The organism is Phormidium sp. FACHB-592, assembly GCF_014695795.1.
Lineage (GTDB): Bacteria > Cyanobacteriota > Cyanobacteriia > Leptolyngbyales > Leptolyngbyaceae > Stenomitos.
This window is the reverse complement of sequence record NZ_JACJOZ010000049.1, coordinates 1-57,671: the sequence shown is the minus strand read 5'-3', so window position 1 is coordinate 57,671 and position 57,671 is coordinate 1. Positions and strand designations below refer to the sequence as shown.

Annotated in this window: 33 protein-coding genes, 1 tRNA gene and 1 other RNA gene (1 of these 35 running past the window's edge); 20 read left to right on the top strand and 15 right to left on the bottom strand. The window is 49.8% G+C overall.

Annotated features, from left to right (window positions below; translation table 11 throughout):
* Positions 1-1,227, bottom strand: the 5' portion of a protein-coding gene (locus H6F86_RS13820) for an amylo-alpha-1,6-glucosidase (protein WP_190449193.1). 768 nt of this gene lie to the left of the window's left edge; the window shows 1,227 of its 1,995 coding nt (coding positions 1-1,227); the start codon lies at positions 1,225-1,227; its stop codon lies beyond the left edge, outside the window.
* 167 nt (positions 1,228-1,394) lie between these two features.
* Here H6F86_RS13820 and H6F86_RS13815 point away from each other — a divergent pair, with 167 nt between their 5' ends.
* Positions 1,395-1,790 (top strand): hypothetical protein, encoded by a 396-nt coding sequence (locus H6F86_RS13815; RefSeq protein ID WP_190449192.1) that lies wholly within the window; start codon positions 1,395-1,397, stop codon positions 1,788-1,790.
* A gap of 179 nt (positions 1,791-1,969) precedes the next feature.
* On the top strand, positions 1,970-3,172 hold the full coding sequence (locus tag H6F86_RS13810; protein WP_190449201.1) for an argininosuccinate synthase: 1,203 nt from the start codon (positions 1,970-1,972) through the stop codon (positions 3,170-3,172).
* Between the two features lie 4 nt (positions 3,173-3,176).
* Here H6F86_RS13810 and H6F86_RS13805 read toward each other — a convergent pair whose 3' ends face one another.
* Complete coding sequence (locus H6F86_RS13805; protein ID WP_190449191.1) at positions 3,177-6,320, bottom strand: ATP-binding protein; 3,144 nt, start codon at positions 6,318-6,320, stop codon at positions 3,177-3,179.
* 714 nt (positions 6,321-7,034) lie between these two features.
* Here H6F86_RS13805 and H6F86_RS13800 point away from each other — a divergent pair.
* The 3 genes from H6F86_RS13800 to H6F86_RS13790 all read left to right on the top strand — a co-directional run bounded on the left by H6F86_RS13800 (position 7,035) and on the right by H6F86_RS13790 (position 9,655).
* The gene (locus H6F86_RS13800) at positions 7,035-7,757 is read left to right on the top strand and encodes a response regulator transcription factor (RefSeq protein ID WP_190449190.1); all 723 of its coding nucleotides are present in this window, start codon (positions 7,035-7,037) and stop codon (positions 7,755-7,757) included.
* Positions 7,758-8,491: 734 nt separating this feature from the next.
* Positions 8,492-8,686 carry a DUF2795 domain-containing protein gene (locus H6F86_RS13795; RefSeq protein WP_190449189.1) on the top strand — a complete coding sequence of 65 codons (195 nt, stop codon included), beginning with the start codon at positions 8,492-8,494 and terminating at the stop codon, positions 8,684-8,686.
* A gap of 168 nt (positions 8,687-8,854) precedes the next feature.
* Positions 8,855-9,655, top strand: a complete 801-nt coding sequence (locus H6F86_RS13790; protein ID WP_190449188.1) for an SDR family NAD(P)-dependent oxidoreductase — start codon at positions 8,855-8,857, stop codon at positions 9,653-9,655.
* A 226-nt stretch (positions 9,656-9,881) separates the two neighbouring features.
* Here H6F86_RS13790 and galE read toward each other — a convergent pair whose 3' ends face one another.
* Both galE and H6F86_RS13780 read right to left on the bottom strand, forming a co-directional pair.
* Entirely contained in the window at positions 9,882-10,904 is a 1,023-nt protein-coding gene (galE, locus tag H6F86_RS13785) for a UDP-glucose 4-epimerase GalE (RefSeq protein ID WP_190449187.1), read from the bottom strand.
* Positions 10,905-11,118: 214 nt separating this feature from the next.
* Positions 11,119-12,213 (bottom strand): Gfo/Idh/MocA family oxidoreductase, encoded by a 1,095-nt coding sequence (locus H6F86_RS13780; RefSeq protein WP_190449186.1) that lies wholly within the window; start codon positions 12,211-12,213, stop codon positions 11,119-11,121.
* A 527-nt stretch (positions 12,214-12,740) separates the two neighbouring features.
* On the opposite strand from H6F86_RS13780, the gene rpsU reads away from it, so the two are divergent.
* Complete coding sequence (gene rpsU, locus H6F86_RS13775) at positions 12,741-12,920, top strand: 30S ribosomal protein S21 (RefSeq protein ID WP_190449185.1); 180 nt, start codon at positions 12,741-12,743, stop codon at positions 12,918-12,920.
* Positions 12,921-13,212: 292 nt separating this feature from the next.
* Here the strand turns inward: rpsU and H6F86_RS13770 are convergent, their stop codons facing one another.
* From H6F86_RS13770 to H6F86_RS13755, 4 genes are all read right to left on the bottom strand, one after another.
* Positions 13,213-13,575, bottom strand: coding sequence for a hypothetical protein (locus H6F86_RS13770; protein WP_190449184.1), 363 nt, complete (start codon positions 13,573-13,575; stop codon positions 13,213-13,215).
* A gap of 378 nt (positions 13,576-13,953) precedes the next feature.
* Entirely contained in the window at positions 13,954-14,643 is a 690-nt protein-coding gene (locus H6F86_RS13765; RefSeq protein WP_190449183.1) for a response regulator transcription factor, read from the bottom strand.
* Positions 14,644-14,761: 118 nt separating this feature from the next.
* Positions 14,762-15,673 carry a GlcNAc-transferase family protein gene (locus tag H6F86_RS13760; RefSeq protein ID WP_190449182.1) on the bottom strand — a complete coding sequence of 304 codons (912 nt, stop codon included), beginning with the start codon at positions 15,671-15,673 and terminating at the stop codon, positions 14,762-14,764.
* Positions 15,674-15,859: 186 nt separating this feature from the next.
* Positions 15,860-16,492 (bottom strand): Vat family streptogramin A O-acetyltransferase, encoded by a 633-nt coding sequence (locus tag H6F86_RS13755; protein ID WP_190449181.1) that lies wholly within the window; start codon positions 16,490-16,492, stop codon positions 15,860-15,862.
* Positions 16,493-17,074: 582 nt separating this feature from the next.
* Between H6F86_RS13755 and rnpB the strand changes: the two genes are divergently transcribed.
* The 3 genes from rnpB to rnc all read left to right on the top strand — a co-directional run bounded on the left by rnpB (position 17,075) and on the right by rnc (position 19,277).
* An RNA gene (gene rnpB, locus H6F86_RS13750) (RNase P RNA component class A) lies at positions 17,075-17,570 on the top strand.
* Positions 17,571-17,842: 272 nt separating this feature from the next.
* Positions 17,843-18,463, top strand: coding sequence for a hypothetical protein (locus H6F86_RS13745; RefSeq protein WP_190449180.1), 621 nt, complete (start codon positions 17,843-17,845; stop codon positions 18,461-18,463).
* A 91-nt stretch (positions 18,464-18,554) separates the two neighbouring features.
* Entirely contained in the window at positions 18,555-19,277 is a 723-nt protein-coding gene (rnc, locus tag H6F86_RS13740) for a ribonuclease III (protein ID WP_190449179.1), read from the top strand.
* Positions 19,278-19,323: 46 nt separating this feature from the next.
* Here rnc and H6F86_RS13735 read toward each other — a convergent pair whose 3' ends face one another.
* Positions 19,324-21,369 carry an ATP-binding protein gene (locus H6F86_RS13735; protein ID WP_190449178.1) on the bottom strand — a complete coding sequence of 682 codons (2,046 nt, stop codon included), beginning with the start codon at positions 21,367-21,369 and terminating at the stop codon, positions 19,324-19,326.
* A gap of 169 nt (positions 21,370-21,538) precedes the next feature.
* On the opposite strand from H6F86_RS13735, the gene H6F86_RS13730 reads away from it, so the two are divergent.
* From H6F86_RS13730 to H6F86_RS13720, 3 genes are all read left to right on the top strand, one after another.
* Entirely contained in the window at positions 21,539-22,264 is a 726-nt protein-coding gene (locus H6F86_RS13730) for a RibD family protein (RefSeq protein ID WP_277881666.1), read from the top strand.
* Positions 22,265-22,379: 115 nt separating this feature from the next.
* Positions 22,380-23,573, top strand: coding sequence for a GNAT family N-acetyltransferase (locus H6F86_RS13725; protein ID WP_190449177.1), 1,194 nt, complete (start codon positions 22,380-22,382; stop codon positions 23,571-23,573).
* A 17-nt stretch (positions 23,574-23,590) separates the two neighbouring features.
* The gene (locus H6F86_RS13720) at positions 23,591-24,205 is read left to right on the top strand and encodes a molybdenum cofactor guanylyltransferase (RefSeq protein WP_190449176.1); all 615 of its coding nucleotides are present in this window, start codon (positions 23,591-23,593) and stop codon (positions 24,203-24,205) included.
* Between the two features lie 37 nt (positions 24,206-24,242).
* Here the strand turns inward: H6F86_RS13720 and H6F86_RS13715 are convergent, their stop codons facing one another.
* Complete coding sequence (locus H6F86_RS13715) at positions 24,243-25,025, bottom strand: ABC transporter permease (protein WP_190449175.1); 783 nt, start codon at positions 25,023-25,025, stop codon at positions 24,243-24,245.
* A 486-nt stretch (positions 25,026-25,511) separates the two neighbouring features.
* On the opposite strand from H6F86_RS13715, the gene H6F86_RS13710 reads away from it, so the two are divergent.
* From H6F86_RS13710 to H6F86_RS13695, 4 genes are all read left to right on the top strand, one after another.
* Positions 25,512-27,653 (top strand): PAS domain S-box protein, encoded by a 2,142-nt coding sequence (locus tag H6F86_RS13710; protein WP_190449174.1) that lies wholly within the window; start codon positions 25,512-25,514, stop codon positions 27,651-27,653.
* A 210-nt stretch (positions 27,654-27,863) separates the two neighbouring features.
* Positions 27,864-28,496, top strand: coding sequence for a phycobiliprotein lyase (locus H6F86_RS13705; protein WP_190449199.1), 633 nt, complete (start codon positions 27,864-27,866; stop codon positions 28,494-28,496).
* A 6-nt stretch (positions 28,497-28,502) separates the two neighbouring features.
* Entirely contained in the window at positions 28,503-29,078 is a 576-nt protein-coding gene (locus H6F86_RS13700) for a hypothetical protein (protein ID WP_190449173.1), read from the top strand.
* A gap of 255 nt (positions 29,079-29,333) precedes the next feature.
* Entirely contained in the window at positions 29,334-30,089 is a 756-nt protein-coding gene (locus tag H6F86_RS13695) for a phycobilisome rod-core linker polypeptide (RefSeq protein WP_190449172.1), read from the top strand.
* Positions 30,090-30,328: 239 nt separating this feature from the next.
* Here the strand turns inward: H6F86_RS13695 and H6F86_RS13690 are convergent, their stop codons facing one another.
* Together H6F86_RS13690 and H6F86_RS13685 are read right to left on the bottom strand one after the other, a co-directional pair.
* Positions 30,329-30,766 (bottom strand): helix-turn-helix transcriptional regulator, encoded by a 438-nt coding sequence (locus H6F86_RS13690; protein ID WP_190449171.1) that lies wholly within the window; start codon positions 30,764-30,766, stop codon positions 30,329-30,331.
* Between the two features lie 132 nt (positions 30,767-30,898).
* Complete coding sequence (locus tag H6F86_RS13685; RefSeq protein ID WP_190449170.1) at positions 30,899-31,081, bottom strand: hypothetical protein; 183 nt, start codon at positions 31,079-31,081, stop codon at positions 30,899-30,901.
* Here H6F86_RS13685 and H6F86_RS13680 point away from each other — a divergent pair.
* Complete coding sequence (locus H6F86_RS13680) at positions 31,067-32,944, top strand: glycosyltransferase family 39 protein (RefSeq protein ID WP_190449169.1); 1,878 nt, start codon at positions 31,067-31,069, stop codon at positions 32,942-32,944. The genes H6F86_RS13685 and H6F86_RS13680 overlap by 15 nt on opposite strands.
* A 28-nt stretch (positions 32,945-32,972) precedes the next feature.
* On the opposite strand, the gene H6F86_RS13675 is transcribed toward H6F86_RS13680, so the two are convergent.
* On the bottom strand, positions 32,973-34,085 hold the full coding sequence (locus H6F86_RS13675) for a RuBisCO accumulation factor 1 (RefSeq protein ID WP_190449168.1): 1,113 nt from the start codon (positions 34,083-34,085) through the stop codon (positions 32,973-32,975).
* A gap of 122 nt (positions 34,086-34,207) precedes the next feature.
* Here H6F86_RS13675 and H6F86_RS13670 point away from each other — a divergent pair.
* Positions 34,208-34,280 (top strand) — tRNA-Ala (locus tag H6F86_RS13670).
* A gap of 1,072 nt (positions 34,281-35,352) precedes the next feature.
* Here the strand turns inward: H6F86_RS13670 and H6F86_RS13660 are convergent.
* Positions 35,353-36,678 (bottom strand): caspase family protein, encoded by a 1,326-nt coding sequence (locus H6F86_RS13660; protein ID WP_206756041.1) that lies wholly within the window; start codon positions 36,676-36,678, stop codon positions 35,353-35,355.
* 404 nt (positions 36,679-37,082) lie between these two features.
* Between H6F86_RS13660 and H6F86_RS13655 the strand changes: the two genes are divergently transcribed.
* Together H6F86_RS13655 and H6F86_RS13650 are read left to right on the top strand one after the other, a co-directional pair.
* Entirely contained in the window at positions 37,083-47,816 is a 10,734-nt protein-coding gene (locus H6F86_RS13655; RefSeq protein WP_190449166.1) for a hypothetical protein, read from the top strand.
* A gap of 145 nt (positions 47,817-47,961) precedes the next feature.
* Positions 47,962-56,514 (top strand): LamG domain-containing protein, encoded by an 8,553-nt coding sequence (locus H6F86_RS13650; RefSeq protein ID WP_190449165.1) that lies wholly within the window; start codon positions 47,962-47,964, stop codon positions 56,512-56,514.
* Between the two features lie 256 nt (positions 56,515-56,770).
* On the opposite strand, the gene H6F86_RS13645 is transcribed toward H6F86_RS13650, so the two are convergent.
* Complete coding sequence (locus H6F86_RS13645; protein ID WP_190449164.1) at positions 56,771-57,367, bottom strand: hypothetical protein; 597 nt, start codon at positions 57,365-57,367, stop codon at positions 56,771-56,773.
* Positions 57,368-57,671 lie beyond the last annotated feature (304 nt).

Genomic DNA, 57,671 nt, shown 5'->3' with positions numbered 1-57,671 from the left:
GTGCCAATCCACAATGTCTGCTAGCACAGGAAAGAGTTCTTGCACCAGATCTTCATCTTCGGTGACGCCATAGTAGGCGCGGACGGCTTCAAAAAACCAGAGCGTTGCGTCTACGGTGTTATATTCGGGCTGCTCGCCAGCATCGGGGAAGCGGTTGGGAATCATACCCTGATTCACATGACGGGCATAGGTTCGCAGGATGGAACGGGCAACGTCGGGGCGACCCGTTGCAAGGGTGAGTCCAGGCAGGCTGATCATCGTGTCGCGTCCCCAATCGCTGAACCAGGGGTAGCCTGCAATGATGGTTTTGCCGTGCGGTTCTTCCGGGGTCGATCGCTGCACAATAAATTGATCGGCAGCTAGCACTAAGCGGTTGGCGAAGGCGGGAATATCTTTGGTGTCAACGGGTCGGTTACTGTGCCATAGCCCCAATAGCTTTTGCTCGTAAGCACGACGCACTTTGAGTGCTGTTTCGCCATCTCGCTCCGGTTTGCGCTCGGTGCTGGCAATAAGTGTGAGTGTTTCGCCCGGTTGTAGAGTCGCTTGAAAGGTGGCTGCATGGAGATGGTCGTCGCGATCGTTCAAACCTCGATCGCGCTCAGCTGACAGGTCAAAACCGTAGTACCAATCATGAGCAGCCGTTACTTCCGCTTGATCGCTGGTGAGATAAAGCTGTGTTGCCTCTGGATACGCAGACACATAGACTCCGTTTTCGGCTGGTACGATCGTCATCCGCCAGCCATTACCCTGTGTGTTGCTGTGATAGTCGCGATAGTTCACCATCGCTTTTAGGGTCAGGGTCAACGGTTGGGTCGAGCGCACCAGTTGATAATGCACATAGGTTGTATTTGCGCCGGGGTGCATCCAGATCCGCTTTTGCAGCAGCGCATCGGCACAGGCATAGTGCCAGGTAGGAATGCTCACATCTAGTACAAACTGCTCAAGATGGCGATAACCGTGGGGACCAATAGTGCCATCTGCCCATTGATTGGTATGCAACGGATAAAAGCGATCGCCGTACAGCGCTGTATCATCTAGCTTTGCTAGCATCAGCGTCCGTCCTAGCGGTGGCTTCAGAGCAGCAACCAGTAGCCCATGATAGCGTCGGGTCAACAGCCCGGCGATCGTTCCTGACGCATAGCCGCCCGTGCCGTTTGTGACAAGCCACTCCCGCATTGCTGCCTGGTCGAGGTCACCACAAACTTCGCGCCCGAACTTAATCCCCATGAAAACGCCTCTTCGTTCAAGTCTCCATCGCCCATTCTGCCTTATGCATTCCCCTTTGCGGGGCTGTAGAAAAGTTTAAGTCCCAGCGTGGCAGCGATCAACATGAACGTTTAATACGGCTGAGTAAAGGGTACAGTAGGGCTTATTCAAGTTTGAGAGCCTTAGACATGACGAGAATCCCTTTGAGAGAGTATTTCGTTCTGGCTGGTTTAGCATTTGCGTTAGCCTTCTGCATACATTTTCTTCAGGCAACGCCAGCCCTTTCTGCAATTGAACTAGCTGCACCTGTGACCGCAACCGTGGCTGCGCCTGAACTGCCCCGTCAGCCAGAAGCGCTCGTCAAGCTTGGTCCTGAAGCGATCGCCACCGCACCTCAGGCACCTCAGTTAGTCCCAGCGATTCTGGGCGGCAAACCTGTCCACGTGCTGTACAACACTCGCGGTGATGTTATTCTTGTGCGCTGCTACCCCACCTATCAACCATCTCTAACGGTGAAGCCGATGGGCGGACAGCCAAACCAGAAGGAAGGAACACTGACTTGTAAGGCGAATGAGACGATGTAAGGAAGGCAAAAGGCTGAAGGCTAAAGGTTAAAGGCTGAAGGCTAAATTTACGCAAAACTCAAAATGCTCTCTGGTGCTTAACCCATTTCTGTCTCCATGTTCTGTACCCGTTCTGACATGAATCGGTCACAATTCACTGCATAATGATTGCTCAGTTCTTTTATCCAACCGAGGCAGTCATGGGTCGCGCCAAAAAAGTTGTACTGGCATACTCAGGCGGAGTTGATACTTCCGTCTGCATTCCCTACCTGATGCACGAATGGGGAGTCGAAGAAGTTATTACGCTCGCGGCTGACTTGGGGCAGGGCGATGAGCTAGAACCCGTCCGTGAGAAGGCACTGAAGTCTGGTGCCAGCGTTTCTTTGGTCGTTGATGCGACCGAAAATTTTGTGAAAGATTATGCGTTTCCTGCCATTCAGGCAAATGCGCTGTACGAAAATCAGTATCCACTTTCGACGGCACTGGCGCGACCGCTCATTGCGAAGTTGCTAGTCGATGCGGCAGCAGAATATGGTGCTGATGCCGTCGCGCACGGTTGTACTGGGAAGGGGAATGACCAAGTGCGCTTTGATGTGGCGATCGCTGCCCTCAACCCAGACATTAAAGTGCTGACTCCGGCACGGGAATGGGGCATGAGCCGTGAACAGACGATCGCCTATGGTGAACGCTTTGGCGTTGAATCACCAGTGAAAAAATCGTCGCCTTACAGTATTGATAAAAACTTGCTGGGTCGTGCGATCGAAGCTGGACCGCTCGAAGATCCCTGGACGGAGCCGCCAGAGGACGTTTATACGATGACAGCAGCGCTCGCTAATGCTCCCGATCAGCCTGAGTATGTCGAAATTGGTTTTGAGCAAGGCTTTCCCGTTAGTTTAAATGGCAAACCTGTTGATCCAGTGGCGCTTGTGACCCAGCTTAACGAGATTGTCGGTGCCCACAGCGTCGGGCGCATTGACATGATCGAAAACCGTCTGGTCGGCATCAAGTCGCGGGAAGTGTACGAAACACCGGCACTAACGGTCTTGATACAGGCGCATCGGGATTTAGAAAGCCTTACTTTGACTCCTGACCTGATCCATTACAAGCGTGGCATCGAAGATACCTACTCCAAGCTGGTTTACAACGGTTTGTGGTATAGTCCGCTGCGCGACTCGCTGGATGCTTTCGTCAAGAAGAGCCAGGAACGAGTGACGGGCGTTGTACGAGTCAAGCTATTTAAGGGGCACTCGATTGTCGTTGGGCGCAAATCCACCTACTCCATCTACAGCCCTGGCTTGGCAACCTACGGCGCAGAAGATACGTTTGATCATCGAGCGGCTGAGGGCTTTATCTATGTGTGGGGCTTGCCAACTCGTGTCTGGTCGCAGACAGGAAGACGATAGGTAATTAGCAGTCAGGCTCAATGTAACGGGGCAGTTGCACTTGAAACGTTGAGCCGACGCCAAGTTCACTTTCAACAGTAATGGTGCCGTTCATTTTACGAACGATGAGGTCAGAGATGGCTAACCCTAGCCCAGTACCAGAGAACTTTTTGGCAAGCGTTTGATCGATCTGGTGAAACGCTTCAAAAATCTTGTCTAGATGCGCTTCAGGGATGCCAACGCCTGTATCTTGCACAGTGATAACGATCGCGTCTGCACCTGCTTCGTTAACGGTGACGCGCACGCTACCCGCTTCGGTAAATTTGATGGCGTTAGAGATTAAGTTCACTAACACCTGCCGTAAGCGGTTGCTATCAGTCGTTACTAGCGGGTTTTGGAGGTCTAGCTGTACGTCTAGCATCAATCGTTTTTGGTCAACGAGCGATCGCAGTTCTTCGACCGTTGCGGTTACTAACTGTTTCAAATTAACGACTTCTAGCGCTAGCTCCAACCGCCCTGCTTCAATTTTAGACAGATCTAAAATGTCGTTAATGAGCGCTAGCAAATTTCTACCGTTGCTAAGAATACGATCGATCATGTCTCGCTGCTGGGGTACGAGGTGCTGACGCAGCAGCAGTTGAGAGAAGCCGATTACCGCATTCATTGGAGTTCGCAGCTCATGCGACATGGTTGCGACAAACTGCGATTTGAGCTTGGCAGTTTCTTGCAAGCGTACATTTTGGGATTGAATGTGCTGGCGCTGTTTCTCTAGCTCCTGGTTTTGTTCGCCCAGAATGCGGTTTTGGACTTCTAAGCGGTCTTCTCGCTCTTCCAGTGCATTAATGAGTTGGGCATTCGTGAGGGCGATCGCGGCTTGTTCGCCAAACGCCCCTAGCAGATGTAGATTATCCATGTTAAATGCCGCAGAATGAGTCCAGTTGCCGATCGCCAATACGCCTAACCTACCTGCTCGTGCAGACTCGATCGCGACAATGCAAAGAGAGCGCGGCAGCGGGGGCAAGGCAGCCGGAGCGATCACAACGGGAGCATCATCAGTGCCCTGCATCTCTGGGTCGTCTGCTGCTTGAATGAGGCGTGAACCACCCGTGAGAAAGATCTCGCCCAGCAGCCCTTCACCTGGCGCAAACGCTTCCTCAAGCTGGAAGCGATCGGTCGCTGTTCCAGTAGAAGCGGTCAGTTCCAGCAGTCCAGTGTAGGGATTTTGCAGCACGATCAAGCCAAAGGCTGCGTTGGGAATCGCATCACAGATTGCATCAACCATGACCTGCAAGAGTTCAGGTAGATTGGTTAAGCGCTGGTTGAGCAGATCAGTCAACTGTTGGAGGGTTCGCAGTTGCTGCTGGTGCTGACCCAGAATAATGAGTGCATCCCGCAGGTTTTGCTCTGCTTCCTGAGTGGATTGGTAAAGCTGTGCATTGTCGATCGCCAACACTGCTCGCTGCGCCAGATCGGCTGCCAGTTGGCGATCAGTATCGGTATAGCTGCGCCCAGACGAGCGAGACAGGCACAATGTTAAGGCACCGAGCTTACGGTCATGCACAATCAGGGGTAAGGTCATCAACGAGCCGATATCGAGGGCGCGCAGAAACTCAAGATGCTCCTCATTGTCGGCGATCGACTCAAGCCATGCATCCGTCACCTCTGGCAGAAACACGGTCTGCCCAGTGCTCAAACTCTGTACAACTGGGTGCTGCTTCTGTTTAGTTGTAGGCGTGTGGCAGTGGGCGCGCTGCATCCACCCTTGCTTGTCGGGGTCTACGTGCTGCCAGGTCAAAAGCTCAAACGTGTCTTGCCCGGTCAGGATGTCAAAAAAGCAGCAATCTGCCAACACAGGCACGGCGAGCTGAGCAATGTTATGCAGAATAGTTTGATAATCAAGCGAAGCCCCCAGTACCGAGCTAGCATCTGCTAGAAAGCGCTGCATTGCTTCTGCCTGCTTGAGTGCGGTGATGTCTAAAAAAGCACCCACGCAGCCTCTCGGCTGATTCTGCTCGTCAAAGAGAGGTGTTGTATAGCTGATAGCATGGATAACCCTGCCATCATCTCTAAGAATGTCAACCTCAGCATCCAGCACTGAACGTCCTGAAGTAGCAGCGGCTTGCATCGGAAGGGCATCTGCCGTGAGCTCTTGCCCCTGACGCAGCAGTCTATAAGGGGGATCGCCGTCTGCCTGAACGGTCAAAGAAGCGTTTGCATCAGGGGCAATGCCCAGCATCTCAGCATAGGTAGGGTTGACGCGAATCGTTTGGCATTCTGAATCTTCTGCAATTGCAATGCCGATCGGGATCACGTCAAAAAGGGTTTGCAGTTCCGCTACACGCCGCTCCAAATCGCGGTTTAGCTTGACGACCTCATCTTCTGCCTGCTTTCGAGCCGTAATATCGCTCACAATGCCCGACATCCGAAAGAGTGTATTCTGCCCATCGAATTGGGCTTTGCCCCGTGACGTGCAATAGCGGTAGTCACCAGAAGCGTGTCGCAGCCGAAACTCAACATCAAACACCGTACCGTGCTTCAGATGAGCTGTGAGTGCCTTTAAGACACGTACCTGGTCATCAGGATGAATAAGGTGATAAAACGCATCATAGGCAGTGCTCATCTCCTCGCGTGGAATACCAACAATTTCGAGGAGGCGATCGTTACAAAAAACTTCGTTGCGGCAGATATACCAGTCCCAAATGCCATCATGTGAACCTTCTACCACCAGTCGATAGCGTTCTTCACTGATGCGTAGCTGTTGCATTGCTTCTGCCGCTTGCAGTTCGGCTCGATGAATGCGTACGGCATTAGACAAGCTACGCACTAAAGCTTCAGGTACTAGCCTACTTTTCGACAAGTAATCAGCCGCACCTGCCTTCATCAACTCAACTGCAATCTGATCATCCCCCTGCTCAGTGAGAACGACGAGCGGCACTGTGAGACTTAACTGCTGCATTTGTTGTAGTAGCCACAGCCCATTACCATCTGGCAGGTTGTAGTCTAGCAGCACTGCATCAAACGCTTGTTCTTGCAGAAGCGCGATCGCGCTTCGACAGGTTTCAGTTTCAGTTATCTCTACTACTGCTTTTGCATAGGTAAACGCTTGACGCACTGCTAGTCGCGCCGTAGCGTTACCGTCCACTAACAGAATTCTCAAGGGTTCTTGCATCACTCGTAACCAACCACTAGATCTCAGGAAGCAGCTGCAATCCTGCTTTTACTCCTAATTGCTAGTCCTCCGCTTAAAGGCGCTAATCCTTAAGTACGATTTATGCACTTAGCTACACCTGTTAGTACATTCATCATTAAAGAATGTTCCGCTTTTGTCCTCAATCTATCGACAGGTTAACAGCGCTTTTCAAGGCGTAGCTAGGCTTAGGCAGATCGAAGGTCGTCATCCTTAAGGTATGAAGCATGGGGATCGTGTCCCACTTGCCAGCCTCAAAGGGTAACTACAGACGTAGCTTTAAGCCTGGCTGCAAAGCTCTTTACAGCAGTAACTCTGACTTCAGATAGATGTATCAGTATTATCTGCCTGCAATTCTCTAAACAGCTAAAAAACAACCCTGATAAACTAATGGTGCGGCTTAAGCGACCAGAGCAGTATAGGAACGCTACGCTGCACGGCAGTCAGCGATGGCCTTTCGATAGTGGGTGCAATAATTGAACAGAATGCTTGCTTTTGCGTGCTTTTTGAGCAGTTAGCCATTTGCTTTTGCGTCGCTATTCTATATGGTGAAATGCCAGGACAACTAGCTAAGATTGGTATATCAGAGCGGGCTTGTTGTCTGCAAGCAAATGATCTACAAACCAACCATTTAGGATTATGATGCAGTCACTAATCCCTTACCCCGCTATTTTTTGGAATTGAGGCAACTGAAGTATGGAAAACATTCGGATCACCCTCATCGAAGATCATGATCTGACACGAGTTGGTATGCGTACAGCGCTACAGCAGCGGGGGTTTAATGTCATTGGCGAAGCAGCGAATGCAACAGACGGGCTAAAACTTTTAGAATCAACTGCGCCTGATGTCGCGATCGTGGATATTGGCTTGCCTGACATGGATGGGATTGAGCTGACCCGTCGCTTTAAGCAAACGCAGACAGATTCTGAAGGCGCGGCGATCACAGAAACCAAAGTCCTAATTTTAACTTTGCAGGATAATGAAGAGGTTGTTTTGGCAGCGTTTGGGGCTGGAGCAGACTCTTACTGTATGAAAGACGTGAGTCTGGATAGTCTTGCCGAAGCGCTGCGAGTAACTCATGGTGGCAACTCGTGGATTGATCCCGCGATCGCTCGTGTTGTTCTTCATCAGGCGGGTCAAAATGCGCCCAATGGTGAATCGCCGGAAGCAAAAACGGTGGCGATTAATGCCGCTGCCCCAGAGTATAACCAGATCATTGAGGCTTATCCACTAACCGAGCGCGAACTCGAAGTACTGCAATTGATTGTGGATGGATGCAGCAATGCCTCGATCGCTGAAAAGCTCTACATTACTGTCGGCACTGTCAAAACCCACGTCCGCAACATTCTCAACAAGCTTTGTGCAGACGATCGCACGCAAGCAGCAGTACGGGCACTGCGATCAGGCTTAGTGGGGTAAGACTAAAGGCTGAAGGCTAAAAGGATAAAGGCTGAACAACAGTCAATTATGCTGATTGATCCCCCTCAATTTCCCTTGTAAAGAGGGAAGTTACAGGGGGATCTCGCTTTTTAGCGTATAAACAATTAGTGAGCCAGGTAAACAGCACGATCGCTTCCCTAAGGAGATTTCTGAGAAAGTACCGCTTGTAGGGGGCGGGTTTTGCCAGAATCCTTGCTAGTAGGCGATCACGTTGGTATCAAACCTGCCCCCTACGGGTATTTTGTTTGCTAGAAACCTCCTAAGCACTCAGACACCCAGTAGAACGAATTGTTTAGCTAGCAATCGCTTTATCTGGCTAAAAAATTCTTTTTCGATTGCTTTACGCATGACTAAAGCATTACTAGCAATCAAAACGTCAATTAGTTACAAGGGCAAGCTGCAAAATCCTCCCTAAGACGAAGGGAAGGTGTTGTGAAGCGCCTTAGAGTTGAATTGAGATTTGTTAAGCGATGCCTTGTGAAATGCTCTTGAAATCGCTATCAGATCTCCCATAGCAATAAGAGCTTGCACGAAACTTTAATGTTTACGATCCCCCATACGTTTGTGGCAAAACAGCCAAGTCTGTTTGTCTAAACGATTTCTAAAATTGTCTCTGCTAGGACGATACAACTAGAGAATTAGCCACTCTATTGCTGTGAAAAGCGATCGCCCCAATTTAATCCGAAAGTTGAAACAGTCATAGGAGAAAAGCAATGTCTAAAGTTAATCCTATTCAGTTGCAGAAGCATCTTAAGGGAATGGATTATCCTGCTAGCAAGCAAGATTTACTTGATCATGCCAAAAAAGAAGGTGCTGACGAAAACATCCTCTCAACCTTAGAGCAATTAGCTGATGAAGAGTTTGAAACTCCAGCAGATGTTAGTAAAGCTGTTGGCAATATTGAGTAAAGCTATCTCTATGCTGCATTGATCTAGGCATTGATCTAGCATCTTTCAGTTTTGTGCTTTATTACCTGCAAGGCTTTATTTATTGGCAATTCTACGCTGAAACAGATTGCTTTAAAGGCATCGCAATCATATCAACAATGATCCAGGGATCTAGGAGTTTAATTAATCATGAATAGCACATCAACCCGACCGCTAGCAGTTGTAACAGGTGCCTCTAGTGGCATTGGTTATGAACTTGCCAAACAGTTTGCTAAAAACGGTTTTGACCTTGTGGTCACAGCAACCGGATCTAGTATCAATGAGGCGGCTCAAGCATTTGAGACGTTAGGCGCTCATGTGAAACCTGTACAAGCTGATCTGGCGACCTACGAGGGGGTTGAAACCCTTTACAATCAGGTTCAGGCGACTGGGCGACCTGTAGAGGCAATCGCGATTAACGCTGGAGTGGGTGTTGGCGGCAAATTTATCGAAACTGACCTGCAAGAAGAGTTGAACCTCATCAACCTGAATGTGGTATCAACGGTGCATCTGGCGAAGCGAGTTGTGAAGGATATGGTCGATCGCGGTAATGGCAAGGTTCTTTTTACATCGTCGATCGCAGCGCTGATGCCGGGACCATTTGAAGCCGTATATGCTGCTTCTAAGGCCTTTACGCACTGGTTTGCTGAAGGACTCCGCAATGAACTAAAAGACACAGGTGTTACCGTCACGTCGCTGATGCCGGGACCAACGGATACCAACTTCTTCCACCGGGCAGACATGGATGAAACTAGAGTTGGTGCAGGTAAGAAAGATGATCCGGCTGTCGTTGCGAGACAAGGGTTTGAAGCATTGATGCAAGGCAAGGATAGCCTCGTTGCAGGTTCGCTAAAGACTCAAGTTCAGGGCAATATCAGTAAAGTTTTGCCAGATACCGCTAATGCCGAACTGCATCGCCAATTGACTGAACCAGGCGCAGCGAATAAGTAAGTCTACGTAAGGTGCGCTTCAAGTAAGTCGAAGCTATAGCCTTACAGCTAGGAGCGTTTATACGCTATGTGGTTAGTGCTCTAGTTTGTGTCTGTAAGCGCTGCTAGCGATCGATAAGGGTGTTTTTTATAAAATGCCCTTACCGATCGCTCTTTTATGAAGATTGCTTTAGGTAGAGCGGGTCATACCTCCTACCTGGGGGCTTTGCCCCCAGATTTTCTTCTCTCTAAAACTTAGAGCTACCGACTGGAGCCGGATGACGTTTTTGATGCCAGCTCCAAGCATGAGAAAGCAACGTGTGTAGATCAGCGTATTGCGGATTCCACCCCAGAATGCTACGAGCACGATCGGCGCTACCAACCAGTGCTGGCGGATCGCCTGGACGACGATCGTGTTCGATCGCTTTGATTTCTCGTCCAGTTACCTGACGCGCTGTCTCGATCACTTCGCGTACCGAAAAGCCATTGCCATTACCCAGGTTAAAGATAGTGGTATCACCACCATCTAGTAGGTATGACAGCCCCAGTACATGAGCCTGTGCCAGATCAGTGACATGGATATAGTCACGGACGCAGGTGCCATCAGGAGTAGGGTAATCGGTGCCAAAAATGGCGATCGAATCGCGTAGCCCCAGCGCTGTCTGCAAAACCAATGGAATCAGATGCGTTTCAGGATTATGGTCTTCGCCTAAGCGTCCCTCCGGATCAGCACCGGCTGCATTGAAGTAGCGAAAGCTAACCGATTTGAAGTCATAGGCATGAGAAAAATCAGCAAGCACCCGCTCTACCATGAGCTTAGTTGCACCATAGGGATTGATCGGATTTTGAGGATGGTGTTCAGGTATGGGAATGATCTCCGGTACACCGTAGGTTGCACAGGTCGAGGAAAAGACAAAGTGCTTTACTGAGGCTGCTAGCATCGCCTCTAACAAGGTCAAGGTGCCCACAAAATTGTTTTGGTAGTATTTTGCGGGATCAGTGACCGATTCACCAACGTAGGCATACGCCGCAAAGTGCATCACAGCGCTGACGTTATGGGTGGCAAAGAGCTTATCTAATAGGGGGCGATCGTTCGTGTCTCCCTGGATTAGCTCAACCTTTAATACTTTTTCGGCAATGTCTTGATGCCCATACACCAAGTTATCTAACACAATGACATGGTAGCCCGCCTGCTGAAGCGCCAGGACGGCATGGGAGCCAATGTAGCCTGCACCGCCAGTTACCAGGATGGTTGCTTGACTCTGTGACATATCAAATAGCCTGCTGTGTAATTTTCATTCTATCCAACCTGGTTTAGTCTAATCCAGGTTTTATAAGAACCCTGTAAAGTCCACAGTTGTTAGGCAACAGCAACATGAGGTGATGGACTAGTTTTGGCATTTGGTTTGAGTTTTCTACGAGCAGCAGTTAGCGGTCAGCGGTCAGCAGTCAGCGTTTAGCCTTGCGTCTCGTCAACTAAACCCTTTACTTCACCGTTACCCAACGCCCACTTTGATTCGACTCGTGTGCCAAATCCATGAGTCGCTGCGAATACAGTCCTTCTTGTAACGAGGGGGCGATCGCTCTGCCCTCATCGATTCCTTGCACCCAGCGATCAATAATTCGTACAAAGGGCGCAATCCGACCATCCTGAAACGTTTCGGGAAACTCCAGCCGTTTGGGAATTTCTAGCTCCTGCAATGGTTCGCCCTGCTGGCTGCCCCAGAGCTTAAAGCCGTGAACGTAGTCCTTCTGGTTACTGCTGCCCAGAACAAGCGTACCGCGATCGCCATAGACCTCTACCCAATGTCCCCGTCCTTGATAGGTGGCTGCACTCAGGCACAGTTGACAGGGCGTGCTATCTGCTAGTTCCAGCAGTATTGTGCAGACATCATCCGCATCAACGGGTTTCAGTTGACCGCTTTCGGGATCGGGGCGCTCTGGTACAGAGACGCTTAGACGAGCGCAAAGCTGTTTGACATCACCGAACAACCAGGCAATGTAATCAAAGGCATGAGAGCCGATCGCGCCCAGCGCACCTCCGCCCTGATCCTTTTGTGCATACCAGTTCCAGGGGCGGGAGGCATCAGCACGGCTTGACACTAACCAATCTACTTTAATTAACCGTGGCTTGCCGACGTAGCCTTCTGCCAGCAGTTCTGCCAGCCGCAGCCAGGTAGGAATGCAACGAAACTCAAAATTAAGGTTGGCGACCGCGCCATTTGCCGCTGCCAATTGCTGCAACTCCAGTGCTTCTCTAGCGGATAACGTTGTTGGTTTTTCGAGTAACAGGTGTTTACCTGCCTTCAGGACAATTTTTGCCTGTTCGTAGTGCAGAAAGGGTGGTGTAGAGAGGCTTACACCTTGTACTGAAGGAAGTGCCACAATCGCTTCGATCGTCTCGCAGGCAGATGGAATCTGGTACTGCTGGGCGATCGCTTCTGCTTTCGCTTGATCGCGGTGATAGACCGCTACAATTTGCGTCCGAGGATGCGCCTGAAAGCCTGGAATATGTACTTTTTGCCCAAAACCTGTACCGACGATCGCGATGCCAATAGTGGACTGAGTAGAAGAAACCATAGCAATTGAAAATTGAATTTTGGATAGCGGAGTTTAAAGACTCAGGGTAACAGGGAGTGGGAAGACGGGCAAAGGATGAGGGCTGAGGGCAAGACTCAAAACTTACCTCACTCCCAACGCTTCAGTCTTACAACTCAAAAGCTTCCCTGGCGCTAATTCCATGTGATGGGAAGAAATCTAGAGGCAAACACTTTGCTGCATGGTAGAGCGGCTTGTCAGGAGCATCAGCACAGTGTTGAACCGGACACACTATGTACGTTCTTTTCAGATTCATACAACAACTTAACTTTGGGATGACGCGAGCAATTTTTCGTGATAACGTATCGTTGAATTGATCTGTCTGTGACTGAAGCAGATAGCCTTTTGCTAGATGTGCCATGTCAATCTAGGATGCCACCTCTAGAGGCTCAGCTTATGGTTGAAAGGGCAATCAATGCTTGATTGGAGTTGCCATAAGGCAATGTGTTTGCTCTGCATCCGTTCGGCAGTTCGTTCACACAATCATGTTCTAGAGAGATTAAAAAGTAATGACTCAGATAGTTCTTGGTGAAAACGAAGGCATTGATTCTGCGTTACGGCGCTTTAAGCGTCAGGTCTCTAAAGCAGGAATCTTGGCTGACCTACGCTCTCATCGGCACTTTGAAACCCCAATCGAGAAGAAAAAGCGCAAAGCAATCGTGGCTCAACGCAAACGCCGCTACAGTTAAATCGCTGTTAGTTTTTCCTGCTTGCAAATCTCATTGCTGTAGAAAAGCTACATAGCTTATGGCTAAGGTCTGGGCGGCTTCAGCTTGCGATCGTCCTCTTAGTAAGGAGCGTGAGTTAAATTACCCGTCAACTTTAGTAATTTGTAAGGGCACTAGCCTCTAGCATGACAACGCTAGGCAATGTCGCATCTTGCACGAGATCATCCAGCTTTACTTTAAAGCAGTGAGAGCAGCCGATGCTCGATCGACTGCTCTCACGGTTAAGAAAACGGTTTGCTCAGCTTAAATCTGATTAACCACCAAACTTCTCTTGAACTTTCTCAATAATATTCTTCACATCTTTTTCGACCGACGGCGTTCCTGAGGCATTAGCAGGTCGTTTCATTTCATCGAGACCCGCTTTACCCTGTACCTCGTTAAGACCGCCACCTTTTGTTTTTGCTTGCGTTTCTTCTAGGTTAGGGGGGTGATCAGTGGCGATCGCATCCCGTGACTCCTGCTCGTATTCCTTAGCAGCTTGGTTGGCTTCGGGATTAGGCTCGTTTTTTGCTGGCACAGCGAAAGCCGGAGCAACAGAAGAAAACAGCATGACAGCACAGAGACAAAGCATTACAAGGAAACGTAGCGGACGTAACGCGGTTAAAACATCTTTCATAGCAGGCTCCTCCAAGCTATAGCAATTAGAAATCATCGAAACGGTTGTTGAAGTAAGCACAACAAACCCTACCCCATATACTCAGATTCATATCCCTGTTCACATCTACACGCCGATGGATTTGCGCCCTGATCTGTGTTAAGGTTTCTCTCTCTCAAGGAGGAGTAATAGCTGGTCGCAATTGTGGCTTTAGCTGCTCCAATTTTGAAGACAACTAGGCTCTCTTCTTTGCAGTAAAACAAACTATTGAACGGTCTTAGCAAGCTACCCTATAAGCCTAATAAGTAGGCATAGCAAGCTTATAGCTACTCTCTAGTGCTACCAAGCTAGTGATTTCCCTACCTTCCCAAGCTGTCCTAACAAAGAGCTAAATAACACTTATTGAATCAGCCCATGCTCTAGCGCATAGCGTACTAATTCTGTACGGCTACTGGTGCCTGTTTTGTTGAACAAACGGCTAACGTATTTTTCAACGTTGCGGACGCTAGTTTCAAGGCGACGAGCAATCTCTTTGTTCATCAGACCGTCTACCACTAGATTAAGGACGCTTTGCTCTCTAGGGGTGAAATCAATCTGGACCGTGTTTGGCAATTGAGCGATCGAGCCTCCCTTCGTTAGAAGCCGTTTGATTTCTTCAATTTCTCGAATGACGTCGTCAATATTACGCGGTTCGTCTTCTCCGGCAGCGCGTACCGCGTCACGTTTTTGCAGCAAATTGGTGACGATCGCCACCAGTTCATCGGGGTCGAACGGTTTCGATAAATACGCATCTGCACCAGCGTTGTAACCCTGAATGCGATCGGAGGTCATCCCTCTGGCAGTGAGAAACACCACTGGCAATGTTTTGAACTTAGGATCTTCGCGTAACTGTTTGAGAAACTGATAGCCATCAACCTGCGGCATCATGATATCCGTAATAACCAGATCAGGCAGTGATTGTCGCGCTAGTAGCAACCCATCCCCCGCATTGCTGGCAGCCGCAACGGTAAAGCCACTGTCCTCCAGATACGCCTGCACGGCTTCACGCAAACCTGGTTCATCATCCACTAACAAGAGTTGACCTGGCATGAAGTCCGCACGCTCCTATATTCTTTGGCAACAATTCTCATTGTAGCGATCGGCGTTACGATTCGATGCCGCTTTCAGCCTTCGATCGTTGAAGATCACCTGAAGTTTGCTATCGGCTTTAAGCTGTCGGAAGCTTAGTACTCACGCCACTCCTTGCCGCCTCGGTCAGCCTTTGGTGCTTAAAGTCTACGCCGCTGAATTGTTCATAGGCGCTGAGGCTACGGTGGGTTCCTAGCCCATAGCGACCGAAGTCAAGAGTATTAGTTTCCATGCCCAACAACTGTCGCAGTCGCTGATGAGCAAGCTGGTCTTGCTGCCACCAGTGTTGGTGATCGTCCCAATGTCGAGGTTTGTCAGGGCGTATATATTCGTGATAGCAGACGATTTGGTTGGGGTGGTAAATATCCCACCCATGAGTCCAGGCTCTTACCGTCAAGTTAGTTTCTTCACCTTGAAAGTACAGCAGTGGATCGTAAGGAAGCTCCCACAGCAATTGCGAGGGTGCAAACCAGAAACCTGCTGCCATAAACAGACCTAGTTGCGGTGTTGTGAAGTATTCCAAGCTGGTGCCACTGACCAAGCTTAAAAGACGTTGTTCTGTAAAATGAGAGGCCGCTAGCGTTGTGGGTGCACCAGGATGAAGGATATCCGGTGGCGTATAGGCGGGCGGATAAGCTGTCAACAAAGGCTTTGGGCTGGGACAATTTGCCAGCATTCGCAGGAGCAACTCATCCCAACCTGGCACAAACCGCATATGGCTGTCGATTTGCAGCGTGTAAGGCTCTCCTTCCCAGAGCAACTGGGTTTTTGATCGCGCCCAGCATACCCCACGGCTGCGATCGGCATCGATCAAAAGCAGTCGACAGCAATGTAAAGACTCAATTGGTAATGGATCGCTGCCCGCCTTGCCCTGCCAGACAATGCCAAATGACAGATTTTGTGGCGCTGCGGCTTTCTGAATGGCATCTTGCACCGTTGCCACAAGTTCAGGGTCGCGGTAGCTGGCAATTTGGACAAAGATTTGAGACACGACAGGGGCTAAGTTTTGAGTTGCGAGCAGATATCTTAAAAGTCTAACGGTTGTGTGGTGATGCAAGAAAGAGGCGTTGATGGATCTGTCAAGAACAACAAACATCAACAAGGATCGCCACGGCGCGATCGTCAACGAGTTGCATGATGGATGATGAGCGATCGACGCTTTTAGAAAGAAGCCGTTCTACTCACAATGTCTCAGAGCCTCGATATCTGCCGCTACAATCGTCTCCAAATTGCGTGTAATCTTCTCAATGTCCCAATGCCACCAAGCAATTTCAAGTAGCGATCGGATCACCTGATCATCAAAACGCTGACGGATACATTTAGCTGGATTACCTCCAAAAATTGTATAAGGTGGCACATCACTCACCACGACTGATTTTGCTGCAACGATCGCTCCGTCTCTCACTTGCACCCCTGGCATAATCACTGTTTCATACCCTAACCAAACATCATTGCCAATGATCGTGTTGCCCTTATATGGTAGTGCTTCAGGCTGAGGGGTAGCTTTTTCCCAGCCATTACCAAAAATCTGAAACGGATAGGTTGAGAATCCATCTAACTTATGATTCGCACCATTCATGATAAACGTTACGCCTCTTGCCAACGCGCAAAACTTCCCAATAATAAGCTGATCGCCAATAAAGGGAAAGTGGTAAAGAACGTTACGTTCAAAGTCTTCTGAGTCTTCCGGATCGTCGTAATAGGTGTAATCGCCAATAATGATATTAGGCTTTGACACAGTGTTTTTAATGAAGCAGATTTGCGGAAACCCCTTCATTGGATGCTTATCTTTTGGATCGGCTCCGTACAAAATAATCTCCTGCGTTTAGAAATATCCTACTTTTGCATCCTAGCCAAACATCAAAGCAACGGCTTTGCCCTGTAAACCAAGCAGCATAGAGGCAGAGGCTAGCTTTCAGGCAGCCCGCTAGTTGTTAATTTGAGTTGAGACGCTAACAAGGACAATGAGGGAAGTTTTGTGGCTGTTACTTTCTAGTTACATTTACTGTTGGCTCTAAAAGTAGACATTAACTATTTAACTTCCCATTGCAGTTCCTTGGCAATGAATACTTTACTCAAGCAACTCTTTTTGTCTTTAATTTCATTGCCCTTTCGCTTGCTAGTGTGGGGGTGATCGACACACATTGAATCGCCTCTAGCCAACATTCAAACCAGTGATACGGTCGGATCTAGACGCTTACTAGCGGCACCAATGTCAGCTAGCCCAACAGCATCCACATTGATTAAAAAGCATTAGAAACTAGAAAAAGATCGCTTAAAACTAGCCGCTCACAGACGTTTTTTGGTGTTTCTCTATAGTTCGCTTGTCGTGAGCTTCGCCCGTAACGCTGGCTGACGATTGTCCCCTCTACCAACTAGACTGATCAAAAGGAGAGTAAGCGCAGGCGGTTGCGGGCTGTTGCAAGAGCTTTGTGCGCTTGACGACAGCCCGAGGAAAGTCCGGGCTTCCGAAAGACCAAACTTGCTGGGTAACGCCCAGTGCGAGCGATCGTGAGGATAGTGCCACAGAAACATACCGCCGATTGAAGGGCTGAAGGCTGTAGGTTGCTTCTGCGGAGCAGCAGGATAAAAGCTAAATCACGTTTTTATCCTTCATACCTTAGCCTTTAGACTTTCAAGGTAAGGGTGCAAAGGTGCGGTAAGAGCGCACCAGCAGCATCGAGAGGTGCTGGCTCGGTAAACCCCGGTTGGAAGCAAGGCTGCGGAACACTGGTTGGTCTTTTCCCAGTTCCATGCAGAGGTAGGAGCGATCCTATTTTTGCCCGTCCGCTTGAGGTACCTGGTAACAGGTATCCCAGATAGATAACTGCCCTCCTGGGTGCTATGCATTTGGGAGAACAGAACCCGGCTTATGTCTTGCTCTCCTTCTTCCCAACCCTTTTTTCTGTGAAAGGTCTAGTCAGCTAGTTTCATTAAACTTTACCGATTTAGCGGATGAATGTATAGATTCAGCAAAGCAACGTCGGTACGCTGTACGACATTTTGAACCTGCACTAGGATGAGGGCATCGGCAAGTAGTGTTGCCGAATGTTGTTGGTCAATGCGCTACTTAGATGGGCACACTGGGTAACGACATGATAGGGTTCACGTAGCGCGTTCGCAGGGTAAAGGTGTGATTAACCAGACCTCCCAGGTTCTAATGACAGATAAACTAGACACTGCATTGAATGTGCATCAACTGTTAGCAGTAAGTGAGCACAAGCGGAGCGGCTTAATTATCTGCAAGGCTCATCATGCCGAATTCGCTGGTCCTGGTGCAGCGGTAGGAACGTTGGTCGAGCAAGCTTGCGTGAGTGTGATTGCGATCGGTGCTCCCGAAATTGTTTCAGTCGTGACGCATCAGCAGCGTCAAACTGCCTACAGCCGCAGAATTCAATGGATGCGCTGGTTACAAAAGATTACAGATCAGCCGGATGCGATCGAAAGAGCTGAGAAACTGTTTGCTAGCTTTGAAGAATTCTTTGGTACCCAAGCGCTGAACGGACTGCCAGATGAGGTGCTGGCACTACTGATTGGTGTTCTGCCGATGACGATCGCGGCAGTACGCTCGCAACGCCCCACAACCGACGCGATCAACGCAACAGATCTGCCACCAGCCTATGCGTCAGTTAACTTCAATTCCCTCTTGATGAACTTTAATCCGCGATCATCCCGTACTGTTGTTGCAAACCAACACGGGTTTTCCACGAACTGCACCAAAGTCTTTAAAGCCCTTTATCATTCGCCTTCTGGCATTAAAAGTTCATCTACCTTTCTTTAACGGGTCGGTCAGCGATCAGTCGAGGATCAACTGTAGGTGACAGGAGAGGCTTGATCACTGATTACTAAAGAGACCTGATAAACTGGCAGGCATGACACTCCAGTATCCCCATCGCCAGAAGCAATTACAAACTCTGGTGCGAAAGCTAGGTCTGCCTGGGCAATCGTCACTTCAGTGGACTTTGCTCGATCTGGCGCTGACACATCCCTCGATTTCAGCGACCGCAAATTATGAGCAGCTTGAGTTCGTTGGTGATGCCGTGGTGCGTCTGGCAACGGCTGTTTTTTTGCTGGAAACTTATCCTCAACTGCCAGTCGGAGAGTTTGCAGCCATTCGCTCGATACTGGTGAGCGATCGCATTTTGGCACAGCTAGCGGATTACTACGGGCTAGAGCCATATTTACTTGTGTCCGAAAGCGCCTTGAAAGATAAGCTCGGTCGAGAATCACGCTTGGCAGATGCGTTTGAGGCAGTGCTAGCGGCTTTGTATTTGAGCACGCACACCCTAGACTTGGTACGCCCCTGCCTGGATCATTACTTCCGACAGTTAGTTACAGAGATTCTCAGCGATCCGGCTCGCCAAAATTACAAAGCGGCACTGCAAGAATGGAGCCAGGGACATTACAAACTCCTGCCAGAGTATCGTGTGGTGCAAGGCGAACAGGCTGAGGATAACTCCCAGCGCTTTAAAGCTGAAGTCTGGGTACGAGGTGAGTGCCTGGGAGAAGGAAGTGGTCGATCTATTAAAGCGGCAGAGCAAGCGGCTGCTCAAGCTGCGTTTGCGGTAGTAAGCGATCGCAGTTCGCAACAGTGACTAGCAGTCTAACCTGTGGTAGTACAACATAACGAACGCAGCTTACTTAACTGATCGAAGAAACAGAGTGATCGGGAACATCAGGATGTAACACTGAATTTGCCGCATCCCGTGTTGTCTCTCGACTGTGGGTGCCAGGGCCCGAGCGATCGCCCCCACTGCTGGTCTCTACGGGAGTAGGTTCTCGTGATGGTAGCCAGATCCGAAACGTACTGCCTTTACCGATCGTGGATTGAAACGAAACAGTGCCGCCGTGCAGTTCGGCAAACCGTTTCGTTAGCGCTAAGCCCAAACCCGTACCTTCGTGTCGGCGCGTTAATGACGAATCAACCTGCTGAAAGGGGCGGAATAAAAGATGCCAGCGTTCAGGGGGAATGCCAATCCCTGAATCGGTAACCTCCAGACAGAGGTAAGGCGTACTGGCGTTTACCGGGCTGTGATCAGGTCGAGCATCTTGCTCTAGCTGATGCCCATAGCCAATGCGGCTGCTCAACTTGACCTGCCCACCCTCTGGCGTAAACTTTACTGCATTTGACAGGAGATTGATCACCATCTGACGTACCCGTAGCTGATCGAGTACGACATGACTGAGGTGCTTATCGACATCAATGATCAGCGACAGACGTTTCTTCTCTGCCGCTGGCTGCACCATTTTGAGGCATTCCCGACATAGATCCTGAATCACAACGGGTTGCAGACTAAGTTCAAGCTGCCCTGCTTCAATTTTGGCAATGTTGAGCAGATCATCAATGATCTTGAGCAGATGCCTGGCTGACTGATCGGCTTGCTGCAAAAGCTCCATTTCTTCTTCGCGACTGTCACAACAGTCGTCTTTTACCAGACCAATGCAGCCAAAAATAGCATTTAGCGGCGTTCTTAGCTCATGAGATGTGGTTGCCAAAAATTCGCTCTTCATCTGGTTTGCCGCTTGGGCTTCTTGCCAGGCAGCTTCCAGTTCTTCTGCCCGCTCTTCCAGACGCTCAACCATGTTGTCAAGCGCTTCGGCAAGCTGATTGATTTCTTTAACCTTGAAGTTTTTCGGTGCCTGATCGGACGGTCGTCGCTGGTAGATATGGAATGCATAATTGACGAGTTTCTCCATCGGTCGTGCCAGTTCACGAGCAATATAGAGCGTTGCCAACAAATTTGCGCCCACCAGTCCGATCGTGAGGACGAGAAGCACTTGCTTAAGGTCTTCTAGCCCAGAGAGAGCATTATTCAGTGGGGCGACAGCAAGCACAACCCAGGTGCGATTTTCACTGGCGTTAAAGGAAATTTCAGTGCGGTTGGAGCCTGCTAACCATTTGCCGCTGCTGTCCTCAAAGAAGAGCGGGTTGATGGGGTCTTCTTTGCCCGCGAGCGTACTGTTCACAATATCTTGCAACCGTGTAGCATCCGCTTCTTGCCGAATATTGCGACCAATGCGATCGTCCTTAGGGTGAGCCAGAATTGTGCCGTCTTCGTCAATCACAACCGTGTAGCCAGACAGCGAGCCGGGCTGGCTAGTTTCTTGACGATGTACCGCCCACTGGATGCTTAACGCATAACGTAACCGTCCTAAGGAATCGTAGACGGGCGCGCTAAACACAAGGTCAAGCTGTCGTAGCGGCGTTGATTGTTTAGCGACCTTTGTATGGTTAACCGGCGCAATGCGAACACTAGACAGGGGGGGCAGAACCTGACTTTGCGTTGACCAGAGGTTATCAAGTACCTGGCTGATGGCACGATTGCCGCAGGTGCTACCGTCAATTTGACCCGTTTGAACATTGATAAGCTGCACACATTGAACCCCTTTTGGTAGCCAGCGATTCATCCGTGCGACAAATTCTTGTGCTTCTTGCGGTCGATCGATTTGGGTCGAAAACGCTTCGCTGGCAGTAACAAGATTCGATCGCATCACTTCGACCAAATCGCGAATGTTTTCCCCTTTGCGAACTGCGCTCTCAGTCAAATTTTGGCGAGCGGTCGCTAACAAACCGCTACGAACTTTATTGTAAGTAACCAGTTCGCCGGTCAGCAAAACGGGGATACTCAACAGCAGAATGCGCGACAGGAGGAGACGACGAAAAGAAGACTGACCTGGTTTAGCCATAGGACGTTTAGACGGAAGTGCAATACCCAACAGCCACCACGATCAACTCCAAAAGATATTGCCCTTACATACCCCATCCGTATGCGCGACGATCGCCAATGCTACAGCTAAACTGCTCTTAAGGAAGGACTAACCACAATTATTACAACGGTTGCGCCGATTATTCCAGTTGGAAGCAGATTTAAACATCAAAGTTGCGGGTAACCGTGAGCAAGAAACCCGCCCTACAACCACTGTGATTCTAGCGATGAGTGCGGATGGCAAAATTGCTGATGCTAGCCGTACCGCTGCACGCTTTGGCTCCGCTCAAGATAAGGCTCATTTAGAACGGCAGGTGGCGTTAGTCGATGGTGTTTTGCTAGGGGCAGGCACCTTAAGAGCATATGGCACAACACTGCGAGTAGTGCGACCTGAGCTGTTAGAGCAACGCCAGCAGCAGGGCAAGCCGCTACAGCCTGTACAGATTGTTTGTTCGCGATCGGCAGCGCTTGATCCTCAACTGCCGTTTTTTCGTCAACCTGTGCCTCGTTGGTTGCTCACCACCCCAGCAGGGGCACGGTCATGGCAAGAAAGCGAAGCCTTTGAGCGCCTTCTAGTAACAGAAACCCCGATCGAAACCATTGATTGGCAGGCAGCCTTTGGACAATTGTGGGGATCAGGACTGAAAACCCTTGCAGTGTTGGGTGGTGGAGCCTTAGTCGCGTCCTTGCTAGAGGCAAACCTGCTCGATGAACTGTGGCTGACAGTCTGCCCTTTGCTCTTGGGTGGAGTCGCTGCGCCTACACCTGTAGACGGTAAAGGGATAATGGCAGCGTTAGCACCCCGTCTACAGCTTCTAGAGGTAAAAACAATTGACGATGAAGTGTTTCTACACTATCGCGTGAAGAAAGTTTAAGCTGATTTAGCTCTCAGCCGTCAGCTTTTACCTTTTGTCTTCTGCCCTCCGCCTTCTGCCTTCCCACTCTCCTCTGCCAATGTATTACGCTATATGAAGTCCTTCAAGCCCTTGTATGGTGGAATCACTGAAGCCTCGCTACTCGATCGCCTGGATCAACAGCCTTGACGATGTGCCTCAAGCAGCGTGGGATGCTCTCGCGCTGCCCCTGCAAACGCCCTTCTTTGAGTGGGAGTGGCTGCATAATATGGAAACATCTGGTAGCACCACGGCTGAGGCAGGCTGGTTGCCCAATCACTTAACCATCTGGCGAGACCGCAACTTGATTGCCGTTGCACCGTTGTATGTGAAAGGACACAGCTATGGTGAATTTGTGTTTGATCACCAGTGGGCAGATGTAGCAAGTCGTTTGGGCATTGAGTATTATCCCAAGCTGCTGGGGATGTCTCCCTTTACGCCTGCGGAAGGCTATCGCTTTTTGATTGCACCGGGAGAGGATGAAGACGAACTGACGGGGCTTATGGTCAACGCGATCGACCAGTTTTGCGTTCGCAACAACATTTCGGGCTGCAATTTTCTGTATGCTGACCCAGAATGGCGATCGACGATGGAACGGCACGGCTTTCTTAGCTGGCTGCACCACAGCTTTATCTGGCAAAATCAGGACTACCAAACCTTTGACGATTACTTGGGCGCGTTTAATGCGAACCAACGCCGCAACATTAAGCGAGAACGTAAAGCTGTCGAAAAAGCCGGGCTGACGATTCGCACACTGACGGGGGATGACATTCCACCTGCTCTCTTCCCGTTGATGTACAGCTTTTACAGCGATACCTGCGACAAGTTTGGCTGGTGGGGTAGTAAATACCTGACCCCTACTTTTTTTGAGCAACTCTATCCTAACTACCGCGATCGCGTGGTGTTTGTTGCCGCTTATGAAGATAAAAGCCCACAGCCGATCGGGATGTCCTTCTGCCTTACGAAGGGCACTAAGCTCTACGGTCGTTACTGGGGATCATTCCAGGATATTGACTGTCTCCACTTTGATGCTTGCTATTACACACCGATCGAGTGGGCGATTGCAAACGGTATTAAAACTTTTGATCCGGGTGCGGGTGGACGGCATAAAAAACGACGCGGCTTTCCAGCAACTTCTAATCACTCGCTGCATCGCTTTTACAATCCCCGCTTGATGCAACTGTTTCGTTCTTACATTGGTCAGGTGAATGACATGGAACAGCGCGAAATGGACGCTATCAACCAGGGCTTGCCCTTTAAACAAGAGGATGCAGCACTGAACTGCGAGTAGAGCGATTTTAAGGAAGGATGACAATATCACTACTTGCTGCGATCGTCCTTGCTGGCGGGCAGAGTAAGCGCATGGGGCAGGATAAAGCGCTGGTTGCGATCCAGGGCGTGCCCTTACTCCAGCGAGTGTGTAATATTGCAATGCAATGCACGTCGATCGTCTATGTCATTACCTTTCGCCCAGAACGGTATCGAGCGATCGTGCCATCGGCCTGCCATCTGATCCAGGAGTATGCGCTACCAGGCGAAAACACGCCGCATGGACCGTTGATCGGCTTTGCTCAAGCGCTAGAGACGCTACAACTAGAAGCGAAGACAGAATGGGTGCTGCTGCTAGCGTGCGATTTACCCTACTTGTCGGGTGAACGGCTGCAACAGTGGGCTAACGCTTTAGAACACGTAGGAGACTCAGTCGCCCTTCTTCCTCGTTCAACAAAAGGCTGGGAGCCTCTCTGTGGCTTCTACCGGACGAGCTGTTTAGCAAGTTTACGAGCGGCAATCGAGCGCGGCGATCGTTCCTTTCAGTCCTGGCTTGCCCAGGAATTTGTCCAAGAACTGCCACTTCATGATGCTCAAATGCTATTTAACTGCAACACGCCGCACGACTTGGAGCAAGTGAGGAGAGAGAGGTGAGTAGAAAGCAGGGGGAGCAGAGGGGGCAGGAGGAATCTCAACTCGACGCACTGGTATAGAAGCGGAGTGCAAACCGCCAGAAGGCAGCAGAAGCAAAGAGTAGTGCGATCGCTAGTAGTCCTGCTGCCAGAGTCCAGCCGATTTCGCCACGACCAAGGATGACTTCTGCTGGAACGGTGGTCAGAAAAGCAACGGGAACAACAAACGTAAAGAAAAAACGGTAGGCGGTGGGATATGCCACCATCGGGTAGCGCCCCGCTTCTAGCAAACCTCGTAAGACTTCCGTCACATTGTAGATTTTGACGAACCAGATGCTCATTGCGCCCAGAATAAACCAGAGGCTGTAGAGAGTCAGAAAACCAAAGGCGATCGGCACCAGGCTGAGCAAATAATCACTCGCTTGTAGTCTCAATTTTGACCCCGCATAACCGACAACAGCCAGCCCAAACACCAGATCCGGCACGCCCCACGGCGAGAGTGTATGCGTTGAAAGCCAGAACTGTGAGCTAATTGGTTTCAGCAGCACAAAATCGAGCGTACCCTGCTGAATATGGCGCACAATGCGGTTTAAATTGGGTGCCAGAAAGGTACTAGAAAACCCTTGGAGGATGGTAAAGATGCCCAGCACCACCAGTGCTTGCTCCCAACTCCAGTTCTGAAAGGAATAACCTGTGCGGTAAAACAAAAACAGCCCAAAGAGGCTTCCTGCCAGACCACCTAAACTACTAAGTGCTGCCAACAAAAAGTTCAGCCGATACTCCAACTCAGCGGCGATCGCCGTTGCCCAAAACAACTGCAAGACCTTCCAATAGCGTTTCATGCGTTTTGCTTCACTGCTCCTGCTCAGACTAACAAACATTGGACAACGGCAACTGATTCGCTCGTATAGCAAAAGGCTAAAGGATTAAGTAAAACCCTTACTAGAAGCAGAACTAGGAACCCCAATCTGTCCTAGCTCTCTTCAACCGCTATAAGCTAAACAGCAGACTCCATCCTCAAAGCCCATCGTCGCTCCATAGTCTGCGTCATAAGCGCTCGCTCTCAGATAAAGGAAAAGCTAGCAATTATGTTTGGCTGCCTATCAACTTAATTACTTTTGTCTTCGTTGAGTGATCTAAGGCATAACGCTAACCTTCAGATTGACCAACAATACTGCAAGCCCCGAAACTCGCTCAGCTACAATACTGTTTGTGCATAAGCTTGGTTTACTTGTGAGCGCAAGGATCAATCGCCTGACAGCATGAGCGTTTGCTTTGAGTGCGTGCGTTAATGCCATGCTAGTAGCTGCGCGGTCTGTGTTATAAGTTTGTGTCGTCTTTCTGGGACAACGTTGCGCTATCCACCGTTTTTTCCTCTGCCTCGTTTTGATGGGAAAGCGCCCTTGCTAGCTGTGCTGGTGGTGCCATTTGTGTTGCAGGTTATAGCAGCAGTGGGGCTGACTGGCTATCTTTCTTACTGCAATGGGCAGCAGGTGATTAGTAATCTTGCTGGGCAGTTAGCCTCAGGGGTTGGCGATCGCGTTGAGCAACGTCTATCGCAGCACCTGCAAACGCCTGCTGAAGTGACTCGTAACAATGCAGCAATCATGCAGTTTGAGCTTTTGGATGTGAACGATCGCCCCATCCTTGAACGCTACTTCAAGCATCAGCTTAAAATCTTTGCTGATGTAAATTCAGTGGCACTGGTGGATGCGCGCAACAATTTTCTGGCAGTGGTGAAGCGGAGTGGTGACTTAATCGCGCTTCCCGCCTCAAAGACAGCCAGTCATGACGAGCTGAACCGCCCCTCAATCGAAAGTGCTGAAACATTCCTATTACCGGAACTTGGCAGCTTTGACGATCTTGAACGTCAGGCTACAGAGTCCTGGTTTCTGGCAGCAAAGTCGGCGAAAAAACCACTTTGGCGCTTGTCAGTTCGGCTGACAGCAGCAGAGGAACCAAGTCTGACAGCTATGCATTTACAGCCGCTTTATGATCGCGCTAACCGCTTTCAGGGCGTTTTGGCAGCGTCGGCTTCGCTATCAGACTTGAGTCGTGTGCTCCAGCACCTAAAAATTGCTGAAACCGATCGAGTGTTTATCATTGAGTCAAATGGCTTGATGGTGGCAAACTCGGATGACAACCAACCCTTCCGTCGCTTCTTGCGTGAGAAAAAACGCTCGGAGTTAACGCCAGTTGACGTATTGCCAGCCACAGTAGCGCCACCTTCAGTCGTTGCGTATCGGCGGCTCAATGCTGTTAGCAGCCATGACTTTTTGACCCAGCAGGCGGCTTCATCGGTTGTTGAGCGCTTCAAGTCGTTTGATCGCATTCAGAGCCGCCAGCAGTTTCGCCTTGACGTCGATCGCCAGCGTTATTTTGTATATGTCGAACCGATAGGACGTGACCAAAACCTTAACTGGCTAGCAGTTGTAGTTCTGTCGGAAGCCGACTTTGCAGAGGCAATCAGCGCTAATAATCGCCTTACACTTTGGCTTTGCATCGGCACCTTAATCACTGCAACCCTCCTGGGCTGGTTAACCTCTTCCTGGATTGCTCGACCCATTTTGCGGCTGAGTCGAGCCAGCCGCGAACTGGCACTGGGAGAATGGCACTACCCCGTAGAGGATGACAGTAGGGTTGCCGAATTAGAGGTATTGGTACACTCGTTTAACCAAATGGCGGTGCATCTGCAAAAATCGCTTGACCAGGTGAAGATTGCACTGCAAGAGTCGGAAGCAAAGTTTACGAAAGTCTTTCGTGCTAGTCCCGATGCCATCACCATTGCCTTGCTATCCGCACGTCGCTACATTGATGTGAATGACCGTTTTTTAGAGTTTACTGGCTATACCCGTGAGGAAGTGATCGGACAAAGCGCGGTCAGCTTAAACTTGCCAGCCAACCCAGCACAGGTCGATCGCTTTGAGCAACTGCTGCGTACTCACCATCGTGTTCGTGATGTCGAGATTGACTACCGCAACAAGCAGGGGCAATTAAGAACGGTATTGGTATCTTCCGACATCATTGAGTTAGAAGGACAGACGTGCCTTCTAAGCATCTATCGAGACATTACCGAACGCAAACAGGCAGAAGCCGCACTCTTTGAGAGCGAACAGCGTTTTCGAAGTGCGTTTGATACAACGGCTGTTGCAATGAGCCTTGCCGCTCCAGACGGACGCTTTTTACAGGTGAATGCGTCATTTTGTAAAATGCTTGGCTATTCTGAGGCAGAACTACTGACATTAACCTTTCAGGAAATCACCGATCCTGACGATCTCGACGCAACAATGGCATCTGTCCAGAGACTCCTGGCTGGCGAAATTTCTTACCACCATCTAAAAAAGCGCTACCTGCACAAGGATGGACGCAGAATCTGGTGTCTTCTGAGTGTGTCACTGGTACGTGGCAGAAAGCAGCAACCGCTCTATCTGGTGGCTCAAATGCAAGTGATGACCTATCCCTACTATTAGAAAGCATTAAATAACCGCAAACACTCTGATGCAGCGCTGTTAAAAAGCTCTTTCCCCAAAAGGTACTCAAGTTTGCTCACGCTGGATGGGTCTGAGGTTGCATTGCGGTTTTATGATGGAGAAGACAGCGTTACCCAATGCGCGACGTGTTTGTGCAGCGATCGTCGGCGTAACGATTGAACTATTGTGCCTGGAGTTAAATTGCTACCTATGGATGTCATGGAGTTTTTTCAACTGAGTACAGGACGCTGGCAATCGCAGCGCACCACCCATCACCTTGCCTTTAAACGTGCTGAGGCAGGTGGCTCTGAGATTCAAGTTGAGGCGCTTGCCGCTGATCATCCTAAAATTGTTGAGATCTGCCAACTTCATGAGGTTGACCCTAAGCGGGCGATCGGCGGTGCCTTTGTCTCCTGGCATGGCGCGATGGGTTGGGATAAAGATGATGAAAACCATGAAGGGACTACCATTTTTGCCCTGATTCCAGATGCCGAACAACCCCAACAGGGCACACTGCTGCGCGAACGGGGCTACGCCGAAATTGTCCCCGTGGCGGGGCAGTACCACATGGATGATGAAGATGCGTTAGTGCTGACGACCGAGTATGAAACGATGAGTTCGATCGAGCGCTTCTGGTTTCCCAGCCCCAATCTCAGGATGAGAACCAGCACAGTGAAACGCTTTGGTGGTTTTGCTACAGCAACCTTCTGTACTGAATCCCGCCTTCAAGATGCGTCAGAGGGTGCTGCTGGCCGAGAAAACGCTAACTCATCTAATTTACCGACTGACACCCTTAAGACTGCCGTGCAACCTGCTAAATACGTTTCCTTTTTCGGTTGGTAAGGGTTGATGGCTTCACTGATCATGACAACCAGCCGTGATCCCTTTACTCGTGGGCTGGATTACTTGTATGGCGTTCGTAGTCTTGCGCTGAAGCCTGAGATGGTCGATCGGGTGCATGATATGGAGCACCGTGATCGCATCTGCACCTGGATCAGTGAACATATCGAAGCGGTCAATGCTCAGCTTAATGTCTGCCTTGAGGCTTGCCACGCTTGCTTTCACTCCTGGGAGCAGCCATTGGTTCAAATTTTTGCGGCACCCCTGGCTCAAGCCTTTGGACTGGATGCACTCTGTAATTTACAGACCACGCCCATCTCAATTCTGATTGATGTGGGGCGGGTCATGCCGGAAGACTGGCTGCTAGTTGTGGCTCACGAATATGCCCATGCTCATGCAGGCACTCCCGGACATCATCCGCAATTTGCTCGATCGCTGGCTCATCTCTGTCTGGGTTTGGCAATCGCCCTTCCACCCTATCAGGCTGGAAGGGAAGACAGTCTGCGCTTTTATCCAAGCTATCTGCCAACCAAAGACCCGCTAGCGTTCTGGCAAGGAGGCGGTGAAATTGGCGATCGAGTGTGAGAAAATCACAGAATGATGTCCGACAAGGCAGTAGTCGGAGGTCGATCGCAGGTCCTTGAGTCATCGTTTTGTTAAAACGATCAACTAGGTGATCAACTGGCAGCACGCGGTAGAGCGAAAAGCGTTCAAGCCTTACACCACGCCAGTTTAAGTTATGTAATGTTTATCAGACTAAAGCGAATAATGCTGACCACCGCCCTATATGATTGAGGATGTCTTTGTAAGATTTCGTAAGAAAAAGGGAGATTTACAGGCGTGACAATTCCTCTTTTAGAATATTCCCCCGTTAGCCAAAATCAGCGCGTGGCAAGCTACGAGGTTCCTGGAGAAGAGCAGCCCAGGATCTTCTCTACAGATAACCTGCTTTCTTCTACAGATTTAGATGCGTTGATTGAAGCTGCTTACCGTCAGCTTTTTTTCCATGCGTTTGCTGTCGATCGTGAGAGCGCTTTAGAATCGCAACTTCGCAACGGTAATATTTCCGTTCGCGATTTTGTTCGCGGTTTGCTGCTTTCCGATACCTATCGACGCAGTTTCTATGAACTCAACAACAATTACCGCTTTGTTGAGCAAACTGTGCAACGGGTTCTCGGTCGTGATGTCTATGGTGATAAGGAAAAGATTGCCTGGTCGATCGTGGTAGCAACCAAAGGTATCGTCGGCTTTGTAGACGAGCTTCTTAATAGTGAAGAGTACCTTTCAGCCTTTGGGTACGATACGCTTCCCTATCAGCGTCGTCGTGTCTTGCCCAGTCGCACTGAGGGTGAACGACCCTTCAATATCAAGTCTCCTCGCTATGATGCCTACCATCGCGCTAAGCTTGGTTTCCCACAAATCATCTGGCAAACAACGGTTCGCAGCTATGTCCCTCAAGACAAAAAGCCCAAAGCCGGAAGCCCAGCACTGTTCCTTGACATGGCACGGGGTATCAATCCAAAAGGCAACCCGCCGCAGCAAATCTCATCCAGCAATATCGACATCGAGAAAGCAGTGCCCTATCGTCGTCGATAAACACTAAATTATCGTCTGATCAGCACTAAAAAGAGTGTGGGCCATCCCTAATCTGACATGGCACACGCTCTTTTTTATTTGCTTTAACCCTACTAAATGGCTAAGTAGGCGATGAGGGTTTAACTAAGCACTACTGAGAGACTGGGTGTCTGCGCTTAACCCACCGATACACAGGACTAAGAGCATTTCGACTTCGCTCAATGCATCTTATAAAAATTACGCCTAGCTAATGTAAGTAGCTAGCCTGCCTCAAATTGGCTTGTGGCAGCAGTAGGTTCTGCACGAAACCCTAGTTCTAAGAGTGCTTTGCGGATTTTGGCTTTAGAAGGGCGAACGATCGGTGCCGTTAGGTCTAATTCTCTAGCCGTCTCGAACAGTTCCCGCATCAATAAATCCAGGGAGATATTCGCTGCATCCTCTGGGAGAGGCTCAATTCTGCCTTCGTACGCCAGGGTATACAGCTCTAAATGATGTTTTCCCATCACTCTAGCCAATTTTCTCAAGGTTTCAGGCGTGGGACAGGTGCCCTTAAAGCAAGCCCCTCGCAAACGCGGTTGCGGAATACCAGACAGTTCCGCCAGACGGTTCATGCTGATCCCCTGCTCTTCCAGATATTGAAGAATGGCTTGCCCTAAGGGTGAACAGTCTTCTGCTTTGATTTGCAACCGTGCTGGCATTGGTTTGTCATCAGTAAGCTGATGCTAACTTGGAGTGAGAATTTTTTAAGTGAAGAGAACGCCTCAACCTCAGACACATTGTAGTGCCTGAAAGAACGGAAGTCGAATCGATGAAGAATGCCCACATCTTCACTACGCAAAAACTTTATAGAAGACTAATTCTGTCGCCATCAGTAGTTGGTTGAATGCCCTTCCCTCTGGAGTGATCGTCTCTACTGCAACGAGAAAGGTGCTGAGTGGGTGACGATCGCGCAACTGAATCACGTATTGTGGATGCTCTGGACATGATTGAATAGCATCATGAAATCTCGACATTACCTGCTTTTGGTAGGGATCATCTTTCTGGGAGCCATGCTGCGCTTCTGGAATCTGGATCTAAAACCTGTCTGGTTAGATGAGGTGATTACGGCTCTGTTTAGTTTGGGACGCAACTATTATGAGGTGCCTCTAAACGAAGCGTTTTCGCTATCAGTATTAGAACGAGTGTTTACGCTGAATCCAGAGACAAGCTGCGCTCAAATTGCTCAAACGATCTCTAGCCAATCGGTGCATCCACCGCTATTTTTTTGCTGGATGCATGACTGGCTACGGTGGACGCAGACGCTGCCACTGTCATGGGTCTGGAAGCTGCGAGCTTTACCGGCGTTGATTGGAGTGGTGTCGATCGCCGCTGTTTATCAACTCAACCGCATTGCCTTTTCGCCCGCAGCAGGGTTAACAGGGGCAATGGTCATGGCTATTTCTCCGTTCGCGGTGTACCTGTCGCAAGAAGCCCGCCACTACACCTTACCCATGCTGCTAGTCATCCTGGCGCTTTTGGGGTTGTATCAGATGCAGACTGACTTGTATCACCGTCGGATTCGCCCCGGTGTTTGGGTCGGCTGGATGGTTGTCAACAGCATCGGCTTCTACGTCCACTATTTCTTTTTACTGGCGTTTGTTGCCCAGGTTGCAACCCTGCTCATTAATATTCTGACCTTTAAAGCGCTTCCCACGCTCCATCTCTCACCGGATGCCCCACATCCCACAGGTCGCACGCTCTACCTCCATCCACGCCGTGCGTTCCTTGCTGTGGCGCTTGCTGCGACGGGCATCTGTCTCACGTATCTACCCTGGTTGCCAACCTTTCTCAGCCACATTAGTCGTCCCGAAACTAACTGGATGAAGCCCTTTGAGCCAGATTGGCTGGACACGATCGCCCCGCTCTATCAGTTGCCCATCGGCTGGATTTTGATGGCGATCGCGCTCCCGGTGGAAAAGCAACCCGGTTGGCTAGCTACCTTGATGGTGGTATTGATGGTGCTGTTTAGCGTCTGGCTACTGTGGCAAGTGTCGGGACGCTTCGCACAACTCTGGAGTACCCCTGACACACATCTGGCAACGCGATTGCTGGCTGTATTCGTCCTGTGTGTATTGCTAGAATTTTTGGCGATCGTTTACATCCTCGGCAAAGATATTACGTCGGTGCCACGTTATAACTTCTTGTACTTTCCAGCCATCTGTGCGTTGCTGGGAGCCTGTCTGGCTCAACCCAGTCGAGGTAGGCAGAAAGGCAGTGTGAAGAGTAACCACCACAGCGATATAGCAGGACAGAGCGACCCATCTGACACGATCGCAGAACGGCATGCAGCACGTTTACCGCGCCATACTCTAACATGGGCAGTGCTACTGATGGGCGTACTCAGCAGCACGTTGGTAGTTTCAAATCTGGTGTTTTTGAAACCGTATCAGCCTGATCAGGTTGCCAAAAACGTTCAGACTACAGCCGAGACACCGCTTTTAATGGGCATGGCATACGGCGATTTGCAGGAAGTAGCACTGGGTCTAAGTTTTGCGCTTGCTCTCAAGGGGCAAAATGGCGATCGCCCTGGCACAGACTCACGCCACTACTTCACTTTTGTACCGAAAGTCCGTCCCGCAGAGACAACGGGTACACAAGTAGACGATCGTCTACAGCAACCCAGCTACACCTACGTCTGGGAAAATCTGGCAAGACTCGAACAACCGTTGCAGTCTCCCTTTGCTTTCTGGATGGTTGCACCCGGTCTCAAGCAAAACGAGTTTCCACCCACACTTTCCATACTGTATTCAGCAGGAAGTTCAATCGGCTGCGTGATCGATCGCGATCGCTTCTACCGACTGGGTATTCCGTATCAACTCTATCGCTGCAAACAGTGAGTCATTCGAGTTCGAGACGCGTAATTACTTATTCATCCGTTTGCCAACCGTCGTAACCTGGTCTGCGTCCAAAGTAGTCCTTTGTATAATTCTCATCCAGAATTTTTTTCGGTCGCATGATGAGAATGACTTCGCCTAATAAAGGCTCATCGGGCGGCAGTTCAGACCATTTGACCTGGATCTGGTCTGCTTCTTCAACAATGAAGTAGCGGTCGTTCCGCCACTCCCGCTGTGCCCGATCCACTATAACTAGCACCTCCCCTTGCTTACCAGGCAGCGGTACCGGAAACGTTTGGCTGTCGCACAACAGTACAACTGGGTCAGTTGCCATCAAAATTACCTGCCAACCGGGTACAGGCACCCAAGCCGCAGCCCCCTCAAATTTCACGATGCCAAACGGTTGAATAGCACCAACCATAGGCACCGCCTGTAGATCGGCTTTTGTAAGTGGCAGCTTGCCAACTACCGGAAGGACTCGCGGCAAATCTTCATCCGCTTCTAAACGGTACACTGGGAGCAATGGTGCTGTTGCAGTTGGCACAACGCTGAAATCGGTCAACAGGCGCTCAATCTGTTTACGCGCCTCATCACTATGTACAAATCGCAGCCCTCTAGCAATAAAGCGAGAGCGTTCTTGTAAATCTGCCTTTTGGCGTGCTAGCTTCCAGCATTGATAGGCGATCGCGTCACCCACATGAGTCGTAAAGCCTTCTGGCACAGTACCCAGCCGCGAGAAATCTTTAATGGCTTTGGCAACATCCCGTGCCTCATCCACATCAATCCCCTTTTCGGCTGCTAAGGTTGCTGCTGCTGCCCGCTCTGGCTGCGTCAAGATTCGGAATTCGTACAGTAGATCGCTGCCTTTCCGCTCAAAATGAGTCCTCACAGCATCAGTTATCCCAGCACTGACGGCACTGGTGAACACCTGACCACCAACGATAATCTGGTTCTGCTGAACCGGCTCAAACCCAGTCGCTTCAAAAATTGCCTGAGGACTGTAGCCTGCTTTTTGCAAAGTCTGACACGCCTGCCCCCACTCGACCCACGTGCCTTCCTTACGCCGTAGCGACTGTAGCAGACTCTCTACGTCTACATCAGATTGAGAGTGAGGCTGGGAAAAATTTTGAGGAGTATCAGTCATAAAAGCACATCGCGAACTTACACAAACTCTAGCGCGATCAGGCGTACAATGAAAAAGATGGTTTGAAGTTAAACGTTTGCTTGACGAATGCTAACTCTCAAGGCATCATAAGGAACACATCGGGGGGTATAGCTCAGTTGGTAGAGCGCTTGCATGGCATGCAAGAAGTCAGCGGTTCGAATCCGCTTATCTCCATACCTCGTAATTTTTAATGAGAAATTCAATGTTGTGACTAAACGCTCAACTAAGGCTGGTTCAACGAAAACTCCTACAGCCTCAGCGGGTTTCAAAATCGCTTGTCGTAACCCTGCTTCAGTCAATGGCACTACTTCCAGTCGATAGTTTTGAATCTCCTGCCAGAGCACCGAAGTCATCAGGTCTGCATAAAAATCAGCCCGCACAGTCAGCACTAAATAGACGTTAGGCGTTTTTACAAGCTTCAGCAAGCTTTCCTGGAAGGGAATAGCTTCCTCCTTGGCTAGTGTGAATAGTTCCTCAAACTGATCAACAATTAGCAGCAGACGAGCCGCTTGCTGTTGTGCGCCGCTTGCTAACATTTGCTTGAGCGTTGTCTGCGGAGACTCTCCCGGACGCATTGACTGTATGCACCAGCCACTCGACCCAAACAAGCGGCTCTCCCGCAGGGCAGGGGTTAAACTTGCAAACACCAGGGAAGATTTACCACTACCAGAGGGACCAATGACCGTAATGAAGGGGTGCAGACGCAGGTGTTCTAGCAATTGGTTAACTTCTTCCTCGCGCCCAAAGAAGCGATCGCGATCGCCCAAGCCAAAGGGCTTCATACCAAGGTAAGGACAGTCTGGTGGTGGCGCTGGTGTCGGTAGAGGACGCTTCAGGTCAGCACAGAGTTGACCGATCGCTGACTCCTGTTCCTTTTCGTTGGTTGCTTTTAAGCCAACCAGCATGCCTAAGCGCGTTGGCAGTGGCACAGACTGCCGAAGCAACGGAACCACAGGCCAGGTATTTGTATCCTGCCCATAGGATTGACCCAGCGTCGTAATGAACTCATTCAAGCCATCGGCTAAATAGTGCGGTGAAATGACCAGCAGCGTGCGCTTGCTCTGCTGAATTGATCGTTCAAACTCCAACAAGCGCGGCACCCCCAGCACAAAGGCTGACTCATACATGCAGCGCACCCCAGCCTGTTCCAGCGCTGCCAGCAAATAGCCTTCCACCCAGGCGCGATCAGCCTCAGCATACGATACAAACACGTCATAGTTGGGTGCTTCTGGCATGCCTCTTTGCTCTACATCCGCGGCAAGGGTTGCCGCAGTGCCTCAATCAGCCGACTAAACTCTCGCTCTGCTCGTCGAGGATGAGTAAGATCCAACGTCGTCAACATGCTCAACCGTGTGGGCAGACGACTCGTATCCAAGGGCGTGGACTTGATCGGCAGCAAGCGATAGGTGCCTTCCTGAATGCCCATTGTCTGACCCAAGGTATTTTCAAATGCTGCCATGTGGTCAGCCAGGTAAGTTTCTGACAGCATCACAACGGTGCGCTTCGACTGCTGGATGCCCCGTTCAATATTGACCACGCGAGCAACCCCTGGCTTCTCTGAGTCGCCTGAAACGGCAATCTTTAACCCCGCATCCTCCAATTTGGGCACCAAGATATCCCACACCCACCCCGTATCGGGTGCCTGATCCACATAGCTGATATAAGCGTCGTAGCGAAAGCCCTCCTCTACTTGCGGCACTGCGCCTTTCTGCCCACCTAAGTAGAGCGCCACGGGAAAGTTCTCCTCGAGCTCCGCCTTAAAGATGGGATGTTGGTCGGGGAACGCTCCAGTGACGCGGGGCTGCAAATACTCAAATACGTTGAAAAGGCGAATCAACCCATCGTCACTGGCTATACCACCCTTGAGCCCCGCCAGAAAGTGCTGCGTAAACACACTATTAGTCGCGCCTTGAGCCACGTAGGAAAACTCTTCACTACGCGACGAGGCTAAAATCGCTCGTCCTTTTCCTTGCTTCAGTGCTTCATAGGCATTGTCTGAGAACCCTGCTTTCAGCACAGGAGCAGCATCATCTTTCGGCTGACCAATACCGCCAGAATGACAGCAATCAAAGACGACAACGAGCTTGCGGGCAGGAATGGCACGCAAAGCTTCGGTAAATTGAGTGCTGGGAATAGCGGTGGCTGTTAGGGAGGCTCCCGAGGTGGAGTCTGCATCAACCGGTAACAGGTATTCGCCTTGATGCGGACCAAAATCGACTCGTCCCCCATGGCTGGAGATATAGATAAAAACAGTCGAGTCGGCCTTCGTGCCCTGAGCCAGCCTATCTAAGGCTTGATGCAAAGCAGCTTGCGTTGCTTGCCCGTCCAAAAGCAGTTGCACGTTCTCTGGGGCGTAGCCGCAGTAGTGGGGATGGATGAGTAAGGTCTGAATATCTTGGGCATCTTTCAGAACAGTCTCAGGGAGCGGTCTGATTTTCTGATAGTTGGCAATGCCGACAACGAGAGCGTAAGCATTTTCCATTGAGGGCATAGGTGACTGTGCAACTTCTTGTAATGATGGAAAACTGGTCAAAAAGTCTTTGCTTAAGAATTCACTGGTTATTTTCGTCATCCGGTAAAAAATACTACCTTTTGATTCCCAGTCATCGCAACACAGTCACTAACGTCGAAATGACTGACGGTCTTTCAGCAGCGGTCAACTATTACACAAACGAAAGCAATAGAACCACGTGCCAGCAGGGCAGTCAAACGCTTGTTTTTTCAAACTACATGAGCCTTTCAGTACTGTAACAAAGGCACCTAAGTTTGTTGGTCGCAATTTGCAAAATGTAGTGTAAGTCTGCAATCGTACTGTTCCCAACTTTTCCACTCTCGGACTACGTACAAACTTATATTTTTAAACAATTGGTATAAAAACGTCACAAGCATCTTTGATAAGAGGCAAGCACCCAAAAGGGTGATGCTAAGTTTGCTAACAACCGTCAAGATCGGGCTACCCAAAACCAGGAGTTGATCGTGGCAAACATTACAGCAGTGCGTTTCAGCCCTACCCTGCTGCAACCGATGCGGAGATTTGTACAAACCGATGGGTTTGCTCGCTATGAGGTTGACACCAGCCGTCCTTATGTTGAAGTTGGATCAGGTGAAAATTATGTGACGATCGACACGATTGGTCCAGTTGATAGTAGCGGTAAGCCGATTGTCATCACCGATCCAATCAATTTAAGCAATGCCGAGATTACTCAGCCCTTTCTAGTAGTTCCAACTAGGCTAATTATCGATGCAGCCAAAATAGCAGTTCAGCTTGTCGGCACCTTGCAGTATCTGGCAATCGAGTGGGCAGCCGATCAACTGACTGAGGTTTTGCGGACAGTTGCCCCGAACTTTGCAGAACAGGGAACTCAAGGAAACAGCAAGGTGGTGCTGCGTATTGTTTTGGGAAATCCAATTCAAGAAGTGCGGTTCGATTGGTCGGTGTCTAACAGTTCACGGACATTCACGCTACCAGGAGTACAGGTTAAAACACCGGATACTGCTGATTACAGTTTAGTTTTTAGTAACCAGAATCAAGAAAATGACTTGCGGTTGTTATTGACTGCCGAAAAAGGTCAGTTCTTTACTGCAAACAGCACATTTGCTTGGGAAAGAAACGGACAGCGTGAATTACAAAATGATGAAAAGCAGTTTACACCTAATCTCTTTGAATTAACTGCAACAGCGGGAAAAAAAGTTAGTTTGGTTTTAATAAAACTTGCGTTGAAAGGCAGTAATTCGCCAACTTTCTTCCAACAATTAAATAATCCATTAACTCAACTAAATTTCGATGTGCCGAATTCACTCGCTCAACCGATTCTAGGTAGAGATGCAAACCCATTGGAAGTTGCTGCTTGGAGTATTGAATTTAAATATAATTTAAAGAATCTATTTAAACTGCCATTCCTACAGCGGGATGAGAAATCAAAGGATGGAGATCGAAGCCAGTTTATTGAGATTGGGCAGCCTGAATTCGCTGATGATCCTCCGACTTTTAACAAAAACCCGATCGAATTTCTCCTTCCCATCAGTGTAGCGGTTGGCAGCTTAAAGTTTGCGACTAAAATTCAAGCTAAATTCAACTGGGAAACCTTTGCTTTATCGGTGAATCATGAAGAAGGGATTAAGCTGCTCTCGCTTGAGGAGAATTTACCTGAGCAGGATTATCTAGGATTAACCTGGAAATTTAGAGGAACGCCTGCAAAAGATGAAAATGGAAAGCCAATTAAAGATAAGAATGAAAAACAATTTTATCACTATTTCACGCTAGTCACACAAGATTATAACTACCAAATACAGCAAGCGAAAGGAGCAGTATTTGAGATTAGTTACACACGCGCTAGTGATGAGCCGATCGTCTTTGAAATTGAACAGTTTGCCCTAACACCAAACGGCATTAACTTAACGGCTGAAGTTACCGATCGTCCTGCCAAACTGAACGGTATTGATACAAAGTTTCGCTTCCACGGTAGCCGTTTAGAGATTAAAGAGAACCGGATTAACGACTTTACGCTGAGTGGATCAGGCCCCTTACCTCCAGCCTTGGTGGGGGATGCGATCGCGGATATTGCCCTTCAGTTCAGTCAACGTGAGGGTAATCTGACTCTAGTAGCAGGTAGTGCCAAACTTAAAGGTAATCAACTGCTGAAATGCCAGGGAACCCGATTTCAGTTTTCGATTGACGCGTTGGGTTTGAAGTTCGTTAACGATGGCAAATTCCACCTTTACTTTACGTTGACAGGCAGTGCCCAATTTACGCCACTCCCTTCAGACGACAGCAATTTTGCCTTAGCTCTACTACAAGTAATCAAAATCGATCTGGTGGAATGCCCGCTCACTGGCGATGCTCGTGTGATCAGCAAGCATGTCAAGTTTTTGATTGAGTTACCGAAGCCCAAGTCATTTAACTTCCTCGGCTGCTTTGAGATGGAATTGCGGGCGATCGGGTTTATTCCACAGGCGACTGAGTTTGGCGCTGCTCCGGCAATGGAACTGTCAGGACAGCTCAAATTTGCGCAGGGTGTTGGTGATACACCAAATTCACGTCCTGATTTGCATCGCTTGATGATTGCTTTGCCAGAACCCGGATCAATCTTGCCTCGGATTCACTTTAAGGAACTGGCAGTTAATCTGAATATTGGAGAAGCCTTCCGCTTGAATGGCTCCGTCAGCTTCAAAAACAGTCCTGAAGAACAAGGATTTGATGGTGAAGGAACACTGGAAATTCAAGGCCTGCCAACGATAGCAGCGAGCTTTGCTTTCTTACGGGTGCGGCGAGATGAGTCTTCCCCTTGGTTGCGTGCCTGGTTTATCTATTTAGAAGCGCGCAAGGTTAGTTTTCGCATTCCGGTCGTAGAACTCTACATTCGTGAAGTAGGGTTAGGCTTTGGCTATCGCTATACGCTGGTCAGCATCAAGGAAGCAGATCGCCAGAACGATCTGAAAAAACTACTCAAATCATTGCGCGATCTCTCTCGCACTCAAGGCGATTTGTCGAAGCGCGATCGCTGGGCAGTTGATCTGGAAGCAGCAGGTGAAGATCCACGTTGGACGATCGTCTTACGGGCCTTGATTTCCCAAACGAGTGCATCTCCATCACCATTACGTTGGGAAAAAGAAGCCGAGCGAGTATTGCCTTGCGTATTCCTGTTTGATACGGTAATTGCCTTCCGCAGTGACCTCACTTTCTTTATGGCTGCGCGTGCTTGGATTAACACCAACTATTACGATTACGTCACTAATCTTGATGGCAAAGAGCAAGTTCAGGGTAAACCGCTCTTCAGTGGATTTGTGTTGCTCTCACCACGTCGAAAACGCTTCCTGGCTCAGGTATCTTCTAATCCAGAAGGTTTCCTGGGAGCCCGTCCGCCCATGCCTGAAATTGTGCAAGAAGCCATTCGCAACAGTCAATTTGCTGCCACTGTGCTGATTGAACCAGGGCTAATGCACTATGAGCTAGGCTGGCCCAATATGTTGCGTTGGGGCATGCCTCTTGGTCCGCTGAAGGCAGAAGCGCGAGGTGGATTTATTTTCCGGGTATCTAAAAAAGAGCTAGTGCTAGGGGTCAGCTACCTGGCACGTGCCACTCTGGATATTAAAGCAGATTTTGATTTTGGCTTTATTGGTTGTCGAGTACGGGCCTTTGCCCAGATCGCCTATGGAGCAAGGTTGATTGGCGTTATAGGACTCGCTCCAAACAGCTCGTCTGGTTTGTATGGAGCGATTGGCTTAGAAGTGCAAATTCAGTTCTCGATCGAGTTCTGGCTGCGTATTAAGTTGCTGATTAAAAAGATTACGCTATCCTTCCGATTCAGCCTCACAATTGGCTTTACTGTAGGCTTAGAAGTGGGATTGGTCGGGAAGAATGTCCCCGGATTGCGCGGCTCAGGGACAATCGCTGTCTCTTGCATGGGACACACACTTCAGCTCAATATCAAACTAGGAGTTAACGAAGAACAAGTTAAAGCTGCCAGAGCCTTGACTGACAAATTCCTCAAGGTTGGGCTGGAAGCCACGGATGTTGAGCCTGTTCCTGGCGTTACTCCTAGAGCCGTGACAACTGCACGATCACTTCGATCGCCCGATCGCTCAATGGCTTCCAATGAAGTTCCTGGCGTTACTCCTGGAGCCGTGACACCTGCGCAATCACTTCGCTCACTGAGTAATCCAGAATTGTCGGATGAAACAGAACTCAGAAATGGGATAGGTAAGCTGGACAGTGATGCATCGAAGTCCACATCGACGTTGAGTGTGCCCAACTACAGTATCTTTGTCATCCGAAAACCGAATGCTCAAGACGAAAAATTCTTTGTCTTATTGCCGCAAGGTGAGATTGAATCAGGATTTCTGCCTGTTCCCCCTGACAAATCTATCACTGTCACAGCCGATTTCTGTTTGATTATTCCTAAGGTGACAAATAACGAATCACCTGAAGGTGAATCACCTGAATCAACAGAAAATACATTTAAGCTCGATTGGTTCAACCCTAAGAAAGGAGATTGGGATCCAATTGAGTTGAATGAGAACTCAGCGAACGAGGAAGATGCTGCTGTTAGCGAAATCAAGATTCCTCTGAAAGCGAACTGGAATGTAATGTATCAAAGTAATGCTGAATCATACGAACTCGACGAAAACAATAAACTAAAGCCGAAGAAGGACGAACCTCCAGCATTAACTCTGGGTGAATACATCAGTTATGCCTTTGTTAAAAGTGATGATGGTACTGGGTTAGTTGATCCGCAACCTTTGCCCGGTTTGGAGAACTTGGTTGATGAGCGAGTACAAAACTCTTCTGAGAATGCTTTTGAGGCAGCGGTAAGAGGTGCGGCAAAACAGTTCCGCAGTTCACCTTACTTCAAGCAAGATGAAACAGTTGAGTACGAGCAAATTTTGAGTGCAGCATTCGAGCAGAATACAACGCTCTACAGAGATTCAGGTCAAGTTCCTGGAGTTGATCCAAATGATCCTGATAAACCACCTGTAATCAACCGAGATGATTTAGAGTGGCGCAAAATGCAGGAAACGCAGCAGGCGTATCAAGTTCGTGGCATGGTGATTCACGATATTGTAGCGGATGTGCGTCAGTATGCTGGAGTTTCAGAGACGGCAACAGAGCCGTTGGACATTGCTCAATCGATTCCATTTCAAATGGGTTTAGTATTTCGCTTTAAGGGCAATCCACCCAGATGGTTACAAGATAACGGAGATACAGCACAAGTCAGGATTCAACAGCGGCAAAATGCAGGTTCCACTAAGCCTGATTCGGAAGAAAAGACGGTTCGCACATTTAATATTGCTCGTGCCACCAACGATCAGACTACCTTCTCCACCGATTATTCAGAAAATCCGCCGCAGTTCCGTCATGTAAAGCAGTTTACGGATGCAAATACCATTGCGCTCGCTTGGGATCTGGTATGGGATCAGCCGGCCCCTGCAAACTGCACAGCTTGTCAAACCGATCCGGAACATCATCTGCACCATTACGAAGTGCGTCGCCGTGCCCTCGACACCAATGAACGAGAGATTGTTTACACGCGCACTCCTGCGGATGCCCTGCACCGAGACAAAACCAATCGAATTCGGCGAATTCGCTCTCGGGTGCAGATCAACGACAATTTCAATCAGGAAACGCTGCAAGCACAGGCAACTCTTCCACCTGAAGGACGCAGCTATCTTTACACTATTACGCCGAGCGATCATTCAGGCAATCTAGGCCGTCCATTAACGCTAGTCGCAACACGCTTTCCTAATGAACCACCTTCTGTTCCTGTAGATGGTGAACTGATTCTTAACTATCATCTCAAGCCCAATGATTTCACGATCAAAGAGCAACCCGAAGTTATTCTCAATGCGGAACAGCCTGATTGCCTTGCCGTGCATGTCGAGTGGTCAGAACCGATGCAGCCAAAAGTCGGACCTGCCGTGGCGATCGATCAATATCTGCTGATCTTTCGCAAAGAAGAAACGTTGCCGATTGGTAGTTATGGCTTAGACAGTACAACTAATCGTCCGCGCAGCCATCATTTGCCCACCTCAAATGCACGACAGCTACCGACTGATATTGAAATTAAGCTTGATGCCAAAGGATCACGCAACGCAAAATTTGCCGAGATCGATGTGGCAACGCTTCAGGCAAAAGGCATTATTCCACCCGGAAACAATCCGCAATGGCGACCCGAAGCTTGGCGCGTCTTCTTCCAAACGGTTTCTCAAGGCAAGGTGCGATCGGCGTTAGCTCCGGTACAGTTGCTCTTGCGTGTGGAACCCAATCCTAGTGTCATATTTACGCAGAAGAAAGACGATCGACGGGAAGAACGTCGCTTAGCAGAACTGGAATGGCTTCCCTATCCCACAAAGCTGCCACTGCTGCCACCAGAAGATCTACTGGGAATTGCGGGCCAAGCTCACTTCCCGATGCCCAATTTGAGCAGGGAAGTTCCACGGTTTGATGGCACGCTAAACGGCATTTCGTACCAGACGCATCCTACAGGCATTCGCTGTTTGCGGTTCCGCTGGAATCAAGGCGCGAGTCATAATGCCAACTATCCGATCGATCTGGTTTCGATCTATCACCTGCATCAACTTGATATTGATGCGCATACCACCGAAACATTTGACCATCCGGTCAAGTTAGGTCGGGCAATTCGGCTGCTGCAAGACATTCAGATGCTTCCGGCCGAAGACCTGTCGCTGGCTCCCAACCACACGCTAACGGCAAGCCAGTGGGAAGCCTGGTATCCCAGTACCATGCGACGCAAGCAAGTGCGATCAGCAGCAAAATCTTCTGATTCACCCAATCCATCTTCATTTAAGGTGACTGGCTCAGAATTGCCTTACTCGTCCTGGTATTCCTGGCGTGAATCGCGACTCGTATTCCCAGAGTGGGAGGGCTTGACGGCTGGGACCAACGGACAACGCACAACGTCTCTGCATCCGCTCCTGCAAGCAATGCTCGATGACTTGGCTAAACCAAAGGTAGAGGATTCTAATGCTACCTACAAACCTGATGTGCAAATTCTGCCGCCGTTCAAAGCGAGCGATCTAACTGCCTTCCTCACCAACACTGCCACTAAGACTGACCCCTATGGCTGGAATGTGTTGCAACGGCTCGGCTTATCGACTACCTTCTCGCTCTATATCCAGTCGAATGATAAGGCTGTACCGCAAGGCAAACTGGTGCAGGGAGAAGCTTTGCTGAATGCAGTTCATAGTGTGTTGGATCCTTTGTTGTTAGCCAGTCAGTGGCAGTTACTCAAGCCTCATCTGCATGTCGAACTCTTGTTCCAACCCAGTCAAAGTGTGCGGCTCAGCAATGAGGATGCAGAAGCTCAAGGATTGTTGGCACTGGTGCAAGTTAGTTTGCGTCCGACGATCGAGCAGTATTTGCAGTACGCTCAGGTCACAGTTACAGGAACTGCAAAATCGACGGTCGAACTATTGTTTAGCGGCGCAAATTGTACCGTCATTAATCAATCAGATTCGGCAAGTGGACAAACAGATTTGAATACGGAAAAGGGTGCTGTTCGGTATCGCGTTACTCTACCACTCACCGGAAGCACAACGCTGCTGATTCGCACAGGATCAATCTTACCCAAGGTAGAAGTGGCAGAAGGTGAGGGGCGACAATCTCCGACAGGAGTAAAGCTGACCACTGTGCAGCCATTTGCAGTGACAGATGATCGCTCTACTTATTTCCAGTCTCCTGACACATTAGCCATTGATTTCAGTAATGCCAGCAATCCTGTGGGTCGAGAATGGCTCAAGCTGAAGCGGTATGTTGAGTCACTCAACAGCAATGACGCAGATGATCCAAAAATTACCATTCCCATTGACAAAGAGCGAATTGAGGCAATTCTGCCTGACTTCCAGCTCTGGTCACAGCGATTCTTCGACATTGGGGGCGATGTCACCGCAACTTCTCTTGAACAGCAGCAGCACGGCGTTTTCGCACAAACCCAGGACGGTATTTGGTTAGCAACTGCCTACCCTAGAGCCGGATCACCTGCCTACGCCACTCCTGATGCCAACGGTCGCCTCACCTATGATCATTTGCTGGAAGACAAGTGGGCGCACAACTATCGGTTCTATATCCAGCCGATCGGACGCTATGACCTGCTGTGGTCGAGTTTGCAACAATCACCGAATCTGATTCCTAAAGTTGCTGGAATTGCAGCCGAAACGTTACCAACTGTGATGCCCGATCCTAAGCAAGCTGGACTGGACATCGTGCTCGATCGCACTCAACCTGTAGAGATGCCTGTCGTGCTTAGTTCGAGTCGTCTGGATGCACCAAAAGTACCAAAGCAACCAGAATCATCAGAAGCGCTTGAGCCGAATGTAGACAATCCTCAGGTGGACAATCCCCAACTACCACCGGGGGCAACCTGGGAAGTGATTGTTGCTCAGCACCCAGAGCAGAGTTTGATGGAACGCAATCAAACCTTAGCAAGACAGCTTTCTTTCCGTCAGATTGCCTTTACCCTGCTGCGCCGCTTTGCCGACCCTGATCAGATTTTGCTACTGGATCAAGCTGTGAACGAGTTCCAAAAAGATCAAGCTGTGAACGAGTTCCAAAAAATTCACAATAAACCTCACAATCTAGAGCTGAAATCTGTAGAAGATCAGTATCCCGCTCTTCCTACTACCCCTGCCCAACCCGATCACCTGAAGCTATCAGGGAAATTAGAAGAGAGCGATGCAATCACGCTGGATTTACCGCAACGACTCAAGAACTTCCAGCAAGGGGCACTGGTGCTGCAATGGCAAGCGCTTCCGTTCTTCTACGAACATCAATTGCTGTTAATCGCCCAAACGAGTTCACAAGTATCTGCAATCAATCAAATTACTCAACGAGACTTTGAGTATGTTGCACCACCGCCTTATGCGATCGTTGAAGCAAGCGATTGGTCACCTTCTACTTCAGAAGCGCCTGCAATGCGACTCCGGCAGATTCAAATTCCGTTGCGGCAACTGTGGGACAGCTTGCCTGCTTCTGCTCAAGCGCAATGGGCGGCCGAACAGCCTGATGCTGAAACCAGTACCGATCGTCCTCGCAAATTATCTTCCTTGCCAGATTTAGGAGTCGTGTATCAAATTATCGAAACCTACAGCGGCAATGTTGAAGTACAAGCAGAAATTGGGCTAGAGCGAAAAGAAGAGAAAAATGTCCTCACCGGTAAATTTGTGCGAAAACAGTTGGGGCGGCGTTTCCTGGCAGAGTTGGTAAATTTGGTTCCCCCAGATGCTCAAACCCCACAAGCACGTTATATCTTGAGCGTCATCCTGAAGCAGGTGACTGAAGAAATAGTGCAGCGATCGTATCCTGCCGTGATCATTCCTGAAAAAGCCACTTTTGACACGCCCAAACTGACTATCACCGGAATTCTGACCAGAGCCGATCGCGACGACATCTTACTCAGCAGTGTCAATGTCGATGATAAGACTCGGAAGGATTTGAAAAAGCTTTTGACGAAGGATGCGGAACAGCCTTTGACGGGAACCGTACCCACTGATGCCAATTTGCAACAGTTCTTCGCTAATCCTCAAGATCGTCAAACCTTCCTGCACGACTTCCAGGTACTTGATCGCATCTATCAAGGCTGGTTCAGTCAGGAGCCAATCTCTCGTCCGCGCGAGTTGCCTGAAGAATTACCTGCCCTGAAGCAAACGCTCGACTTCCCCGAATCAGAAAACTGTACTTTCGTCTGGCAGGGAACCATAACAACAGAAGAACAAGCTGCATTGCGGGCGATCAAGGCAGATGAAAGCTTTAAGGCGGCTCTGAAACGATTGTCCGATCGAGCAGTGCTGGCTGATCCTAATGCAGTAATTCGGGAAAATGCAGTGCTAGGCTTGGATCAAGTGCCGCAGAACGTAAGCGATCGAATTCAGTTCAGCATTGATGCGACTAAACGCTATACCGGGTTGACTTGGACAGGGCTACTATACGACAGCGACGTAGAGGCATTGCAACGCTGGGCTCAAATTCCTGTCTTCACTACTGCCATTAATGCTCTGATTGCCGAATTCGATAGCAGATCGATTAGCAAGACCTTACCTGTACCCCGTCCTTTACAGGAAGAACTGCCCAATATTTTGCAGAATCAGCTTCAGATTGGCGACGATCGACTGCGCTGGATTAGTCCTGCTCCCACCGATGCTCAATGGGATGCCCTGACTCGACTGACCGGAGATACTGAGTTCCTGAATGCCCGGAATGATCTAGTAAGTGCAATCAACCGCGATCGAGCTGTACCAATGGTCCCAGAGCGCAAACGTCCTCAGCAGTCAAACTTGCCCGACAGTATTCGGAACCAGCTTCAGATTGAGAGCAGCCGTTTGATCTGGAATACGCCTCTACCAACAGCACAGCAGCGTCAGGCAATGCAGCAACTCCGAGGAGATGATGCCTTCGAGAGTGCTATTAATCAACTTCTGACAATCATTCCTCCCAATCCGCTGGACCTGCTTCCCGGTGCCTATGACGTCCCATTAGGAACAGCTCCACTTGGCCGTCCAAGTCAGGCAGATTTACCCGCCGCAATTCGTAATCAGCTTCGGATTGAGCCAGGTCAATTACGCTGGCTGGCTCCTACTCCTACCGATGCCCAACGTCCGATTTTAACTGGGCTGAGTGGCGATCCGGGTTTTACAGATGCCCTGCAACGTCTGCTCAACGAAATTGACGCGGTCCAAACCGTACCCATGAATCCTCAACTGCGTCGCCCCCGCCAGAAGGATCTTCCCGATGTGTTGAAAGCGCAACTGCAACTGACACCAGCCGCACAGCCAACTCAAATCACCTGGACAGGCAGAGTCCACACGCCTGCTCAATGGCAACTGCTGAAGTCTTTGGCAACCCAGGGTGATCCACCCTTCCAGACTGCAATGCAAGAAATCCTTGATACCCTACGAACCCAGCCTACCTTGATCGCCTTTGATCTACCCGTTCGTCCGCAACCCGAAGACTTGCCGGAAAACCTGCGCGACAAGCTTCTTATCGGGCGATCGCTGATGCGCTACCACGGACTAATGACCCTTGCCGAAGGTCAGGCACTACAGAACCTAAGCGAACTCAAACCTGATCGCCTATCCATCTCCAGACTCTACAATGCGTCCCTAAATCGAGGCTTACAAGGCAGACAACTCAACATCGGCACCAGGCGCGGCAGTGCAGCTCCCCGTGACACTGAACTCACTGTGAAACCGTTGAGCTAAACAATCTGAGCCAGCACTCAAAGTCCCCCAGAGTTGAGTGATTTAGGGGGCAAGACAACAGTGCAACTTCAAGCAAAAAAACTTTGTCTATACAGTAGCCCTCTCCCTCCTCTAACCCTAACGCAAACATCCCCCACTCCTGACTATGTTTCCCAACCTTCCCCATCTCTCCCTCAAAGGTCCCTTCTGGTCAGCAGAGGCCGAAGTGATTCAACTGGCAGACCCGCAGCAAAACTGGGCATTTCGATCGCTGTTTCTCGACATCAACCCAAAAAATGCGCTGGGGGCACAAAACCTGCTGTTGCCTGGAACGCTGCTTGTGCTCTGTTGGGTGAAACAAGTGCGCGTCACCACTGCAAATACGCCGCAACAAAGCTATCTTTGGCAGCGCAAAGCCGGAGAAACGAGTCCGAAAAATCCGACGCTGGCGCAGATCGAAACCTTGCTGAAGTCAGGACAGTTGGTGTTGCTGTTGGTGGAAGCTGATCCAGATCCAACCAAATGGCGCAGGCAAAATCAGGATGCTTTCCCTGAACTGGTTTGCCTTGCTGGAGATATTAATCTAGATGTGCTAACTCCCGCTCAGGATGTCGATCGCTTCTATGCCGCACTGCGTCTGAGGAAAGCGGATGATTTTTCGAAGCGTGAGGATGCCGCTCGTCTGCTAGGAGCGATTTCAGTTCATGGGAGTGGACTATCGATCGCCGCAAAGGTGCGTCTGCCTTGGGCAACGGAACTGATTACAGCAGTGTTTCAGCTTGCCCGTACCTTACCTGACCCTAGTGGAGGCAATTTAAAGTTTCGCCTGACCCTTGAAGCAGATCGCCTTACCGCAGAGGAAAACGATACTTTAATCAATCGCTGGAATAATCTCAGCAGTTATCTCAACTCGCGCAATCCTCAAAACCGTAAGAGCCGGACCGTGTCTGTGCCTAATTGGGTAACGTTGGAGATTGCTAATCCGCTTCGGTTGCCGCGCCTTTATTGGGAGATTGCTAATTGGCAGGAACCCGCCGCCGTCGATCGTGATAAGCCGTTGCCCATCTTGTTTGAGCGAGGCGAAATTAACTTGCTGTTGAGCGATCAGCAGCCCTATGACACAGAACAGCGCCCAACTTCTCTGGCGCAAATTGTTCCAGACAAACTCAGCATTCAGCGCGAAGGCGATCGGCTCACGGTGGCTCTAGAATCTGGCAAATCGATCACTTCGACTGAAACTTTGAAATATACGGCAAGGCTGAATCAATCCAATTGGGATGAATCGCTAGAACTGCAACAGCTTCAGCTTGCCTTTAGCTCCGTGCAAACAGCGCAACTGCTGCGCGATGTTCAAAAACAATCGATTCCAGAATGGATCGTGCCTCAAGGAAGTGAGAAACCGAGTCCGATCGAGCCCTCCTTACTCTGGGGTTTTATGCCCCTGGAAGATGGTTGGGCACAACTGCCAATTCCTAACCTGACTGAGCAGATTTATCTCGATGCTAATCTGGTCCTAGAAGGCGAGCGCAAGCCTGATCCAGGCATCTTCGCACAGGGAGCAGTGTCATTAGGGAATAGCCGTGAAGACCAACTGAAGCAATATCGCAACGAGCAACCCTGGAGCATCACTTGGACAGATGCCAGCTATCTCACCGGAACTTGGCAATTGCAGAAAACAGGTGAGACATTCCAACTGCAAACGATCAATCTCGATGCGATTGCACCAGAGGTTGTCTTAAACGGCTTCCTCTGGCTCAGCACTCAAGCTCCGACTGCGGCGGATGCGCTGCCCTCAGTAGAGAACTGGATTTCTAGCTTGCAATCTGTTCCGCTTAAGTCGATCGAACCACAGGCTGATCTGTTTCCACCGTTAATGACTACCCGCTTTGAAAAGCTAGAGATTAAATCTCGATCGACTGCGCCTCAGTTGCAAGATTGGTCAATGATTTATGGTGCGAACGCGACACTGTTAAACCAAATGGTGACCAAAGGCGTATTGCCCACTGATACCTTCAGCCAATATCCGCCGATTGTCTGGCGCAGGCACAAATCACTGCCGATGGTGCAGGCACTTCCCTTAACGCAAAGCCAGTCTCCGCCAAATTATCCTAGCCCAAACCGTCAGCTCGTTCCCTTTCAGCTTGCCGTTGCAAAAGACAGCACTAATCCGGCGATTGGGTTGCCGAACAACTGGAAGTTTGGCGTGGCTCTGGAGAACGGTGCCGCATCGTGGTGTACAGTTTCGGCTGAGACAGCAATTGCACCTGCCGCAGATTGGCAAACCCTGGCAGATTTACCGTTAGTGGCTCTGTCACTTCCGGGAGTCGTGCTTGATCCAAATCGGTCAGGCAAGAGACTTCCTACTGATGACAGCACCCAACTGCCACTACAATATCGCTTCGATTTGCCCTACAGCGATGAGATTAATGCGCTCGCCCAACTACCTAAAATTCCACGTGACCCGAAGCAAGTCTCGCCCCTACCAGATGACCCACAGCCGCAACCGCCCAAGCCTCTGATCCGCGAAACTTTGGCAGCCCACTGGCAACAGCTCAGTGAACGGGCATCTTTGGCAAGTGCTGATGCAACTAAGGCGATCGCACTTCAAGGCGGTCAAACCCTGATTCGTCATCTGGTGGAGCCATTTGATTGGCAGGTGAAGCTGACAACTGATCTCGATACTTATCCGGGTTCACTCAATCTCGCAAATTCAGATAACAGTGCTGCTTTACTGCTCACCGCAGACACGGCCCTAAAGGGCGTTTCTGGAGATTTCGCCGTCACGCAGAACCGGATCGATCGCCTCCCAGATGACCATACTGTCAGCAATCCCTTCCATCTTGAAGCGGGAAGCATGGCAGCCCATATCGATAAAGATGGTACATTCCGCGATCAGCGAGGTTTGCTTCGCAGTGCTACCCATTTGTCAACCGCAAACTCCAACTTACTGAAAACCCCCGTTCGCTTGGAGGAAGACAGTACTAACTATGAACTGACTTCGCTCCTAACAACCGTTTCCCTTAACTTCTCTGGCAATGCAAACTGGCAATTCTGGTTCCGCGATTTGCCTGTAAAAGCCAGCAGCTTCGACAGCGTTCGTTCTAAAGTGGCGCAAGATGTAAATGATCCTGATGCTCTATCGCGCAAGTTCAACTATCTAGAAGGCTACGAATGGCGGCTAGTCGGTAATTCCCTGTTTTCGCTCGATTTCTTTCCCCTAACGTTACAGAAGGTTGTCTTTGCCAATGATCAAATCGATGAAGTAAGGATCGTTGGTCGATTACAGCTACCGTTGCCTGGTCGTAAGGAACTGGAACAATTCAATAATGCAGTGCAGGTAACGTTTAAGCGCGATGCCACTGGCCAACTTCAATTTGACCAAATTGAGCGAGTTTCCCCGATCAGCGAGTGGTTCCTAGCACTGGAGGGGAATGAGTCTTCAGAGTCTCCGCTCTTGCAGTGGAGCATAGTGGAAGCGACCCCAGCAAAAGATGGCATTGTCGTTCGCGATCTGGACTTGACGTTTACGTTATTTGAAACGAGTTGGACGATCGCTCTCAGTCCACTCACGTTCTGTCAAGGAGATACTACCCTTGAGCAGACCTACACTTTCTCGAATCCCAGTCCATCGGCACTGTTGCCTGATCGCACAACGCTGAAACTGGATCTCGATGAGGGCAATCATGATCTTGATTTCTTCCTGCAAGTTCGGCTTGGCGATCTCAGTTTGCCTAGATTGACCTTTGCTGCCCAAATTCACTTTCCTCTGTTACCAGATACATCTCTCATCTCCGCAGAATCAGTTACTTTATTTGGCAACTTGAAGCTGACGCCACCTAACCGTCAACCGACCGTGTTGTTTAATCGCAATGCGCTGAAGTTTCAGTGGCAGAGTTATGAGCTGGATACGGCAGATGCTTCGCCCTTACAACTGCTGCCCGGAATGCCGCTTCGTGCTCATCAGTCTCCCGGCTACGTTGCTCTCACCTTTGGGATCGAGCTTGGAGACACGAAGATTCCGACGCTGAAATTGCAGACCGCTTTTACGGAGGCAATGCTGTCCTGTCAATGGAGCGAGTTTCTTCAATCGGCTACAGTCACCAGTCAACCAAGTCTCGATCAGGTATTCGGCTCCTCTGCCGGCGATTTGGTGATTGGCTACACCGATCGCTATGATGCTCCAACCTCGAAATGGAAACAGTCTTTGCTGCTGAATGGCTTTTTGGAAGTGAAGAGCCTGATTTCCTGGGCACTGGATACTGCGATCGATACAGCTGCCTCTCAAATTACGCTGCCTGCGGCTCGAACTGCTAATCCTCCAGCACTAAAGCATTTACGGCATACCGCTCGAATCTTGTTCAACCAGACTAGCTTGACTGCTGATCGGCTCATTCCCGGTCAAAGTCAACTGCTGTTTGCGCTGAAGCAACCCTGGCAATTTCTGGCAGTTGTAGAGCATCAGCTCACCCGAATTCTGCCGAATGCTGATCTCAGCCAGATTGAGCTAAAGTCAGACGATCGCTGGACAGCCGTTCAGGAAGTGCGGCTTTTCACGCCCAGCCAGTTTAAGCAAGCCCTGAATAACCTTGCTGCTGCCCAAGTTCTTGACCCGACAGGTAACATTGCTGAGTTGAATCGCTCTAGTTTTGGCTACTGGAATCGGCAGTTCCGTCAGGCACTCACAGACAATAACGGCGAACTTGATCGCCTTCCGAAGGATACGCTGCTGGTGGATGCCAGTGCGCCTCATTGGATTCGCAAAACCCCTGTTAAAGCTGCCAGTCCCACCACACTACAATTCTTGCCCAACGGTGCGCAACTGGGCATTCTCAGCAACCCGAGCGACTACAGTGCTTCCGACCCACATAAGCCCGATTGGCTACTACTAACCACTCCTTTCTTCGGGCGACTGCAAAATCCGCAAATCGATCACCAAGTCCTCACCAATTCCAACGCAACCGTGACCGGACTCCAGATTGATCCGATCCTCGCGATTCAACGACAGCGCACCGCCCAGCCGAGACAACCCTTATCCGACCTGCCACGGATGCTGGCAAACTGGAGCGACGACCTATCTATAACAGTACGAATCTCCGGTTTTGATAGTGCGATCGGGCGAAGCTGGGCAAGGCTCAACGCCCTGTCTCTGGAGGAAAGCTGGTTCCGCTTGCAGCATCCTAAGTTAGAGCAATCTGGACAATTAGACGGACTGCAAAGTATTCTAGCCTCTCTACCTGATACGCCTGCCCGTCTCAGTCGTGCCACTGCTTTAAATCAAGCCTTTACGGTGCTGCGATCGGCCTATCCACCCGAAGAGGACAACACATCAGTTCCAAATTCCACCGCTCTTGACAATCCTTTGCTTGTTTGGCGACCAGATAGCCTGATGGCCACAACTGGAGTGGCTGCCGCCGAAGGTTTACAAGCGCTGTATCTTTTCCAGAAGGAGGGAGATGGCAAAACGGTACGAGATGTTTCTGGCGTTGGCACACCGCTTGATCTGACAATCGCGGATTCATCAAAAGTTGAGTGGCTGAGTGGGGGTGGACTGCGAATCAAACAGGCAACTCAAATTAAGGCAGACCAGCCTGCGCTCAAAATTATTCAAGCCTGTCGCAGCACGAACGAACTGACAATTGAAGCGTGGATTCAGCTTCAGCCCAACCAATCTGTGCAGCAAGGGCCTGCCCGTATCGTCACCCTATCCAATGATACGAACAACCGCTATTTCACCCTGGGCCAGGGTAAGGATGATGGAAAGCCCGGTAACCAGTTCGTTGCGCGCCTCCGAATTGAGAACATGACGAGTTCCAATGGGATTTTGAACAACGGCTTACCACCGATTGAGACAAATCCTGGCTCTGTGAAAGCTGGACTTACTCACGTAGTATTGACGCGACGTGCTGATGGTGAGATGAAATTCTATATCAATGGGCAGGAGCAGGCCAGCAACACCGTACCGAACAAATTGTTCCCAGTTTACCCGAACCAAAACACCGATCAGATCTTCCGCTTTATTCTAGGCAATGAACTGACAGGGGATCGTCCTTGGCTAGGGGACTACCGGCAGGTTGCTCTTTTTAATCGCGCTTTGCCTGCTGCTGAAGTCAAACAACGGTTTGATCGAGGTGTAAGTTCAGTCTCACGTGGTCAACAGCGAGCGGCCTACCCCTGGTCAGCGATTGGGCTACAGGTCTTTACCAGCGGGCTATCTCAAACTAACCAGACAGTTCGAGTAGCCCATCATGCTGCGGCAACCGAATTACCTGCCCGTTTGCAAGTCGGCACTCAAGCAAATCCTCTGCCGCTCAGTCTGACGGTTAGCCCCTATCTTGGCTTAGCATTCCGTCCTGCTCCTGTCCTTCAGCGAGCCAAACTTCGGTTACTCACCGCCGAACTCCTCTGCCTCGATCGCAACACAGGAACCCTGTTACCTGCTGCCAGTCACGTGTGGGCTATTAAGGAAACTCAAGCTGTAGCAGAATACTATAGTAGCAGCCAAACTTGGGCACGGGAGACCCATCGTAGCCTTTGTCCCGATTCCCCAATCGCTATCCTGCGCTTTCGTGAACTGCGAGAAATTGACTCTACCAATACTCAAGCAAATAGTCCCTTACTCACCACCTATGCCTTTGCTTTAGTGACTAATCTGGAACAGCCTCTGCGTTTAGTAAAACATGTCGTTCAATTGCGATCGACCGTGGCTCAACTGCGCTTTCGGGAAGGACAGCTCGGTCCTTTGACAATGCCCAGTGATATCCAACCCTTTGAACTGGCTCCGCCACAGGTGAAAGGCTTACAGCCCCTTCATCTGACACAACGTCCTAAGGCTCAAACTTCACAGACCTGGGATTGGGGTTTAAGTGCGCTGCGGTTAAGTGTGCAATATGGTGAGCAATCTGCAATTGGCAAGCTCCCTGAAGAAACAAATGGATCTGCAACGACTCAGGCAATTACACTTTGGTGGCAAGCTCCGCAGCATCAAGTCCAGTTTCGATCGCATCAGGACGATCAAGCAAAAGCAGATTCACCTCAGGACGACCGGGCAAAAGCGGGTTTACCTGCTCACTTTCGAGCTACTGCAATCCAAAGTTTACTGCCCGTATTGCCCAATCTACCATTGCCCCACATTCCCGCAGGCACACTAGATCAGCCGCCTCTATCCCTAAACGGCCAAACTCTCCTGTCCAACTATTGGCAACCTGTTTTGCCTGCTTCCTTGCGCTATCTGCTGTTAGGGGCGAGATCAGGTACGATGTTTGCAATTCGAAATCAACTGTTGCGGCAGAGTGGACTTGATCCGAATCAGACTGATTCTGGGAAAGGATTGGTTTCTGGCAGTATCCCCGTGCAGCACCGCATTCCCCGTCCGGTTCCCCTGCTGCCCAATCAGCCCAACCAGCTAGAAGCAGCCCTTCAAACCTGGGCAAGTTACTTTGAGCCAACTGAAAATTATCTGCACAGTCTAACTCCAGCGGATGAGGCTTTCTTCGGGGCTGCTGGAACCATTCCGGCTCGTCGTTTGCGAATGACGATCGCTAACTTGGTTCGGGGTGAAATTCCGACCAACTGGGACGGAACGCTAATATTTGCAGTGAAATCTGAATTGAAACTTCCCGAAACAGAGCCCGATCATGCAATCGAGTGGAAGATGCAGCTTTCCTTGGAAGTCAACGGAACTGTCTTTCCTTTCGAGCCTCCAACTCTAGTCCCTCGGCCGCCGAAAGACCAGAAGCTGACTCAACCAGTTCCAGATCAACCCGGGCCAAATCAAGCTCTGAAACCGCCCGAAGAATGGGAATTCAAACCTAAAACCGCAGAGAATTTGCTTAGGCAGATTAGCACCCTGATTTCTGGCTCTATCGTCACTGCAAAAGTTGAGGTCACCCCTGCTTCTGGTAGCGACGGGTTCTTCCAAACGCTGACCTTTTCGTTACGAGTAGTCAGTAACAATAACTTACCTCTGCCGCTCGAACCCCATTTCATTCTGTTTGAAGACCCAGAGTATAACCGTCGGCTTGCTTCATCTACTGCCACCGCTAGCCGCATGGTTCAACTTCCGAATCCTGATCCGAAAAATTCAAACCCGGTTGTGCGAACACTTACCCTCGCTTGCGATCGGCGGGAATATAATATCGACAGTAGCATTTTCCTGCGCTTTGATTGGGATGATGCCGATCGTAAAGCCACGCTGAAATTGTTCCGTTTCGTGAAAGGAATTGCAGAACCCTTAAAGCTCAATAGTGGAACTAATGGAGGTGAGGTAATCAATCCAGGTGAACTGAAATCGCTCTCGCTAAAAGACATTCAAACGAACAGCAAAGTACAACTGCAAGACGGTGATGTGCTAGAGTTGCGACTCATTCCGCAGATTGCTTTAGAGAGTCCCGTCATTCTTCAGATCACGATCGTCGCGAACCCCGTCATTCCTGTACCGCAAGCAGCTTATGCTCTTCTACGCCAAACGGAGAAGAGTTCGGTTCAGGTTGAATGTGTTCGGTTTGCATGGAGCCCCGCTGCAAGCCGCATTGAACTTGTATCCTCTGAAGATCTAAAGACTCAAGTGGTGCGTCGTCGGGCTGTATTCAAATGGCAAGATTCAGCGCGTCCTCAAATCAAAGGAAGCTATGCAATCCAGAAGATTACTCTGACTGGCTCAACTCATTTTCCAACCTTTCCTTTAAAGAAGAAAGTTAATGATGTGTTGCAGATAAGTTAGGCAATAGAAGTTTTGTTGCATGAATGAAGAAGATGGAAAGCTCTGGCCACTTTGACATGCTCATTTCTCCCTCACTGCTACTGCATGTGTTTCCAAGCTTTCCCTAACGTTTTTTCACTCTTCCTCATAGGCGAGCGATCGCTCGGCTTAGGAGGCTAGAAGGAATAACTTGAACATTTTTTGCCGAAACTGTCACGCGTTAACGCCTTCACACAAAAGATGTCCAACTTATTTCTTCTAGACTCCTTAGACTAACTCAACCCCTTAGAGACTTGAGTTCTTCAAGAGTGAATGGATTTTTACCAGCCCTGAGAGTTTTGAGCCAGCGTTGCCGCTGTAACTGCGCCTTCCTGTCCTCCGTTTGAGCCATGAACACTTGAAAGTCCTCAATGGCACCTTTAGTATTACCTGTAGGCGCTCTGGCAAGACTACGGTTGTCTCGAGTTTCAGCAGCTTTAGGTGAAAGCAATACTGCTTTTTCACAAGCAGGTAGTACTGCTTGTGAAAAGTCGTTTAGACTGCCGTCCCAGCAAAGGCTACTTAGAGTATCTGAAGAAAGTTCCACGTTGGGATCAAGAGTGATGGCTTTTGTATAAGCGGCCATTGCCTCCTGAAACTGATGCTCCGCTGAAAAACTTTCCATCTGGCTAAGTAACCCTATAGGTGTCAGTTTCTTGACCTCTGATTGAGGATCAAGTTTCAAACTCGGATCTAACCTTGATGCTTGCTGAAACCGAGTCAGGGGCTCTTCAAACTTACCCTGTTGTCCCAACTCCTTGCCTCCATTCCCAAGGCGTTCAGCTTCTCCCTGCTGGGCTAGCGCTTGCGCCCTTGTTTCTGGCTCTAAGTTCAAGTCAGGATCCAAGTAAGCGCTTAGCGAAATTTAGCCATGGCAGCTTTAACATCTCCTTTCCTGCCCAAAGTGCCGCGATCGCACTGTGCCACCGCTTGGAACGTAGAAGCATTAATAGATTTTATAGCTATAGACAAGACTGTTAGGACGCAGCTTGCTTCAGAACCGACTCCATTGCTTGTCGTAAAGAAACGTGAGTTCGACGGGGTTAGAAGACAACCGGAGGCAGTGCAGGCAAGCCTTTGCACTCCAAGTTCAAGGAGGGTTTTTTCTCCTGATAGGTATACGCAATTAAGCCTGCCAG

Coding starts and splice junctions, on each gene's coding strand:
- rpsU (WP_190449185.1), top strand. CDS start 12,741: ATGACTCAGATAGTTCTTGGTGAAAACGAAGGCATTGATTCTGCGTTA.
- H6F86_RS13795 (WP_190449189.1), top strand. CDS start 8,492: ATGTCTAAAGTTAATCCTATTCAGTTGCAGAAGCATCTTAAGGGAATG.
- H6F86_RS13765 (WP_190449183.1), bottom strand. CDS start 14,643: ATGCCAGGTCAACTCTTGTTAGTGGATGATGAACCAGGTTTGCGTGAA.
- H6F86_RS13770 (WP_190449184.1), bottom strand. CDS start 13,575: ATGAAAGATGTTTTAACCGCGTTACGTCCGCTACGTTTCCTTGTAATG.
- H6F86_RS13705 (WP_190449199.1), top strand. CDS start 27,864: ATGGATGTCATGGAGTTTTTTCAACTGAGTACAGGACGCTGGCAATCG.
- H6F86_RS13725 (WP_190449177.1), top strand. CDS start 22,380: ATGGTGGAATCACTGAAGCCTCGCTACTCGATCGCCTGGATCAACAGC.
- H6F86_RS13745 (WP_190449180.1), top strand. CDS start 17,843: ATGACAGATAAACTAGACACTGCATTGAATGTGCATCAACTGTTAGCA.
- H6F86_RS13650 (WP_190449165.1), top strand. CDS start 47,962: ATGTTTCCCAACCTTCCCCATCTCTCCCTCAAAGGTCCCTTCTGGTCA.
- H6F86_RS13735 (WP_190449178.1), bottom strand. CDS start 21,369: ATGGCTAAACCAGGTCAGTCTTCTTTTCGTCGTCTCCTCCTGTCGCGC.
- galE (WP_190449187.1), bottom strand. CDS start 10,904: ATGTCACAGAGTCAAGCAACCATCCTGGTAACTGGCGGTGCAGGCTAC.
- H6F86_RS13680 (WP_190449169.1), top strand. CDS start 31,067: ATGAAATCTCGACATTACCTGCTTTTGGTAGGGATCATCTTTCTGGGA.
- H6F86_RS13800 (WP_190449190.1), top strand. CDS start 7,035: ATGGAAAACATTCGGATCACCCTCATCGAAGATCATGATCTGACACGA.
- H6F86_RS13715 (WP_190449175.1), bottom strand. CDS start 25,025: ATGAAACGCTATTGGAAGGTCTTGCAGTTGTTTTGGGCAACGGCGATC.
- H6F86_RS13790 (WP_190449188.1), top strand. CDS start 8,855: ATGAATAGCACATCAACCCGACCGCTAGCAGTTGTAACAGGTGCCTCT.
- rnc (WP_190449179.1), top strand. CDS start 18,555: ATGACACTCCAGTATCCCCATCGCCAGAAGCAATTACAAACTCTGGTG.
- H6F86_RS13700 (WP_190449173.1), top strand. CDS start 28,503: ATGGCTTCACTGATCATGACAACCAGCCGTGATCCCTTTACTCGTGGG.
- H6F86_RS13685 (WP_190449170.1), bottom strand. CDS start 31,081: ATGTCGAGATTTCATGATGCTATTCAATCATGTCCAGAGCATCCACAA.
- H6F86_RS13690 (WP_190449171.1), bottom strand. CDS start 30,766: ATGCCAGCACGGTTGCAAATCAAAGCAGAAGACTGTTCACCCTTAGGG.
- H6F86_RS13805 (WP_190449191.1), bottom strand. CDS start 6,320: ATGCAAGAACCCTTGAGAATTCTGTTAGTGGACGGTAACGCTACGGCG.
- H6F86_RS13780 (WP_190449186.1), bottom strand. CDS start 12,213: ATGGTTTCTTCTACTCAGTCCACTATTGGCATCGCGATCGTCGGTACA.
- H6F86_RS13660 (WP_206756041.1), bottom strand. CDS start 36,678: ATGACGAAAATAACCAGTGAATTCTTAAGCAAAGACTTTTTGACCAGT.
- H6F86_RS13720 (WP_190449176.1), top strand. CDS start 23,591: ATGACAATATCACTACTTGCTGCGATCGTCCTTGCTGGCGGGCAGAGT.
- H6F86_RS13675 (WP_190449168.1), bottom strand. CDS start 34,085: ATGACTGATACTCCTCAAAATTTTTCCCAGCCTCACTCTCAATCTGAT.
- H6F86_RS13815 (WP_190449192.1), top strand. CDS start 1,395: ATGACGAGAATCCCTTTGAGAGAGTATTTCGTTCTGGCTGGTTTAGCA.
- H6F86_RS13810 (WP_190449201.1), top strand. CDS start 1,970: ATGGGTCGCGCCAAAAAAGTTGTACTGGCATACTCAGGCGGAGTTGAT.